This is a genomic window from Cohnella silvisoli, assembly GCF_021190915.1.
Lineage (GTDB): Bacteria > Bacillota > Bacilli > Paenibacillales > Paenibacillaceae > Cohnella > Cohnella silvisoli.
This window is the reverse complement of sequence record NZ_JAIOAP010000005.1, coordinates 1-57,671: the sequence shown is the minus strand read 5'-3', so window position 1 is coordinate 57,671 and position 57,671 is coordinate 1. Positions and strand designations below refer to the sequence as shown.

Annotated in this window: 47 protein-coding genes, 1 other RNA gene and 1 other annotated feature (1 of these 49 running past the window's edge); of the genes, 39 read left to right on the top strand and 9 right to left on the bottom strand. The window is 51.2% G+C overall.

The features are described from left to right. From K7P76_RS11425 to K7P76_RS11385, 9 genes are all read left to right on the top strand, one after another. Window positions 1-275, top strand: the 3' portion of a protein-coding gene (locus K7P76_RS11425) for a MurR/RpiR family transcriptional regulator (protein WP_232185429.1). It extends 610 nt beyond the left edge of the window; the window shows 275 of its 885 coding nt (coding positions 611-885); its start codon lies off the left edge, out of view; the stop codon is at window positions 273-275. Between the two features lie 45 nt (window positions 276-320). Further along, a complete protein-coding gene (locus K7P76_RS11420) occupies window positions 321-1,049 on the top strand; it encodes an SIS domain-containing protein (RefSeq protein WP_232185428.1) in 729 nt (242 codons plus the stop codon). Continuing rightward, the gene (locus K7P76_RS11415) at window positions 1,049-1,978 is read left to right on the top strand and encodes an N-acetylglucosamine kinase (protein ID WP_232185427.1); all 930 of its coding nucleotides are present in this window, start codon (window positions 1,049-1,051) and stop codon (window positions 1,976-1,978) included. Before K7P76_RS11420 ends, K7P76_RS11415 begins: the two co-directional genes overlap by 1 nt. 30 nt (window positions 1,979-2,008) lie before the next feature. Beyond that, window positions 2,009-3,118, top strand: coding sequence for a neutral/alkaline non-lysosomal ceramidase N-terminal domain-containing protein (locus tag K7P76_RS11410; RefSeq protein WP_232185426.1), 1,110 nt, complete (start codon window positions 2,009-2,011; stop codon window positions 3,116-3,118). Beyond that, window positions 3,115-6,444, top strand: coding sequence for a discoidin domain-containing protein (locus tag K7P76_RS11405; protein WP_232185425.1), 3,330 nt, complete (start codon window positions 3,115-3,117; stop codon window positions 6,442-6,444). Before K7P76_RS11410 ends, K7P76_RS11405 begins: the two co-directional genes overlap by 4 nt. Before the next feature lie 34 nt (window positions 6,445-6,478). Further along, window positions 6,479-7,843, top strand: coding sequence for an extracellular solute-binding protein (locus K7P76_RS11400; protein ID WP_232185424.1), 1,365 nt, complete (start codon window positions 6,479-6,481; stop codon window positions 7,841-7,843). 74 nt (window positions 7,844-7,917) lie between these two features. Further along, window positions 7,918-8,832 carry a carbohydrate ABC transporter permease gene (locus K7P76_RS11395; RefSeq protein WP_232185423.1) on the top strand — a complete coding sequence of 305 codons (915 nt, stop codon included), beginning with the start codon at window positions 7,918-7,920 and terminating at the stop codon, window positions 8,830-8,832. 45 nt (window positions 8,833-8,877) lie between these two features. Then, entirely contained in the window at window positions 8,878-9,702 is an 825-nt protein-coding gene (locus tag K7P76_RS11390) for a carbohydrate ABC transporter permease (protein WP_232185422.1), read from the top strand. 39 nt (window positions 9,703-9,741) lie between these two features. After that, window positions 9,742-13,443, top strand: a complete 3,702-nt coding sequence (locus K7P76_RS11385; protein ID WP_232185421.1) for a discoidin domain-containing protein — start codon at window positions 9,742-9,744, stop codon at window positions 13,441-13,443. A gap of 148 nt (window positions 13,444-13,591) precedes the next feature. Here the strand turns inward: K7P76_RS11385 and K7P76_RS11380 are convergent, their stop codons facing one another. The 6 genes from K7P76_RS11380 to K7P76_RS11355 form a co-directional block, all read right to left on the bottom strand. Next, a complete protein-coding gene (locus tag K7P76_RS11380; RefSeq protein ID WP_232185420.1) occupies window positions 13,592-14,743 on the bottom strand; it encodes an ABC transporter permease in 1,152 nt (383 codons plus the stop codon). Next, complete coding sequence (locus tag K7P76_RS11375; RefSeq protein ID WP_232185419.1) at window positions 14,744-15,868, bottom strand: ABC transporter permease; 1,125 nt, start codon at window positions 15,866-15,868, stop codon at window positions 14,744-14,746. Between the two features lie 14 nt (window positions 15,869-15,882). Beyond that, window positions 15,883-16,818, bottom strand: a complete 936-nt coding sequence (locus K7P76_RS11370; protein WP_232185418.1) for an ABC transporter ATP-binding protein — start codon at window positions 16,816-16,818, stop codon at window positions 15,883-15,885. Between the two features lie 124 nt (window positions 16,819-16,942). Next, a complete protein-coding gene (locus K7P76_RS11365) occupies window positions 16,943-18,052 on the bottom strand; it encodes a sensor histidine kinase (protein ID WP_232185417.1) in 1,110 nt (369 codons plus the stop codon). A 13-nt stretch (window positions 18,053-18,065) separates the two neighbouring features. Beyond that, on the bottom strand, window positions 18,066-18,788 hold the full coding sequence (locus tag K7P76_RS11360) for a response regulator transcription factor (protein ID WP_232185416.1): 723 nt from the start codon (window positions 18,786-18,788) through the stop codon (window positions 18,066-18,068). A 247-nt stretch (window positions 18,789-19,035) separates the two neighbouring features. Next, window positions 19,036-21,087, bottom strand: a complete 2,052-nt coding sequence (locus K7P76_RS11355) for a transglycosylase domain-containing protein (RefSeq protein WP_232185415.1) — start codon at window positions 21,085-21,087, stop codon at window positions 19,036-19,038. 290 nt (window positions 21,088-21,377) lie between these two features. Between K7P76_RS11355 and speE the strand changes: the two genes are divergently transcribed. From speE to K7P76_RS11335, 4 genes are all read left to right on the top strand, one after another. After that, window positions 21,378-22,205, top strand: coding sequence for a polyamine aminopropyltransferase (gene speE, locus K7P76_RS11350; protein ID WP_232185414.1), 828 nt, complete (start codon window positions 21,378-21,380; stop codon window positions 22,203-22,205). 11 nt (window positions 22,206-22,216) lie between these two features. Continuing rightward, window positions 22,217-23,089, top strand: coding sequence for an agmatinase (gene speB / locus K7P76_RS11345; RefSeq protein WP_232185413.1), 873 nt, complete (start codon window positions 22,217-22,219; stop codon window positions 23,087-23,089). Window positions 23,090-23,271: 182 nt separating this feature from the next. Continuing rightward, a complete protein-coding gene (locus K7P76_RS11340) occupies window positions 23,272-25,509 on the top strand; it encodes a methyl-accepting chemotaxis protein (protein ID WP_232185412.1) in 2,238 nt (745 codons plus the stop codon). A 105-nt stretch (window positions 25,510-25,614) separates the two neighbouring features. Then, window positions 25,615-26,634 (top strand): zinc-dependent alcohol dehydrogenase family protein, encoded by a 1,020-nt coding sequence (locus K7P76_RS11335; RefSeq protein ID WP_232185411.1) that lies wholly within the window; start codon window positions 25,615-25,617, stop codon window positions 26,632-26,634. An 85-nt stretch (window positions 26,635-26,719) separates the two neighbouring features. Here K7P76_RS11335 and argS (K7P76_RS11330) read toward each other — a convergent pair whose 3' ends face one another. After that, entirely contained in the window at window positions 26,720-28,420 is a 1,701-nt protein-coding gene (gene argS / locus K7P76_RS11330) for an arginine--tRNA ligase (RefSeq protein WP_232185410.1), read from the bottom strand. Between the two features lie 76 nt (window positions 28,421-28,496). Continuing rightward, window positions 28,497-28,711: a binding site (T-box leader), on the bottom strand. A gap of 123 nt (window positions 28,712-28,834) precedes the next feature. Between argS (K7P76_RS11330) and K7P76_RS11325 the strand changes: the two genes are divergently transcribed. Beyond that, complete coding sequence (locus K7P76_RS11325) at window positions 28,835-29,257, top strand: YwiB family protein (RefSeq protein ID WP_232185409.1); 423 nt, start codon at window positions 28,835-28,837, stop codon at window positions 29,255-29,257. Next, window positions 29,254-30,930, top strand: coding sequence for an arginine--tRNA ligase (gene argS, locus K7P76_RS11320; protein WP_232185408.1), 1,677 nt, complete (start codon window positions 29,254-29,256; stop codon window positions 30,928-30,930). The genes K7P76_RS11325 and argS (K7P76_RS11320) overlap by 4 nt, the downstream gene beginning before the upstream one ends. 2 nt (window positions 30,931-30,932) lie before the next feature. On the opposite strand, the gene K7P76_RS11315 is transcribed toward argS (K7P76_RS11320), so the two are convergent. Continuing rightward, window positions 30,933-32,069, bottom strand: a complete 1,137-nt coding sequence (locus K7P76_RS11315; RefSeq protein WP_232185407.1) for a S8 family peptidase — start codon at window positions 32,067-32,069, stop codon at window positions 30,933-30,935. A gap of 424 nt (window positions 32,070-32,493) precedes the next feature. Between K7P76_RS11315 and rpoE the strand changes: the two genes are divergently transcribed. Together rpoE and pyrG are read left to right on the top strand one after the other, a co-directional pair. Next, window positions 32,494-33,081: a DNA-directed RNA polymerase subunit delta gene (gene rpoE / locus K7P76_RS11310; protein ID WP_232185406.1), complete on the top strand. Its 588-nt coding sequence runs from the start codon at window positions 32,494-32,496 to the stop codon at window positions 33,079-33,081. Window positions 33,082-33,335: 254 nt separating this feature from the next. Then, window positions 33,336-34,940 (top strand): CTP synthase, encoded by a 1,605-nt coding sequence (gene pyrG, locus K7P76_RS11305; RefSeq protein WP_232185405.1) that lies wholly within the window; start codon window positions 33,336-33,338, stop codon window positions 34,938-34,940. Window positions 34,941-35,246: 306 nt separating this feature from the next. Here pyrG and K7P76_RS11300 read toward each other — a convergent pair whose 3' ends face one another. Next, window positions 35,247-35,501, bottom strand: coding sequence for a hypothetical protein (locus K7P76_RS11300; RefSeq protein WP_232185404.1), 255 nt, complete (start codon window positions 35,499-35,501; stop codon window positions 35,247-35,249). A 207-nt stretch (window positions 35,502-35,708) separates the two neighbouring features. Between K7P76_RS11300 and K7P76_RS11295 the strand changes: the two genes are divergently transcribed. The 22 genes from K7P76_RS11295 (at window position 35,709) to K7P76_RS11185 (ending at window position 57,249) form a co-directional block, all read left to right on the top strand. Further along, window positions 35,709-36,128 (top strand): response regulator, encoded by a 420-nt coding sequence (locus K7P76_RS11295; protein WP_373692375.1) that lies wholly within the window; start codon window positions 35,709-35,711, stop codon window positions 36,126-36,128. A 142-nt stretch (window positions 36,129-36,270) separates the two neighbouring features. Next, complete coding sequence (fba, locus tag K7P76_RS11290; protein ID WP_232185402.1) at window positions 36,271-37,125, top strand: class II fructose-1,6-bisphosphate aldolase; 855 nt, start codon at window positions 36,271-36,273, stop codon at window positions 37,123-37,125. A 113-nt stretch (window positions 37,126-37,238) separates the two neighbouring features. Then, window positions 37,239-38,489: a UDP-N-acetylglucosamine 1-carboxyvinyltransferase gene (gene murA, locus K7P76_RS11285; protein ID WP_232185401.1), complete on the top strand. Its 1,251-nt coding sequence runs from the start codon at window positions 37,239-37,241 to the stop codon at window positions 38,487-38,489. A 51-nt stretch (window positions 38,490-38,540) separates the two neighbouring features. After that, the gene (rho, locus tag K7P76_RS11280; RefSeq protein ID WP_232185675.1) at window positions 38,541-39,848 is read left to right on the top strand and encodes a transcription termination factor Rho; all 1,308 of its coding nucleotides are present in this window, start codon (window positions 38,541-38,543) and stop codon (window positions 39,846-39,848) included. Between the two features lie 26 nt (window positions 39,849-39,874). After that, window positions 39,875-41,125, top strand: a complete 1,251-nt coding sequence (locus K7P76_RS11275; protein WP_232185400.1) for a radical SAM family protein — start codon at window positions 39,875-39,877, stop codon at window positions 41,123-41,125. A 156-nt stretch (window positions 41,126-41,281) separates the two neighbouring features. After that, complete coding sequence (locus K7P76_RS11270) at window positions 41,282-42,151, top strand: MurR/RpiR family transcriptional regulator (protein ID WP_255678468.1); 870 nt, start codon at window positions 41,282-41,284, stop codon at window positions 42,149-42,151. A gap of 86 nt (window positions 42,152-42,237) precedes the next feature. Further along, entirely contained in the window at window positions 42,238-43,806 is a 1,569-nt protein-coding gene (locus tag K7P76_RS11265; protein ID WP_232185399.1) for a DUF4127 family protein, read from the top strand. A 163-nt stretch (window positions 43,807-43,969) separates the two neighbouring features. Next, complete coding sequence (locus K7P76_RS11260; RefSeq protein ID WP_232185398.1) at window positions 43,970-45,319, top strand: ABC transporter substrate-binding protein; 1,350 nt, start codon at window positions 43,970-43,972, stop codon at window positions 45,317-45,319. Between the two features lie 100 nt (window positions 45,320-45,419). Beyond that, window positions 45,420-46,319 carry a carbohydrate ABC transporter permease gene (locus K7P76_RS11255; RefSeq protein WP_232185397.1) on the top strand — a complete coding sequence of 300 codons (900 nt, stop codon included), beginning with the start codon at window positions 45,420-45,422 and terminating at the stop codon, window positions 46,317-46,319. Window position 46,320: 1 nt separating this feature from the next. Next, a complete protein-coding gene (locus tag K7P76_RS11250) occupies window positions 46,321-47,151 on the top strand; it encodes a carbohydrate ABC transporter permease (RefSeq protein ID WP_232185396.1) in 831 nt (276 codons plus the stop codon). A 43-nt stretch (window positions 47,152-47,194) separates the two neighbouring features. Beyond that, window positions 47,195-47,902, top strand: coding sequence for an N-acetylmannosamine-6-phosphate 2-epimerase (locus K7P76_RS11245; RefSeq protein ID WP_232185395.1), 708 nt, complete (start codon window positions 47,195-47,197; stop codon window positions 47,900-47,902). Between the two features lie 43 nt (window positions 47,903-47,945). Next, window positions 47,946-48,878 carry an ROK family protein gene (locus K7P76_RS11240; protein WP_232185394.1) on the top strand — a complete coding sequence of 311 codons (933 nt, stop codon included), beginning with the start codon at window positions 47,946-47,948 and terminating at the stop codon, window positions 48,876-48,878. Window positions 48,879-49,035: 157 nt separating this feature from the next. Beyond that, window positions 49,036-51,243, top strand: coding sequence for a DUF4434 domain-containing protein (locus K7P76_RS33100; protein ID WP_304518399.1), 2,208 nt, complete (start codon window positions 49,036-49,038; stop codon window positions 51,241-51,243). Between the two features lie 141 nt (window positions 51,244-51,384). Beyond that, the gene (gene rpmE, locus K7P76_RS11225; protein ID WP_232185393.1) at window positions 51,385-51,582 is read left to right on the top strand and encodes a 50S ribosomal protein L31; all 198 of its coding nucleotides are present in this window, start codon (window positions 51,385-51,387) and stop codon (window positions 51,580-51,582) included. Between the two features lie 63 nt (window positions 51,583-51,645). Next, entirely contained in the window at window positions 51,646-52,053 is a 408-nt protein-coding gene (locus K7P76_RS11220; protein ID WP_232185392.1) for a hypothetical protein, read from the top strand. Window positions 52,054-52,125: 72 nt separating this feature from the next. Further along, an RNA gene (ffs, locus tag K7P76_RS11215) (signal recognition particle sRNA large type) lies at window positions 52,126-52,391 on the top strand. A gap of 194 nt (window positions 52,392-52,585) precedes the next feature. Continuing rightward, a complete protein-coding gene (locus K7P76_RS11210; RefSeq protein ID WP_232185391.1) occupies window positions 52,586-53,755 on the top strand; it encodes a two-component system sensor histidine kinase NtrB in 1,170 nt (389 codons plus the stop codon). A gap of 35 nt (window positions 53,756-53,790) precedes the next feature. Beyond that, window positions 53,791-55,605, top strand: coding sequence for a DNA polymerase III subunit gamma/tau (gene dnaX, locus K7P76_RS11205; RefSeq protein ID WP_232185390.1), 1,815 nt, complete (start codon window positions 53,791-53,793; stop codon window positions 55,603-55,605). A 13-nt stretch (window positions 55,606-55,618) separates the two neighbouring features. Then, window positions 55,619-55,930 carry a YbaB/EbfC family nucleoid-associated protein gene (locus K7P76_RS11200; RefSeq protein ID WP_232185389.1) on the top strand — a complete coding sequence of 104 codons (312 nt, stop codon included), beginning with the start codon at window positions 55,619-55,621 and terminating at the stop codon, window positions 55,928-55,930. Window positions 55,931-55,968: 38 nt separating this feature from the next. Beyond that, entirely contained in the window at window positions 55,969-56,568 is a 600-nt protein-coding gene (gene recR / locus K7P76_RS11195; protein ID WP_232185388.1) for a recombination mediator RecR, read from the top strand. Window positions 56,569-56,728: 160 nt separating this feature from the next. Then, window positions 56,729-56,986 (top strand): DUF2508 family protein, encoded by a 258-nt coding sequence (locus tag K7P76_RS11190; protein ID WP_232185387.1) that lies wholly within the window; start codon window positions 56,729-56,731, stop codon window positions 56,984-56,986. Beyond that, on the top strand, window positions 56,983-57,249 hold the full coding sequence (locus tag K7P76_RS11185) for a pro-sigmaK processing inhibitor BofA family protein (protein ID WP_232185386.1): 267 nt from the start codon (window positions 56,983-56,985) through the stop codon (window positions 57,247-57,249). Before K7P76_RS11190 ends, K7P76_RS11185 begins: the two co-directional genes overlap by 4 nt. Window positions 57,250-57,671 lie beyond the last annotated feature (422 nt).

Below are 57,671 nucleotides of genomic sequence, written 5' to 3'. Positions count from 1 at the left end.
AGGCGATTGTCGAACCTCTCGAAATTGCCAAGGGCAAGGGAGCGATCACGATTGCCATTACAGGCCACCCCTATTCGCCAATTGCCAAGATCAGCAATTACGTGCTGCGGAACACCGTGCACGAAGCCCCATTCGACAGCGGCGGGATGCCGTCCTTGATGGCTCAATTGAGCGTGGTGGACGGGCTTATGGCCGGAGCGTCGCTCGAGAGCTTCGACACTTCCATTCAGATGATTCAAGAAACCGCGGAAGCGTTGAAATCCAAAAAATACTAAGAACTCTCAAAAACTACCAAATAAAACCGAATAGGAAGTGCCTGCGTGAACAAATATTACGAGAAAGTGAAGGGTATCCTGGAACAATGCTTCCAAACCCAGCAGAAGGATATTCTCAAGGCGGCGGAGTGCGGCGCGCAAGCGGTCATGGCGAACAAACAGCTGTTCTTCTTCGGCACCGGCCATTCCCATATGCTGGCGGAGGAAGTGTACTACAGGGCCGGCGGACTGAAAAATATTAAGCCGATACTGGAATCCGCTCTTATGCTCCACGAGGGCGGAACCAAGAGCACCCGGATGGAACGGCTCGAGGATTATGCAGCGATTTTGCTCGACGAGCATAAGGTTGAAGCGGGAGACGTTCTGTTCATTATCTCCAACTCCGGATTAAACGCAGTACCTATAGAAATGGCGATCGGAGCCAAAGCAAGGGGCGTCAAAGTGGTCGCTTTGACGAATCTGAATCATTCGGCCCCGGCGAAACCGAGGCACCGGAGCGGCAAGAAGCTGTATGAGATTGCCGACATCGTTATTGACAACTGCGGCTTGCCGGGCGATGCTGCCGTCCATCTGGATGCGATCGGATTGTCGGTCGGTCCGACATCGACCGTCGTAGGAGCATTCATCGTTAACGCGATGATCGTCCAACTGGTCGAAAACCTGATCGCAGCCGGATTCGTACCCCAAATTTACCTGAGCGCCAACGTCGAAGAAGGGGACGAACATAATGCGAAAATGATCGAGTCCGCAGCGGCGGAAAGGCAGGGGGGATAATGCCGGTCTTCGTTCTCGGTATCGATGGAGGCGGTTCCAAGACGGAAGCGATGCTTATGGATGAGGCAACCGGACGCACGATAACGATTCAAGGCGGCGGAATAAACACCATCGTCGAGAGTATGGATCGTTCCGCAAGCCACCTCGAAATGCTGATTCATGCAATCGACTCGATCATGGAACAGGAGTCGGGAGCGGTAAAGGCCGTATGCATCGGTTCCGCCGCGATTCTCGAAGAAGACCAGGATCATTGGAGCGTCAAGCGGCTGTCGGAAGCTTTCCCGCTTGCGCAGGTGCTGGGAGTAATCGACTCCCGCATTGCGCTTGAAGGAGCGTTGAACGGCCGTCCGGGTGTCGTCGTTGCGGCGGGTACGGGTTCCATCTCCTACTCCATGGACGACAAAGGAATAATGCGGAGATGCGGAGGCTGGGGACCCTTGTTCGGAGACGAGGGCAGCGGATATTGGATCGGCTGCGAAACGCTCCGGACAGTCGCCAAGCATATGGATGGACGCGGAGCGGCCACTATGCTGACGGAGAGGCTGCAGGAAAAGCTTCAGGTTAGAAACGGTGTCGAGTTTATCAACAAAGTGTATGGGCTCATGAACAGAAGCGAAATCGCTTCGCTTGCGATCGAGACAGGGACATGCGCGAATCTGGGGGACGGGGAGGCCATCCGGATTTTGAGCGAAGCGGGAGAACATTTGGCGGATTTGGCAGTGGCTGTCACCCGGAGCACGCCATGGGACAGCAAGCCGGCGATATCATATGCGGGCGGGATCTTTCGGCTGGGGGAACTGATCATGTCTTCGTTCATCCCCCGTCTGGGAGAATGGGGATCCGCATTGAAGGAACCGCTCCATTCTCCTTCATATGGCGCTGTCATGCTGGCCCGTAAACAATTCGGAATGAATCGTATAGGGACATGAATGCCGAACACCGGTCCGGAGGCGACAAGTATGAAAATGGGATTTGCCAAGACCGATATCACGCCCTCGCTGCCCTGCTATCTGGGGGGGTACGAATTGCGGAAAGAAGCAGCAACCGCCGTTCATAGGCCGTTATACTGCCGAACGATGGCCGGCGATGACGACGGAATTCGGTTCGCGATCGTTTGCCTCGATCTTCTGGGCATCGACAAACGGCTTCGGGACGATGTATGTGCAGCAGTCGAGAAGACCGCCGGAATACATGCGGACAGGATCACCCTTATTGCTTCTCACACACATTCCGCGATCGAAGGAATACCTGATATCCTGCATCAAGGGCTTTGGATGGCAGGGAGCGGCGCTCATGTCCCCCATACGTATCGGCGGCAGATTGTCGACACGATCGCCGCCGATGCAAGGTCTGCGATCGAACGCGCCCGCGAAGCCAGCATACGATGGTTTCGTGCGGATTGTCCGGGAATAGCCGGCAACCGCCGCAAGCAAGGCGATTGGGCGGATTCGAGATTGCATTGGATGAAAGCGTTTGCTGCCGACTCGAACGAGCTTATGGGAGGGCTGCTTCATTTTGCCTGCCATCCTACCGTTATCGGACCCGAAGCCGGTGTTATATCTTCGGATTTTCCGGGTGTGCTGCAGGCTGAGCTTGAAGCGGATTATAACGGCGTTTTCCTGTTCGCCAACGGAGCGGCAGGGGACATAAGCACGAGGTTTACGCGGCAAGGGGCCGGACCGCTGGAAGCGGATCGGATCGGACGTGTGCTGTTATCCGCTCTTGAAGGGGCCGAATCCATCGGCGGAGAGCCGTCCGCCTATCCTTCCTATTCAAGTTCGCTCATACCGTTCGCGTTCACGGACAGGAAAACCGGCGGTCTGATCCGAACGGACCTTCAAATGGCGACGCTGGGCGGGATGATCCTGTGGCTCGTGCCTGGCGAACCTTTCGCAAGCGTCGCGCGGAATTTGATGGAACGCCGGCCAGATCATCTCGTCGTCGGATTCGCCAACGATTACATCGGCTACATACCTGATGTTCAGTCGTGGCCCAAGGGGGGCTATGAAGTGGAGGTTAGCCGGATCGGAATTGAAGATTCGGACAAAATGTGGAGGTGTTTTCAATGAGACGGGTTCGATTGGTTCAGGCGGTCAAACCGTGTTTGCTGCTGATTGGCATGGTATTCGCCGTATTTGTTTTTCAAGCGAAGGAAACGTACGCCATCGCCAACGTGGAAAAAATTATTCCCACCCCCCAGCAAGTGACTTATACGGAAAACTTCCTGACGCTATACGATGGGACTTCTTTTTCCGCGGCGATCGTGAAAGGGCACGACGCGCCGCAAGCCGAACTGGAAGGCGTCTACTTGCTGCAGAGTGTCATCGCGAGACAGACGGGCGCCAACATACCGGTCATCAACGACAATGGCAATTATTCCGCCTACTCCGTTATCCTTTCCGTCGGAACGTCCGGCTCGAATGCATTGAATGCCAATTTAATAAACGCTAACAGCATCGTCATTCCAAGCCATTCGGAAGGATATGCAATCGAAAAAGTAACCAGCGGTACGCAAAACATATTCGTTGTAACCGGCAAAGAAGCGATCGGCAGCTATTACGGTTCGACAAGCCTTGCGCAGATGGTCAAGAAAAACGGCAGCAATACGCAACTGCGGGTCCTGTCCGTAAGGGATTACCCCGATATGCAGGTTCGTGCGGTCAAAGACATTTTTACGGCCGAAGGCATGTTCAGTTATGCGGACACGGCCGAATGGATGAGTTTTCTGGCCAAGACGAAGATGAACGTCTTCAGTCTCTGCTACACACACTTGTCCGCAACCGGGTGGCGCAACCCGCCGGCCGACTATATTCGCGCAGTCAAAAATTTGGGCAATTACGAGCGGGATCGCGGCACGATCAAGTTCATGCAGGAAATCAACCCGGGCATCACTGGCGGGCTGCCGGCCAATACCGCCGAATTGAATCAGTTGGTGCGAACTTACAAATATGGTCTTGACGAAGGCGGCAGCCAAATTATGCTGGCCTTTGACGATCAAGGCAGCACAACGCCTGCATCGCACAGGGACATGGCAAATTTGCTTTACGACAGCTTCCAGGGGCAGGAAGGCTTTTACCTGGTTACCGTACCGCAACCCTACCATTTGGAATATACCAACCTGGCTTCATATATGAGCCAATACTCCAACGGTCTTCGTCCCGCTATCGGCGCAATCTGGACTGGAGATACGCTATGGTCGCATTATACGACACCGGCTCACGCCAATACATGGAGATCCTATACGGCCAATCCGCAGAAATACCCTTTCTACTGGCATAACGATCCCGTTCTGATGGGCACGTTGCTGCATACCGGCTGGCAGCCGTCGCAGTACTATTTTGCCGACGGCAAGGTTCCTTTCAAGGGAGTCAACCTGAACGGGGGATATATCTGGAACAACATGCAGACGTATACGTCGGACGGTGCGATCGAGAACATTTTCAGACAATCCACTGCACACAAAATATACGCTATTTCTCTGGCCGACTGGATGTGGAATCCGGATGCGTATCAGAATACGGCCGACGGATTCAATCGGGCCAAGCGTTATTGGGATACGATCGTCGCCGATCCGGGTTTCATGAAGATGGCAACGGCTTCCTCGCAATTTAGCGCTGCCTACGGGCCGGGGCTGGCCGTGGACGGACTGAACAGCGACGAACAGACGGATAACGTGTGGGCTACAGCCAGCGGTCAACCGACAACGAACGCCTGGTGGAAACTCGATTTGGGCGGCGCGCAAGATATGCATGGCGTAACCATCCGGTTCCGCGAATACAATGGGAAAGCTTATATGGTACCTGCAACTATCACATTCCAGGTCAGCAACGATAATGCGAACTGGACGACGGTCGTCCGCAAAGCGTCTGATGTGCCGCTGGAAAATACAAGCTATGACTCGACTCCCTACTTCTATCACTTCAATGCGAACGCGCGATATTTAAGGTTGCTCTTTGAAGACGGGGGACAAAACAGTCTGATCGAACTGTCCGAAGTGAAAGTGGCCGACGAGAAAGACGCCGTTCCGGCGACGCAGAACAACGTTGCGCTCGGAGCCGCAGCAGCAGCTTCCTCTACGCTGAGTGCATCGTATCCGGCGGACAAAGCCGTCGATGGCATCGTCAGCACATCGACGCTAGATAACGCTTGGGCAAGCACGACCACTGTGGCCAATGCCTGGTGGAGCGCCGGTCTGGGAGGTGTTACCGAAATTCACGGTATCGACGTTCACTTCCGGCAATCGGGCAGCGTTGCTTACAGGGTGCCGAAAAGCATCACATTCCAGACAAGCAACGACAATACGAATTGGACGACCGTGCTGAAGAAGGATACGAACGTACCGTTGGAAGGCAGCGCCTATAACTCCGCCCAGTCGTATCATTACGACGTTCGGGGCAAAGGAAAATACGTTCGGCTGTTGTTCGAGGACGGGTCTCAAAATACGCATATCGAGCTTTCCGAGGTGCGGGTAAATACGGATAATCTCGCCTTAAGAAAGACGGCGACGGCATCCTCCACTTATATCGGCTATGATGCCGGATTAGCTAATGACGGCTTGTCGAGCGACACGACGACGAACAACGCCTGGGCAACCGCAGCTGGACCGACGGTTAACTCCTGGTGGAAAGTGGATCTCGGTTCGAGCCAGAGCTTCAAGACGGTTAACGTGAAATTCCGGGAGTACCCTCAGGGCGCGTCCTACATGATTCCGAAGACGATCACGATCCAGTCGAGCGACGACGATGTCAACTGGACGACGCTGACGTCGCGTTCCGTCCGGGTTCCGGCGACGAACGGCGCTTACGCTTCCGTCAATTATTCTTATCCGGTCAAGGGCAATGGCCGATACGTCAGACTGCTCTTCGAGGACGGCGGCCAGGACTCTCTCATTGAGCTCTCCGAGGTCGAGATTACGAATACGGTGGTGCCCGAATACCAGAGCCGGACAGCCAACATCGCATACGGAAAGACAGCGGTCGCTTCCTCCGCTTTCGGTACGAACTACGCGGCCGGCAAAGCCGTCGACGGCAAAACATCCGGGCAAGAAGCGGAAAATACATGGGCGACGGCGGCCGGTTCGCAGCTGAATTCGTGGTGGCAGGTTGATTTGGGCAAGACGGAATATATCTCGCGGGCCAGCGTCGTTTTCCGCGAATACCCGTATAACCAGGCGTACATGGTGCCCAAGAACATCACGTTCCAGGTAAGCAGCGACGGCGTGAGCTGGACTACGGTGACCTCGAAATCCGGCAATGTTCCTACGATAGGCTCGGCTTATGCATCGCAGCCGTTTTCCTATATATTAAATGCTTCGGGGAGGTTTGTCAGACTTCTATTCGAGGAGGGCAGTCAGGACAGCATCATCGAACTGTCGGAAGTGGAAATTTACAATTAATAATCCTATGAAAAAGAGAAAGGATGTCCATGCCATGAATTTCAAAAAGACGGTAATACCCGCAATGTTAAGCCTGGGTTTAATGTCCGCCCTGGTCGGATGCGGCAGCAACGGAGGCAATGAGGCAAGCCCGACTTCTTCTCCGAGTCCGAGTGTATCCTCATCCGCGAGCTCATCCCCGACTAACGCTTCGGAAGGCTTGAAAGGCAAACTCGAAATCCAGTATTTCGTCGGCGGCTACGGCGATACCTGGTGGAAAGAGACAATTTCCGAATTCGAGAAGATGAACCCGGATCTGGAAGTTGTCCAGCATGCGGGACCGAAAATCAACGAACAGATGAAAACCCGCTGGATCGAGGGCAACCCGCCGGATGTCGTCTACATCGATGGAGACGGAACGTTCACCGAGAAGCTGCTAGTGCAGAACGAACAACTGATGGATATTACAGATTGGATCGCTACGGCCAAGAACTCGGACGGCGAGCCGATCAAGGACCAATTAATCGGACAGCCGAGAAGCTATGACGGCGTTAACTACGCGATACCGCTTGTGTTCGGAGTATTCGGCACTTGGTATGACAAGGCGCTGTTCCAGAAGAACGGCTGGGAAGTTCCAAAGGATTGGGCGGGCTTCCTGGAGCTGAATCAAAAGGCGATGGATGCCGGCATCATTCCATATATTCATCAGGGGCAATACCCGTCTTACATCATTCGCGGTCTGCTCAATTCCGGCTTCGTAACCGAGAACAACGGGGATCCGGCCATACTTAAGGATATTAACGCTCTTAAAGAGGGAGTCTTCAAAAGCGCTCCTGTCATGGGCATGCTGAGCAAGCTGACGGAGATGAACGGCAAAGGCTATATTAACAAAGCAGCGCTTGCGCTTAACCACACGGATTCCCAGAACCAATGGCTGCAGCATAAAGCAATATTCATCCCTTGCGGCTTGTGGCTGGAAAACGAAATGAAGAAAACGATGCCGGAAGGCTTCGACTACGGATTCATTCCGTCCGTTACCCAAGCGCAAGGCGGCAAGTTCGTCGCCGTACCTTACACGAACGAAATCGGCATCGCCAAGGAAGCTAAGAACGTCGATGCGGCCAAAGCATTCCTGCAATTCGTGTTCACGAAGAAGGCCGCCATCCGCTGGGCGGAAACGACCGGCGCTCTAATGAACCTCAAGGTCGACCTGGAGTCGACCCAAGCAAGCGGCGCGGTTAAGAGCGCAATGAGTTACCTGAATTCGGACAATACGATCGTCGCTTCTGTGGACAATGAGATGGACCCGACCGTAGCGAAAGCGATGGACGATGCGACGGCTGCCTTGCTCGGAGAGAAGATCACGAAAGAAGAGTGGGCGGACCGTATGGAGAAAGCGGCTGCTGCGGCTAGAAAATAAGACATCAATCAGGGGGATGAGGTAACGGGTTTTCTCGTCTCCATCCCCCTTCTCTTTAGGAAGGTGAATAACGAATGATAGCGGAGCGTAACAAAAAATTGTATTCCAAAGGTCAATATACATGGTTCTTGATCGTGTTCATCGTTCCGACTTTCGCGCTCTTCTGCCTGCTTACTTTGTATCCGATGGTTAGAGGGGTCTACACCAGCTTTTTCGATTGGACCGGCACTTCTTCCAAAATGACTTTCATCGGTCTAGACAATTACCGCAAACTGTTCGACGACGAGATTATCCCCCGCACGATTCAGCATGATTATTTTCTGGTGTTCTGGAAGGTTTTGCTCATTCTGCTTTTTGCGACCGTGTTCGCTGTAGCCCTAACTCGGTTGAAATTGCGGGAAAGCGCGTTTTTCCGGGCCGTATTTTTCTTCCCGAATATGATTTCGGTCGTTGTTATCGGTGTTCTGTGGCGGTTCATATACAACCCGAACCTGGGATTTCTGAATTCCTTCCTCTCCCTCTTTACGGAGAAACCGGTGTCTATCGCGTGGCTGGGGGATTCCGATCTGGCCCTGGCTGCCCTCGTTCCTCCGAGCGTATGGGCGGGCATCGGTTTTTATATGGTTCTGATTATGTCCGGCATTATGGGCATCTCCGAGAGCTTGTATGAATCTGCGAGAATCGACGGAGCCGGCGAGTGGAAGCAATTCACAAGACTGACCATACCGCTCGTATGGGAACAGATCAAGGTTTCATTGCTATCCATCGTCATGACAACTTTAAACGGTTCCTTCCTGATCGTGTGGTTGATGACGGAGGGGGGGCCGGACAATTCGACGCAGGTGATGGGATCTTACTTATACCAAGTCGGCTTTAAGCAGTATCAAATGGGCTATGCGACTGCTATAGGCGTAATGATTCTGGTGTTATCCTTGCTGACGACGGTGTTATTGAATCGGCTCCTGAGAAGGGAGACGCATGAGTGGTAATCCGGATCGCAGTGCCAAGCCTACAATGCCAGATGGGGGATCATCATGTTTAAACGAATGTTGAGAGTTTCATTGTGGGTATGGGGCTTATGTGTCCTCTACCCGCTATTCTGGACGGTCACCACTTCGCTTAAGAGTACGGGCCAATTCAATTTGGGCCATGCCTGGGATTTGCCGCGACTTCCGCTTCAATTCGTAAATTTTTCCGACGCGTGGCAGAAAGCGCACTTCGGAACCTACTTTTTGAATTCCACGGCGGTTGTGCTATCAGCCGTCGTTCTATCGCTTCTGCTGTCGGCAACCACCGCCTTCATTATGGCTAGGCATCCTTTTCGCGGAAGCGGCCTAATGTTCGGACTGTATATTTCCACTATGATGATTCCGACGATTTTGGGTCTTGTACCGCTTTTCTTCTTCATGTCCTCGCTGCATTTGACGAATTCGTTAACGGGGTTAAGCCTGCTTTATACGATTATACAAGTTCCGTTCGGCGTTTTCGTTCTGGTCGGCTTTTTCAAAGCCATGCCCGGCGAATTGGAAGCTGCGGCGGCTATCGACGGCTGCGGCATCTTCGGCACTTTCTTCAAGATCATGCTGCCTCTCGCCCGATCGGGACTTGTAACCGTCGCCATCATGAACGCGTTGGCCTATTGGAACGAGTATTTGTTCGCTTTGGTGCTGGTCGGATCCCCGGAAAAATATACGGTATCGATCGGACTTTCGTTCTTACAAGGCGAAATGCAATACAGCGTTGAATGGGGCGTGTTGTTCGCGGCCTTAATCATTTCCGTCGTTCCTGTGTTCCTGCTGTACGTGTTCTTCCAACGGCAAATTACGGCAGGCTTGACCGCGGGAGCTTTGAAAGGGTAACGAGTGGATGGAGAGAATCCCAATTAAGGAGGAGATTATGTGAAAAAGGTTAAATTCGTGTATTTATTGCTGGCATTTACAATGGTATTCTCCATGTTTACATGGGGTAACGAGCACGTTGGGGCGGAAGGAACCAATCTTGCATTGTTCAAAACGGCTTCCGCCTCGTCCATATTTAGTTCTGCTTATTCTGCGGACAAAGCCATTGACGGGCTAAATAACAAAGACGATACGGAAAACGCCTGGGCATCCGCAAACGGTCAATCCACGGTAAATCAGTGGTGGAAGGTCGACCTTGGCCAAACATCCAACATTGGGAAAGTCAATGTGGTCTTCAGGTCGGTCAACGGTATCGCTTATTACGTGCCCAAGTCGATCACTTTCCAAGTCAGCAACGATGGAACGAACTGGACGACCGTGATTTCAAAATCGACGAATGTCCCCACTGAAGGAAGCGCATACAACTCCACTCCCTATACCTATACCCTGAATCAAAGCGGCCGATATGTAAGACTGCTTTTCGAAACCGGATCGCAAAATATATTGGTTGAATTATCAGAGGTTGATCTCAATCCTGCCAATCTTGCATTAAACAAAATGGCTTCCGCTTCGTCCATGTTTAGTTCTGCTTATTCTGCAGCTAAAGCTGTCGACGGGCTGGACAACAAAGACGATACAGAGAACGCTTGGGCATCCGCAAACGGTCAATCCACGGTAAATCAGTGGTGGAGGGTCGACCTTGGTCAAACATCCAATATCGGGAAAGTCAATGTGGTCTTCAGGTCGGTCAACGGTATCGCTTATTACGTGCCCAAGTCGATCACCTTCCAAGTCAGCAACGATGGAACGAACTGGACGACCGTTATTTCAAAATCGACGAATGTCCCAACTGAAGGAAGCGCATACAACTCCACTCCCTATACCTATACCCTGAATCAAAGCGGCCGATATGTAAGGTTGCTTTTTGAAACCGGCTCGCAAAATATATTGGTTGAATTATCAGAGGTTGAGGCCTACTTGCGCGCATCAAGCAGTGCAATCCCCTTCTATGATACATTTGACGCCGGTACGTTAGGTGTCGGCTGGGTGGCGGATAAGGATCCGCGCGCATCGATCTCCGTTTCAGACGGCATGTTGAATATAACCGGTCCTGTCAATGCCTATGCCCATATAGAAAGAGCCATCGATGACGACAATGTCAGAGTCGGCGCTAATCTGACGACACTCGACGGAGGATGGTCTTGGGGTACAGGCGTAGCATTATATTGGGATAAGTTGAACTGGGTCAAGATTACAAATTATCCTTATGAAGGTGGATTGGGCGGGTGGTACGGCGCGGCTGGCGGCGGCGGTAAGCACTATGTTGAGGAGAGTATAGGCGGGGTCGTTACTTCATATAACTTTGCTCCGTCCTATGGGCGTCAATTCCGCAGGCTTGCCATAGAAATCGGCGTGGATTGCATTCGTTATCTGGCCAGCAACGACGGTGTGAAATGGACTGCTATACGAACGGCAAACAGGCCGTCAAGCCTTCTGGGCAGAGCGCCTTCCAAATTTATAATAGGCAGAGGCTATAGTGACGGGGCCGCTTACCCTGGGGACGATATGGACAATAGTTATGCTGCGGTTGGAAGCTCTGCAACCACATATGTTAAAGATTCCTTTATAGAATATACGCCTGGCAGCAGCTTATATTTAAGTGATGTAGAGAAAAATGAGTTAGCGATTTGGGGAAGAGATTGGAAAGGGGAGGACATCTTGTCCGAGCCGGGCGATCCGACTTTTGACAGGGTCGGTTCGCTGTTCCCGAAAATGAAATACTCTCGCGAAATCATAGGTGTCAAAAACTCCACACAAGATATAGGCGTAGCTTTTGACGGTTCGCTGCAGTTCAATAACGCAATCACTTCCGACTACAGCAACCCCAACATAGCAAATGTCGGGATATGGGAAGTGACAAGCGCTCCTTCAATCAGACTGGGTTTTGAACCGGGTACGGTCAAGAAAAGCCTTCTTAACGGTTTGCCTATTGTAACATGCACTTATGATGATTTTGACGGACTTCAATATGAACAGACCGTGTATGGAGCTTCGCTAAATCAGAGCCCGACCGAGCTGGTGTACGCCTACAGCCGCATGAAAGTTACGAATCCCGGAGCTTCTTCGAAAACAATCGGCCTCCGTTTCCGAAAAAATACGACCTCGGTTTCGGCGGATTGGAGCCTGGTCATACCTGCCGGAGGAAGCCAGTCGGTGTATATTAAAGTCCCGTTCACATTTGCTTCCATAACTAAAGTGGATGCAATCGAATACGATTTCAATTACAACTATGTAAGAGATTATTGGACGAACCTGTTATCTCAAGGCATGACGGTAAACACGCCGGAACAGAGAGTGAACGAAGCGTACCGTGCTTGGAGGTCTTATGCTTTCCTGAATGCGGATGGTCAAAATTTATTTGACGGTTCAGGATTTTACGATATGGAATACGGATATTCAGCGCAGCATCAAATAAGGGCTCTTGACCAGGACGGATATCATGCGGACGCGGATGTATATCTGCGAAAGAGCCTGTCGCAAGTATCGCCTGCCGGTCTTTATACTGAGAATTTCGGCGTTGCGGATCAAGGGGCTTTATTGACTTCGCTTGCACATCACTATAAGCTGACGCGGGATGCCGCTTTCATGAGCTATGCGAAACCGATTGTAGTCAATATGGCTAACTGGATAAAGAATACTCGAGCTGCGCAAACAGGAACAGGGGCACTTCACGGATTGATTTATTATGCGCCTTATGCGGACCATCCCGCTCCGGCATATGCCTATTTTACCGACACGTCATTATGCAAAGGACTTGAAGACGCTATTGAAGCGCTTCAGCTTGCAGGATATACTGCCGATGCCAATTTGTTCGTAGCAGAGGCAGCCGATTACCGCAGCGATATACTGGCTTCGATGAATGCATCGGTATTCGTGCATGACGGGTTCACCTACCTGCCCATGTTTCCTCAAACGCATGAAGCTATACTTGCATCAAACTACAGGGCTGACGACTATTATGGGATGAACTTAAGCATGGTGTTGGATACGAATTTCCTGGATCCTAACAGCACTCTTGCCCAGATCTTGATCAATACGCTCGAGAAACGCGGAGGATTGTCGCTGGGAGCCCTTGCATGGCGGGGAGGGATAGACCATGCGTACGCTCTCGGATATTTGGATAATGTCATGCAGCGCAATGAAACCGAGAAAGGTGTGCTTGGACTTTATGGTTGGCTTGCCTATGGAGTTAGCCAGGATACCTATGGGGGAGTTGAGATTACCAACCACTTGTTCGGCGATAACCATCCGACGCTGCCGCACGGTTTTTCAAATGGCGAGCAGATGCGGCTTCTGCAGATGATGCTGCTTAGGACGGTTGGAAACGAATTGATTGTCGGACAATCCATCCCGCGCAACTGGTTTGAAGATGGAAAAACAATACAAGTACAAAACGCGCCTTCCAAATTCGGACCGTTAAGCTACACCATGAGCTCAAATGCGGCTTCGAATAAAATAACCGTCACCCTGACGCCTCCAACCAGAAATGCGCCGAGTTCCATTAAAGTGAAGCTGCGCCATCCGCAGAGCAAATCAATCGTTGGCGTAACCGTAAACGGCGTGACGCATACGAACTTTAGCGGAGAGACGATAACGCTACAAGGACTTTCGGGAACAACGACACTTGTGGCAAATTACTAAAAGAATGGCTGAGTTCCGCGCGGAGCCGCAACAACTGCGTGGAACTCAGCCAAATTATTATATTCATCGATAATTCCTTGATCGGACGGCTCGTCTCTGACATGCTGCCACCATATGCTGGCTGGAGGAGATCAGGGGAGGGCCTTGTTTACACAAACAAACGGGTATCGTTGTTGCGACCGAAGCGGTAGATCGCGACTAGCGCGAATGCGGCGGCAAAGGCGAACAAGATCGCAAAATTAAGGGACAAGTTGCCGAACGCCGTACCGCTTTGCAGCTTATCGACCGAATCCAGAAGCCAATGCTGCGGAAGGAAGTTCGAAATTTTGCGAATCGAATCCGGCATGATTTCCGCTGGGAAGTAACAACCCGAGAGCAGACATGTCGGCGTGATGATCAGGTTTTGCAGCGCGCCGGCTCCTGAACTGCTCTTGGCAAAGGCGACGATGAGCAACGACAAGCCGATAGCCGCCAGAGCGAATAGAAGAAGGATCGGAATCATTTGACCGTACGGAATGCCGGAATCGATTTTGAAGACGGTTTTCATCATGAATAACGTCAATACGATTTGTATGAGAAGGATGAGAATGTTGACGATCACGTTGGAAAGCACATAAGTTCTTGCCGACACCGGCGATGACAGGAGCCGGAGAAAGGTACGATTTTCTTTTTCCTTGAGGATGAGTTCAGTCAGATTGACGGAAGAGAACATCATGAAGGTGATGAGGAAACCGATCGCTTGATAGGTCATAGCCTTCATGTTGGACGTATCCTTCACGGACTCGGCGGTCAGCTTGAAATTGTGCTGTCGGTATTCGGAATATAGAGCATCGAAAGCGGCTTGGTCGCCTTGTGCTGTTTGGCCTATGGCGGCAACGTTGCCGATATAGCTTTGCAGCAGCGACTTCACGTAAACCGTTACTTGCGCGCCTTTCACGGATACAAGGTTGAGATGCTCGGGTTTGCCTTCCCGCAAGCTTGCCGCGAACCCTTGCTCGAAGAGGAGGCCGCTATCCAGCTTGCTAGCTGCGATATCGTTGTTGAGCGTCTTTTCATCAGTCAGCGTAATTTCGACTTTGCTTAAGCCTTCGACGAAACGAATCGCGTCTTGCGTAATCGCTTGATCTCCATCCATGTTGACGATCCCCACGCGCAGAACGCCACCGTTTGTATTGCCGTATAGGAGCATCGAGATAAGCACCCCGACGATCGGCAATCCAATGTACACCAACCAACTCTTCTTGCTTCGGAACGTATTATTCAACGTTTTACGAATGAGCCAATTCATGTCTTTAAGCATTTAGAGCGCCTCCTGTCTACGCATCGATATAATTGCGATGAGCAGGAATGCCGCAGCGATTCCCACATTAAGTCCGATAGCGGGCAAAGCTCCGGCTACATTGTCGTTGTAAATAATTTGCGCCAACGCTTTATTGGCCCAGCGGAGCGGCGATAAGTTCGTCACGAATCCCAAGAAGGAGTCTGTACCCATAATGGGGAAGTAGGCTCCTCCCACGAACGAAGCGATCTGGAGGAAAATCATGACGACCGAACGGGACGTATCCCCTTTAAGAATATAGCTAAGGCCTAGTCCAAGGCTTACGGCGAGTATGACCTCGGTTACCAGAATAAGGAATACCATGCCGAAGTGGTTTCCCCAATCCGCTTGGAAAGCGAATTTGCTGATGAGCACGACGGCGAGTACGCATAGCAGGTTAATAAGAGTGCAACCGATGACTTTACCTGCGAAAATTTCCCCTTTGCTAACGGGTGCAGCCATTAACCGAAGAGCCGTATTGCGTATTCTCTCGCCGCGGAACAGGAAAGTTCCCGATAAGGCGGAATAAAGAGCGATCATCGTTGTCATCGCCATGGCGTAATAGTCGATGGAACCAGGTTGTTTGTCTGGATTAAGAGCCGTTTCGCGGATATATTCTCCTGGCGCGCTGGCATTGCGGATAATCGCTTCCGCTTTGGAAGGGTCGGATTTAAGCGCTGCCGCCGCCATATTGTAACGGTCCGCGAACGTTGTCAGCATACCTTGTAAAATATTGCTCTCGATGGTCTGTTTACTGCTTCCGTAGTACGTGATACCTTCATTGCTAAGCTCGGCATAAGCGGAATAGCGATCTTCGCTAATTTCCAGTTTGCCATCGGTTCCTGCTGCAAGAGGTGTAATCTTGACGCCTTCTTGCTCGATCGCCTTAGCGAAGCCTTGCCAATATTGCGTCAACTGCGGACTTGCGGCCTCATTCTTGTAGAGCAGCTCAATATTTCCGACGGGCGTGTTGCTCGAAAATACATTCGTTAGTGCTGTGCCGAGAATGAGCATCAGGATGACGGGGAACGCAAGCATGAACACGAATGTTCCTTTTTCTCTTAAGGCGGCTTTGATTTCCTTGATCGCGATGTTCAGTATATTCACGGAAATTTTCCTCCTTAATCGCGGAGATTCCGGCCGGTTAAGGTCAGGAATACCGTTTCCAGATTAGGCGCTTGCTCTTCTACCGAGCGAATTTCGATCTGGTCTTTGATTAATTGCTGGACGATCTTGTTGAGATTGTTGATCTCGCCTTTGGAATTGATTTTGACCGTATTTTCCTCTAGCCGAACGGCAATTACGCCCGGAATTTGTTTCAGATGTTCGATCGAGAGAGATTCGTTTGCCTTGATTCCGATCCAGATGTCCTTGGTGTCGGTAATGATCGCTTTAAGTTGTTCTTTCGTGCCTTCCGCGATGATTTTGCCGTGGTCGACGATGGCGATGCGGGTGCAAATTTCTTCGACTTCCTCCATGTAGTGGCTTGTGTAAATGATCGTACAGCCCATCTCGTTCAGCTTTTTCACCGAGTTCAAAATGTAGTTGCGGGAATGCGGGTCTATGCCGACGGTCGGTTCATCCATAATGATGAGCTTCGGCCGGTGGGCGATGGCGCAAGCGATATTCAGCCTGCGTTTCATCCCGCCCGAGAAATTTTTGGGATAGCTCTTGTGCTTGTCGCCAAGGCCGACGAATTCGAGAGCTTCTTCGGTGCGTTCCTGGAGCAAAGCACCTCTGAGACCATACAGCCCCGCGAAAAAGCGGACATTCTCGTAAGCGGTCATATTCTCGTAAATGGCAATGTCCTGCGGCACGATTCCGATATTCGTCTTGGCGAACTTGCCGTGGCTCGTTATGCTTTTGCCGAGAAGGTTGATATCCCCTTTAGTGCTCCGCAGCAAGGTTGCGATCATGCTGATCGTCGTGCTTTTGCCTGCGCCGTTCGCGCCTAGAAAACCGAAGATTTCACCTTCGCGAACGCTTAGCGACATGTTATCGACGGCGACGAAATCGCCGAATTTCTTGGTTAAGTTACGAATTTCTAAAATATTCATTATCGAATCACTCCATCTGTTCGAGAGGTTATATCCGTATTGTATAGAAAAAGGATGCCCCTATGTCAGTGCATAAGTTCACCCTTCTACATGAGAAAATTCATATTGTGGATGGTGAGAAAACTCATTTGCTTGAGTAAGGCAGCAGAGTCGTCACGCTAAAGCCCTTCGTTCCGTCCACGATAACCGTTCCGCCTGCCGAGGCTGCTCTCTCCTCCATGCCGACGATGCCGAGTCCTTTGACCACTTTGCCCGCACCGATCCCGTTGTCCGTAACGACCGCCTTAATAAACTTGTTAAGCACATGGACCTCAATATGAATCGCGGTCGCTTTTCCGTACTTGAGAGAATTGGTTACCGATTCGGTTGCGTTCTGCTGAATGATTTTCCACTGAATCGGGGTAACTATATCGAGATCCCCTTGATGGGTTAATGTGGCGGACACCGTTTGCGTGGTCGTGAGCTCGTCCACGAACAGTCGAAGCCGATTAATGCCGAGCTCCTCCGATTTAGGCTTCAAGTCCTTCAGCGTAAGCCGAATTTGCTCCAGCCCTTGCTTGGAGATGGAGATCGCATTGGATAGCAGCTCCGAAGCTTTGTCCCCATCGATAGAAAGCAGCCGTTTCGAAGCTTCCATCTGAATGAGCGCGCCCGCCATGGAATGACCGACGTCGTCGTGAATTTGCTGGGAGAGGCGATTGCGCTCCTCTAGCTTGATCGTGTACTCGGACTGTCTCAAATACTCGTTGTTCTCGTTCAGCGACCTCGTTAACCTGTGCACATCTTCACGCATTTTTTCCCGTTCGGCTTCTAAACGGTTCATTTTGTCCATGTAGAGGCTTACGCTCGCGTTTAACAGAAAACTGAGGGAAGACGTCAATATGTACAAGGGTAGAAACGATGCAGGAATGAACGGCACCGTCAGAATCATTAGGATGAGCGCGAGTTGCCTTCTTTGGGTAGAAAGCCATACAATCTCGTAGAGGTTAACCGGTAACAGAAGCAAGAAGAGCGGGTCTAGAACGTAGGCGCAGTAAAAAATAAAAACCGCGGATAGAACAACGAGCAGCATCTTTGGATTGTTGCGCTTAAAGATCGGAATCAGGATATTCAAACATAAATACAGCAAATAAGCGAGCGTGTACCATGAGTTCGTTGCCTGTGTTTGAGAATAGGAAACAGCGATAATATAGGCCAATAAACTTGCCTTATTCCCGATTGTCCAGTAATCCATGCGGTGAAATCTCCTATCCGTCCGACATTCTCGTTTCGCCCGTTAAATAGTAAATCGCGATTTGCGTACGATGTTCCAGCCCCGTCTTGTTAAGGATGGAAGTAATGTAGTTGGCGATCGTGCCTTCGGAGATGAACAGCTTCTTCGAAATTTCTTTGTTCGATAAGCCCTTGGCGATTTGCGCCATAACGTCGAGCTCGCGTTCCGTGAACAGGCTGCGATCGATATTGCTGTGTCCCCCTGTAAGGCTCGGTGCGACGGCTGGAGCAGGAGCGGGCTCTTGTGCAGGTGCCGCTGGATTAGAAGTGCTGCCTGTGGCAGAGAGTAAATTAGACTTGATCTTATCCAATACGACGTCCTGTAGAACATGGTGATTATTGTGAACGCTCTTAATGGCGTCGCGGATTCGTTCCGGGTCGTTGTTCTTAAGCAAATAACCCCGCGCGCCGAATTTAACGGCATCGAGAATAAATTCATCGTCGTCGAAGGTCGTAATGATGAGCGGCTTGACCTTCGTTTGTTCCGTTAGCAGGCGGGTAGCTTCAACGCCGTTCATATTCGGCATTCGTACATCGAGCAGCGCCACGTCCACCTCGTTATTAAGGCAGAACTCCACCGCCTCGGCCCCGTCTCCGACCGTGCCGACGACTTCGAATTCGTCGAAAGTTGTTAAAATAATTTTCATCCCTTCCCGTATGAAGGAGTTGTCGTCCGCGATGAGTACTTTAATTTTCAACAGGTACCACCCTTTCTACTTAAGCAAATCTTTCCACGATGTCATGAAATCATTATATCCTGTTAAGAAGCAATGTTGATAGCGCGATGGACAGATTAAAAAGGCGTATAATCGGGATTTGCTCCTGATTGTACGCCTTATATTTTAGGTGACAAGCTACGTTGTCTTCTTTTCTGTAATAACCGGATATGTCCAGTTAATTCGGAAAAACATCGCCAATTCAACCTAATTAACGGGAGTTATACAGCTAAACTCCCCACCATTTGCGCAGCTTCGACCACAAAGAACGACTTTTGCCGCCTGAATCCTTGTGCTCCCCGGATGACGAGTCAAGACGTGCGCTCATCTCGGTCGGCTCCGTCCCGGACAGGAATGTTTCCAGCACCGGATTAGGGCAATCTGGAGAAGCAAGCAGGTTCGTCGCGGGGTCGATATAAACGCTGACCACGCCTTCCGGCATAGGAAATATTCGCGGAGGCTTTCCTTCCAGGGCAGACTCCGTAAACTGCGCGAATATCGGCGCGGCTCGGTGGGCTTCGCTTGAAGTAATGGACCTTCCCCGGTCGTATCCGATCCATACCGCTGTCGTCAGCTCCGGCGTGTATCCGACGAACCAAGCATCTGAATCCGTCGTGCCCGTCTTTCCCGCAACCGGGCGCTTCAGCATATTCGCTACGCGATGGGCGGTGCCGCCCCGATCGAACACGCTTTCCAACAATTTCGTCGTCACGTATGACAGGGCGGGAGAGAGAACCTGCTCCTCCCGGACATGGGCTTCATACAATACTTTGCCGTTGGAGTCTTGAATGCTCGTTATCGCGATCGGGTCCGATTTACGGCCTTCGTTGGCGAAGACGGAGAATGCGGACGCCATCTCGAAAGGGCTCACGGGAAAAGTGCCAAGAGCTAAGGACGGAACCGCTTTAAGCGACGCGGTAATGCCGAGCTTGCGCGCCATCGCGATGACGGCTTCGGGTCCTACCTGCATGATCGTATTGACGGCATAGATGTTGTCGGAAGACGCAATCGCTTGGCGCAAGCCGATTTCCTCGTTGAAATAGCGATTATTATAGTTGCTGGGACGATAGATCTGACGGTCGTGATCGAAGTAAAACAGAGTAGGCTCGCTACGATAACGGGTTGCGGGGGTTACTGCATGCTGTTCCAAGGCCGAAGCATACATAATCGGCTTAAACGACGAGCCCGGCTGACGAGTATGGGCGAATACGCGATTGAATTGATTGCGGCGGTAACTCCGCCCTCCGACCATCGCTTTAATGTAACCGTTGCGGGGATCGATGGCGATCAATGCCGTTTGCAGCTCGGCGTTTCCGCCCTGCAGCCCTTTTTTGACGGCGGCTTCCGCCATCTTCTGCATCCGCGCGTTAAGGGTTGTACGGATCGTCAAGCCGCCCTCGTTCATGAGCCGCTCGTCCATGCCGAGTTGATCGATGGCGATTTTCTTGACGTAATCAGCGAAGTAGGGAGCCGTGCGATCTTCTTCCTCCGGCAGGGGGCGAACGTTCAAGGGCTTCCTGGCCGCTATCGATGCTTGCCATTGTGTAAGCTGGCCTGTTTCTCGCATCGCTTGGAGTACCTTCCGCTGCCTAGCACGGGCGTCAGACGGATGCAAATGCGGCGAATAATACCGAGGACCTTTAGGGATGCCGGCCAACAAGGCGCTTTCGGCAATGGTAAGGTCTTTCGCGTGCTTGCCGTAATAGAGACGGGACGCCGCTTCGGCGCCGTATGCTCCGTGGCCGTAATAGATTTGGTTCAAGTACAGCTCAAGGATTTCTTCCTTGGAATAGGTCTGCTCCAGCCTAGCGGCGTACCATGCCTCTTTCAGCTTACGCGTCCATGTCCGCTCTTGGGACAAGTAGAGGTTGCGCGCAAGCTGCTGGGTCAACGTGCTCGCCCCTTGCTGCTTGGACATATGCCGCATGTCCACCCATGCCGCGCGCGCGAGGCCGCGCAAATCGACGCCCGAATGTTCGTAGAAGCGACGGTCTTCGACGGCAAGCGTCGCTTTGACCAGCCAGGGGGAAATGTCGGATAGCTTGACGATTTGGCGATTCACGCCCCCTTGGATGGAAGCGATCGCGTGACCTTCGTCATCGAGAATCTGCGTGGATTGCATCGCAGCTCCCGCAGGGAGAGAGCCATAGCGGAGAAATAGACTGCTGGCGATGGCCAAGGCGAACAGGGCGAGCAAAGTTACCCAGCCAAGCCTGCGCCTAAGCTTGTCCCACCGGGAAGAAGGGCGAATTTTCGGTTTGTCATTGCTAGCTGTATCCATGGAGTATGCCCCTTTATATGCCTTTCAGAATAGCGGATCGCGTTATTAAATAGGATGGCTCGGCCGATCTGATGGCGAATGGTGCTGATGCAAAGGGAAAGGTTTACTAGCTAGTATGGAAAAGGAAGGCAGAGGATATTCCTTGCGTCAACGAGGGGGTTTGTAAAGGCGGGGTTAAATTACGCGTCCAACTGTTGCATTTTGGCGTTGATTTTATATAATACATCTAGTTTGGTACAATGTATCGGTAACATTTTAGCTGAAAAGAAAGTAGGGGTTATATGTCTTCCATGGAATTGTGGTATACGGAAAAACAAACCGAGAACTTCGGTATTACGATGAAAATCAAACAAACGATGGTGCACGAACAAACGGATTTCCAAGAGCTTGCGATGATCGAGACGGAAGAGTACGGCAACATGCTGGTGCTGGACGGAATGGTCATGACGACGGTTAAGGACGAATTCGTCTACCACGAAATGGTGGCGCATCCGGCGCTGTTTACCCACCCGAACCCTGAGAACGTGCTCGTAGTTGGCGGCGGCGACGGCGGCGTTATTCGTGAAATCCTTAAACATCCTAAGGTGAAGAAAGCGGTGCTCGTCGATATCGACGGTAAAGTAATCGAGTATTCCAAGAAATATTTGCCTTCCATCGCCGGTAAATTGGAAGATCCTCGCGTCGAGGTCATCGTTAACGATGGCTACATGCATATTCATGACCATAAGAATACTTACGACGTAATCATGGTGGATTCCACCGAACCGGTCGGACCTGCCGTGAACCTGTTCACCAAAGGCTTCTATCAAGGCATTTACGATGCGTTAAAAGAAGACGGAATTTTCGTCGCGCAAACGGATAATCCGTGGTTCAAAGCGGACTTGATCCAAAGCGTGAACCGCGACGTGAAAGAAGTATTCAGCATCGTTCGTGTGTACATCGCGAACATTCCGACTTACCCGAGCGGTCTATGGACATTCACGATGGGCAGCAAGAAATACGATCCGCTAGCCGTGGACGAGAGCGCGATTCCGGAAATCGATACGAAATATTACACGCCTCGCCTGCACAAAGCGGCGTTCGTGCTTCCTAAGTTTGTCGAAGATTTGACCAAATAAGGAGATCCAACATGCGTTTAAATCAAGCTTACTCCGGCAATGTGTTCATCTGCAGTTCAGACGACTATGCGGCTTCTAAAGCCGTTATTTACGGAATGCCGATGGATTATACCGTATCCTTCCGTCCCGGCTCCAGATTCGGCCCGGGCCGAATTCGCGAAGCATCCGTCGGATTGGAAGAATACAGCCCTTACTTGGATCGCAGCATCGTCGATCTCGCCTATTTCGACGCCGGCGACCTTATGCTGCCTTTCGGCAACGCGGCGAAGAGCCTCGACATCATCGGGGATTTCGTCCGCGGAGTGCTGGCGGACGGCAAGATCCCCGTCGGCCTTGGCGGAGAGCATCTTGTCAGCTGGCCGGTTATCCAAGAGGTTTACAAGAAGTATCCCGATCTCGCGATTATTCATTTTGACGCTCATACCGATTTGCGCGAAGAGTACGAGGGAGAGCCGCTTTCCCACTCCACGCCGCTTCGCAAGGCTGCGGAACTGATGGGTCCGTCGAATATTTATCAATTCGGAATCCGTTCGGGCTCCAAGGAAGATTGGACGTACGCCCAACAATCGGGAATTCACTTCCATCCGTTCGAGGTGGCCGAACCTTTAAAGCGCGAGCTTCCTTCACTCGAAGGTCGCCCGGTTTACGTGACGATCGATATCGACGTTCTTGACCCGTCCGCCGCTCCTGGTACAGGGACGACAGAAGCTGGAGGGATTACCTCCAAGGAGCTGCTCGAAGCGGTTCACGCCATTGCCCGTTCCGGCGTGAACGTCGTCGGCTTCGATCTCGTCGAGGTAGCGCCGATCTACGATCCTACGGAAATGACGCCGATCGTCGCCTCGAAGATCATTCGGGAAATGCTGCTAGGTTTTGTTAAGTAATATGACACAATAAATCCGGAAAGCCGTTGTCAACCGCTCATAAGCGGGGGGCAAGGGCTTTTTTTGCACATATAATAACAAAATATTCAGTTTTTTTACATCGTAAAACATATTACATTACATTTGTGTTACAATAGCTGCCATATACATAGATAAGCATTCATTGGACGCGGGGTGGGAGCATGTTTGGATGGTTGGGATGGAAGCAAGGTTTGCCGTTATGGTGGTCTTATCGATTGAATAAGCAACTAAAGGAAGATGTCGAGAACATTTTCGAAGGAATTGCCGAAACCCGCGTGAACGTACTCAAAGATTGGACGGGAGAGTATTGGAGGCATTTGGAGCGGCTGCTCGAACAGATGAATTCAATCGAATCGGCGGCAACACAAGCCAACAGAACGAGCGCCGGCAACGGTTACCCGGAAGCGTGGAATCGACTGTTCGCCGCAACCTTTTCAAGAGCATCGGATTTAACCGAAATCTTCGTGCTCGATTCTAACGGAGCGGTCAGCTATTCTACCCATTCCCCTCATCTCGGTCGCGAATATGCTTCAGGCTCGCTATTGTCCGCCGGCTTGGATTATTCCCGTGGAGATGGAAGGGAGAGCCGTAAATGCTTATTCGGTCCCTATGCGGATCCGATGACGCTTCAGACAGGTTCGCGTTCTTCCCCGTTCCATGACAAAATGACGCTGTTATTCATCCATCCGATCATGAAAGAAGGAGTATGGTCCGGCGCGCTTTGTGCCCGTGTTCCCAACGACGTAATCGGGGATATGATTCAGAGGGAGTCCGGCCACGTCTATCCGGATTCCGGCGACAATTACATTTTCATGGCCAAACCCGGGCTTAATAAACAGATCGCTCCAGGAACGGCGCTGTCCCGCAGTCGGTTCGAAGACAGGACGTTCACGCATGGCGAAAATCTGAAGGACGGAGTAACGACGGATTGGGGAGTCGTGTCTGTCAAAGACCATACGGAATTGGAGCTTATGTTCACGGATCCGGCTACTGGCGAGCTGCATCCGGGAGTTGCCAGCACCATCCGCAACGGCAGCAACCTGTTCGTGGAATTTCCCGGCTATTCCGATTACAGGCATATTCCCGTCATCGGCAAAGGCGTCACCTTCCAACTGCCTCATTGTCCGGACGTTTGGGGCATGATGTGCGAAGGGGATCTGGAGGAGGTTTACCGTGTTCGGGGAATCGCTTGGCGACAATTCCGTCCCCATGCTTTGCTTGTGGGGGGCTTCGGTATCGTATCCGCGATATTGCTGTTTCTAATAGCCGAACGGTTTTCTTCCTTAACGATTGCATTGGGCGCCTTAGCGTTTAATCTGATATTCGGTTTATTCATTGTCAGTTCATTGCATCGGCGCAGCAGTAGAAGAATCGTCCGTCCGATCCGGAAAATCAACCGATTTATTCGAATTAATGCGGAGGGCAAAGGGGATCTTACCCAGCGGCTTGATACGGGAGAATTCGACGACGATGAAACCCGCGAGCTCGCCAAGTGGATCAATAATATGATCGACTCGTTGGAAGGCATCATGCTTAAGGTTAAGCTGGCGGCAGGCGACGTGTCTTCCAGTCAGCAGCTTCTGAACGAATCGACGGTAACGACCGCAGCCTCGACGGAGCGCGTAAGCGGTAAAGTTCACGATATGCTGCGCAGTATCCGGCGGCAGCTTAAAGACATCGACGTCGCCAAGGATGTAGCGGACGAGATGCGTCAAACGCTTCTCATGCTCGAGGAGAAAGCATCGCAACAAATTACGATTGCCCAGGGCGAGGTGGAGCGAATCGGGGATAAAATGTCCCAGATTTCCACCCGCGTCGCCGACACCAACAAAACGATACGCGTCTTCATGGATACGGCCAACGAGATCCGCGGCGTCCTGAACGTCATTGAAGAAATATCTTCGCAGACGAACTTGCTCGCGCTTAACGCGGCCATTGAAGCGGCCCGGGTTGGCGAACACGGCAAAGGTTTCGCTGTTGTCGCCACCGAAATCCGCAAGCTGGCCGACATGACGCGAATGTCTACGGAGGAAGTTCACGGTTTCGTTGAGAAAATATCGATGCACGCCCAAGAAGCCTACTCCTCCATTATGGAAGGAACAAGGGTTGTGACAGAAGGTACCGAGCTTGTGGCGGCGGCAACGGAAACGTTGGGAGACGCGAAAGCCGACGATTCCCTCAAAACCCAAGTCATCGACGAGGTCGTCGTTCTGATGGAGAAGGTTGCTGCCGTCAGCATGGAGAATCGCACGATATCTACCGAGGTGGAAGGCAGGGTTCAAGAGCTGCTCACCGATATCGTGAACGTCCGGCACACGTCGAACAACGTAGAGGCTATCACCGCGTTCATGCAACAGCTCGTCGGCCAGTTCCGGCTTACCGAGACGCGCAAGAGATAAATAGGGATGTCGGGCGGGATTGAAGAAGGGAGATACGACCTCTATAATGGGAATCGCGGTGTGTTCCGATATGTGAACACCTAACAATTATTGGAGGGATGCAGAATGACCTTGATGAGAGCTCTTGTCGTGGAAGGCCCCGAGAATGCTGTTATCCGCGAGGTTCCTATTCCGCGGGCGAACAATGGCGAGATCGTCGTTCAGGTCAGAAGGGCGGGCATCTGCGGAACGGACCTTCACATTTATAAAGGTGAGTATTTGTCTCCCTATCCGATCATTCCCGGGCATGAGTTTGCCGGTGTCGTTCATGAGATTGGAGAGGGAGTCGAAGGCTTTCGTGCCGGGGACCGTGTCAGTGCCGATCCTAACCTCTCGTGTGGCCGCTGCCGCTTCTGTATGTCAGACCGAGCGAACCATTGCGAGCGCTGGAATGCGATAGGCGTAACCTTGCCTGGCGCGATGGCGGAGTATGTGGCCGTGCCCGCGGAGGTTGCTGCAAAATTGCCCGATTCGTTATCCTTTGCGCAAGGGGCATTCATCGAACCTGTCGCATGCGTCGTACAGGCTTTGAATCGGCTCAGCCCTAGGACGGGAGATCGTGCGCTGTTATTTGGCGCGGGTGCGATGGGTCAACAATGGGTGCAGGCATTGGCTAGGTCGGGCGTTTCCGAATTGGTCGTTATCGATCTTGCGGAGGAGAAGCTTGCGCTTGCCCTCCAATGGGGGGCGACAAGGGTTATTAGTGCCAGTTCAGCCGCGGAAGTCTTGAGTGAACGGACCGGAAAAGACGGATTCGATATCGTCATCGATACGACCGGAGTGCCCCAGGTGATCGAAAACTCGTTTCAATATATCGGACCGTGCGGCCGATTCGTTCAGTTCGGCGTAACCAAAGAAGATGCTTCCGTTAGTCTTCCAACGTTCGATCTTTACCAACGCGAATGGACGCTGATCGGTTCCATGGCGCTTAACCATACTTTTGCGCCGGCGCTTGCTTGGCTCGAAGCCGGCCGGATCTGCACGGAGCATCTCGTTACCCGCGAGCTAACGCTCGAAGGAGCCTTACGCTATTTTCAGGGTGACCGTTTGCCGGGTGATATGAAAGTGCAGATTTCATTCGAATAGACGATTTCAGCGAATAGGAGGCTGTTTGATAAGTCGATGACTTATGGCAGCCTCTTTGCCGCGTTTAAATTCCTGAAGAGCCCCGCTACATCTCCCTGGGAGCCTTGATCCCGAGCAAACCTAGTCCCTGTTTTAATACATTCGCAACAGCGGCGGCCAGGCTTAGCTTTGAACATACTTCGGCTTCATCGGCGTCATCCTTGACGATTTTTCCAGAATTGTAGAACCGATTGAAGTCTTTGGCCAAATCCAGCAGGAATCTAGCAATGACGAATGGCTCGTTGTCCTTAACGGCCTCGTGCAATGTAGATTCATAACGAGACAATGTCTTCAAGCATTCCCAAGCCGAATCCGACGAGAGGTGCGCTCCGTCTACAATAAACCTGCCCCGTAGCGCTCCATAATTGCCTCTCCTGAGCAAAGTACATATCCGCGCGTGGGTATATTGAAGGTAGGGCCCTGTTTCCCCGTCAAAACTGACGGCATCCTCCATATTGAAGTCCACGGAAAGTTGGCGATGATGCTTCAGATCACCGAAAATAACCGCACCCACTCCGACGGCTTCCGCCACCTTTTCCTTGTCCGGGAGCTCAGGGCTTTTCTCGTTGATGATCTGCAACGCGCTCGCGACGGCTTCGTCCAGTACCTCCTCCAAAAATACGACCTTGCCCTTGCGGGTGGACATTTTCTTCCCATTGAAAGTCATGAGGCCGAACGGTACATGTTGGCACTGTTCCGACCATGCATATCCCATTTTGTCCAGAACGGAGAATACCTGCTGGAAGTGCAGGCTTTGCTCAGCGCCAACGACGTATAATATGGAGTCGGCCTGTAAAACCTGCTTTCGGTATAAAGCAGTAGCGAGATCGCGAACCGCATAGATGGTCGAGCCGTCCTTCTTGAGAATGAGGCATGGCGGGAGCTCCTTCTCATCTAATCGGACGATTTGCGCGCCATCGCTTTCTTCCAGCAGCTCTTTCTCTCGAAGCTGACTAACAACGGCATCGATTTTGTCGTTGTAGAAGCTTTCTCCGGTGTAATGATCGAAGCTCACGCCAAGGCGTTCATATACCTTATGAAATTCCTTCATACTCTCATCTACGAAGTATTGCCATAGCTCAAGGGTTACCGGATCGCCGCGCTCCAGCAGCGCGAATGCCTCCCTAGCTTCGTCCTCTAGTTCGGGTTCCAGATCGGTTTCTTCATGGAACTTCACATATAGTCTTAAGCTTTCCTTGATTGGTTCCTGCTGAAGGGTTTCAAGGCTACCCCATCTTTTATAAGCAACGATAAGCTTGCCGAACTGAGTTCCCCAATCTCCTAAATGATTCACATTTACGACTTCGTGACCAGTGACGCGGTAAAGGTTCACGAGGGCATTGCCGATCATTGTAGAGCGAAGATGGCCGATGCCGAACGGCTTGGCGATATTGGGCGACGACATGTCTACGAGGACGCATATCCCTGATCCGAGATTGGAATGTCCATAGTTTTCTTCGGATGCCATCGCGACAAAGTCGCTTTTCCAGTGGTCAGCTTGAAAGAAAAGATTCAGGTACCCTCCGATTGCCATTGCGTGGATCTCCGTCTGGTCTGCGTTGATGCGTTCGGCGATTTGTTCCGCGATCTTCTGAGGGGCTTGGCGCAGTTGTTTCGCGAACGTAAAGCAAGGCAAAGAAACGTCGCCCATTTCCTTCTGCGGCGGATACTCGAGCTTATCGAACAGTTCCGCAGGAGATACAGACAGATAAGGTGCCACTAACGAGGACGCGCTTTTCATTAACATAACGGAGACCCTCCCTGTAAAATAAACCGAATTCGTTGCGTGCTTGACTGGTTTAAATATAAAAATCCCCCGTCTCATAAGAGACGGAGGATGATTCCGCGGTACCACTCTTTTGGCATTCCCAAAGGGAATCCACTCATAAGGTTAACGGCATGCCGCCGGATTTCCCTACTCCATGTTCAGGAAATCAACTCCCGAGTGCGCTTCGCCCATAACCCGTGCCGGCTTCCACCTACCCGACTCGCTGACATACCGGAATTTATGGGGTACTCTCTCGTTCATCGTCGTTATTAATTATTTTACCCATTATAGCCATCCCGACCGTTCCCATACAACCCCTAAATTCAAGATTTGAATTGACCAACCGATCTGTATATAGTATTAACAAGAGTAAAGGGATTGGGAGAGGGAACTATGCCGGACAAACGGAGCGTGACCGTAGGCTTCCAAAGCTGGCAGCAGGAAGGCGTTCAGCGGTCCACTATGCAAGGGGAATTATACCGGCTGCAGACCGGTTGGACGCTGATTTATCGGGAGCCGCCTGACGAGAACGGCCTCGAAACGATGAACACCCTGTTTGTCCACGAGAAGGAGCTGCGGCTTAGGCGGCGGGGGACAATCTTCTTCGAGCAGAGCTTTCGCCAAGGCGATGCCTTGCCGGGGAAGATGGAAACGCCTTATGGCCCTCATGATGTAGAAGCTTTAACGTCTCAGTTGGTCATTGATCTATCAGAGTCCGGGGGCGTTATTGAATGGAAATATGACTTGCTTATGCAGGATCAACCGGTCGGAAGCTTTCATATCCGGCTCGATATTCGGGAGGAACAAGCGGGATGAGCGTATTAGAACAATTGCAGGTTGCCGTTAAAGAAGCGCTTGCTGATGCAGTAATGGAAGCGGGACTCATTACGTCTAAGGATGAACTGCCAACGATCACGCTAGAAGTGCCAAAGGACAAAACTCATGGCGACCTAGCGACGAACTTAGCCATGCAACTGACGAAGATCGCAAAGAAGAACCCTAGGCAAATCGCGGAAGCCATTATAGAGAAATTAGGCACGGGCCGAGCATCTATTCAATCTGCCGAAATCGCAGGGCCGGGATTCATCAACTTCAAGCTGGACAAGAGTTACCTGTATCCGATCATTGGAGAAGTGCTGACCCAAGGAAGTCAATATGGGGAAGTCCAAGCCGGCCAAGGGAAAAAGGTTCAAGTCGAATTCGTCAGCGCTAACCCGACGGGCAGTCTTCACTTGGGCCACGCTCGCGGGGCGGCTGTAGGTGACGCATTGTGCAACGTTTTATCGACGGCTGGTTATAAAGTTACTCGCGAGTACTACATTAATGATGCGGGCAATCAGGTGAACAATTTAGCGAAATCTATCGAAGCTAGATATCGTCAAACATTAGGGCAAACGGTCGAAATGCCGGAGGATGGCTATCATGGCGAGGATATTGTCGGATTTGCCCAAGAGCTGGCGGAGCAAGAAGGCGATCGGTTACTTTCCTTGAGCGACGACGAGCGCTTCGACTTTTTCCGCACCTATGGACTCGAGAAGGAATTGGCGAAAATAAAACGGGATCTCGCTCGTTTCGGCGTGCAGTTCGACGAGTGGTACAGCGAATCGTCATTATACGAGAATGATCAAGTAACCGTCGTGCTAGACGCTCTAAAGGCCCAAGGCCATGTTTACGAGCTGGATGGCGCCGTGTGGCTTTCGTCCACTACGTTCGGCGACGACAAAGACAGGGTTCTCGTCAAGAATGACGGGAGCTATACGTATTTAACCCCCGACGCTGCCTATCATATGGGTAAGTACGCACGCGGTTACGATCAGATGATTAACATTTGGGGGGCGGACCATCACGGTTATATTCCTCGGATGAAAGCGGCTATGGCCGCGCTTGGCAACGACCCGGACAAGCTTACGGTGCTCATCGCCCAGATGGTCAGCCTGTTCCAGAACGGCGAGAAGGTGAAGATGTCCAAGCGGACGGGCAAAGCGGTCACGATGGAAGATCTCATGGATGAAGTCGGCGTTGACGCTATCCGTTATTTCTTCACGATGCGGAGCATGGATTCCCACCTGGATTTCGACATGGATCTGGCGGTATCCAAATCCAACGAGAATCCTGTATTTTACGTACAGTATGCCCACGCGCGCATTTGCAGCATTTTCCGTCAGGCGGAAGAGCAAGGAATCGCGGTTCTGCCATGGCAGGAGGCAGCGATTTCGCGTTTGAATACGGAGCAAGAATTCGATTTACTGAGGAAAATAGGCGAGCTGCCCGAGACGATTGCGGAAGCCGCGCGAATCTATGCACCTCATACGATAATCCGTTACGTTTATGAGCTGGCCTCGCAATTCCATAGCTATTACAAGGCGGAGCGGGTCATTACGGAAGATATGGAGCAAAGCCAAGCTCGCCTTCAACTGTTAGCCGCATTGAAAGTCACTCTCGCCAACACGCTCGCCCTCGTCGGGGTATCGGCGCCGGACAAAATGTAAGCTCAGAGAAGGTCGGCGGCTTTAATCATGCGCATCACATTCAGCTCTCCGGCCATCCGGGGAGCTTTGCTGTTTCGCAACGGCTTTGCTGATTTCTTGATGATGGATTTAATTTGCGCGGGCGTCAGCCCTGGCTTCAGCCCAAGCAGCAGGGCAACTGCGCCGGTCACATGGGAAGTGGCCATGGAAGTGCCGCTCATCTCTCGATGTTTGCCTCTTAACCAGGCGGATACGACATGTTCTCCGGGAGCATAGATGTCGATAAGGCCGCTGCGATTTGTGAACGTCGCGATTCGGCTTTGTTGGGTTGTGGCGCCGACGGCAATGGTCTGGTTGTAGCGTGCGGGGTAATCGATGTCCCCGATACTGCCATCGTTACCGGATGAGGCGACGATTAACACGCCGGAGCGGTACGCGTTATTCACCGCGTTCAACAGCGATTTGCTTCTTGTCTTCATACCGAAGCTCATGTTGACTACATTCATCTGATTGCGGATGCACCATTCTATGCCTAAGATGATGTCCGATACATAAGCCGTTCCGTTGTAGTCGAAAGCTTTGACAGGGTAGATCGTCGCACGAGGAGCTACGCCGATCATACCTTGCAGCTCATTCGCCGCGGCAATCGTTCCGGAAATATGCGTGCCGTGACCATTATCGTCTTGTGGCAACGCCAGACGGTGAAGCAGGTTAATGCCGCGTCCCAAAGAGTGTCGCAGGTCGGGATGGCCGAAGTCTACTCCCGTATCGATGACGCCGACTTTGACGCCATGACCGGTCGTACGGCTCCAAGCTTGCGGGGCCTGAATGTGCTTAACGCCCCAAGGGATGCCTTTATCGGTTACGAGCGACCCTTTGGATAATGCGTGCATACGCACGGGAGTATCTTCCTCCCACTGCATCTTGCTGTTTAGCGAAAAAGGTAAACCCCGGTCGGGAGAAGGGCAAGAAATGGCTTGAATGATGCCTAATTGCCTAACGCCCTTGAGGCTTTCGCAGCGAGGGCGATTGGTCCGCAATTCGTGCAGGAACTTCTCATAATCTCCGGGATTCAAGAAACGAAGAATGCCCCGTTGCCCGCGTTCATGTGCGGAGCAAGGGGAGTCTTGGAGCCACTCCACGATTTCACTTGCATCCAATGCAGGTTCCCTCCCGGACGAAAGTGCAGGCAAAGCGGGCACAGATTACGCTCGCTCAACTGCCGTGTCCTCTACTGTATGAGGGGGAACCAATAAAAGCTTGGGAAACGGGCCTTTTTTGGCAGGAAATAGGCGGCGTTCCGTGTCATTTCCGAGCTTCTGACATAGGATGAATGGAGAGTTTCCCGGCGAGACTCTTGGTCATGCCGGTTCCTCCGCCCGCGGAGCGGCCGGGAAGGGATACAGTCGAAAAGCGAAGGTGATGTCCAACAGGGACACTCCTTCGCTTTTTCGCGCCGCAAAATAAAATCATGAAAAGTATGTTTCCGCGGCTTGCATTTTTATGTAAAATACGGTTTACTAAAGGATGATAAATCAACGTGAAGGTTTTTACCGGTTCACATACAGAGAGGATGGAAGTCACGTGAGCGCCGACTACGTGCTGAAACTCGACTCCGAGAAAATTCGCGAAATGCCAATGGTTGACCTTGCTTATGAATTGCTCAAGTCTGCTAACACCCCGTTTTACTATCGCGATCTTATGATTGAAATTGCTAAGATGCGCGGCCTTTCCGACAGCCAGGTTACGGATGTTATTGCCCAACTGTATACGGAAATCAATATCGATGGACGATTTGCATGCGTTGGAGGCAATGTTTGGGGCCTCAAGCGCTGGTACCCTGTGGAGCGCTCCGATGATCCAATGAACGGCGGAGCTAAACGTCCGCGCATCATTAACGATGATGACGATGAAGACGATGACGATCTGTACGGCGAGGAAGAGGATACTCCATCCCCGGACGACGAAACTTACGATCTCTTCGACGAAGAGCGCGAGGAAGTATTCGAAGAGGGCGAAGAAGCGGCCGAAGCCGATGAGGAAGTGATCATCGAAGAGGACGACGCTGAAATCGAGGAAGATCTCGACGTGAAAGACGGAGACGACGATGACGAGTTTGACGACGATGAGGACGACGACTCGGCAGATGATGAAGACGAAGACGAAAAATAATAGCGCAATATAAACGTATGCCGCCGTCCTATGGACGGCGCAGCCGTTTTACTTGACACCGCCGATTCGAGACGGTAAACTTATGCTTGGGCTTTAGAAGTGAGTTTTTCCATAGCATAGGAATTTGAAAAGTGCCCCCATTTATTGGGTGACACTTTTTTGTTTTTTTGCCCTTTTTTTATTGGGGAAACACGCGAATATAGGTAACGATAATGAGGATGCCGCAGCGCATGTGGTGGGAGGTTTCGTACAGGGTGACCAAATATATTTTTGTAACAGGCGGTGTCGTATCATCGCTCGGTAAGGGCATAACCGCCGCTTCGCTTGGCCGTTTGCTTAAGAATCGCGGACTTAAGGTGACCATTCAGAAATTCGATCCTTATATCAACGTCGATCCGGGGACGATGAGTCCTTATCAGCACGGGGAAGTATTCGTGACCGATGACGGTGCGGAGACCGATCTGGACTTGGGACATTACGAGCGGTTTATCGACATTAATCTTTCGAAGAACAGCAACGTGACGACGGGTAAAATTTACTCGACGGTCATTAGCAAAGAGCGCCGTGGAGAATATCTGGGCGGAACGGTACAAGTTATTCCGCATATTACGAATGAAATCAAAGACCGCGTATTCCGTGCGGGCAAAGAAGCCGGTTCCGACGTAGTTATCACGGAAATCGGCGGTACCGTCGGCGATATCGAGAGTTTACCGTTTCTGGAAGCGATTCGTCAGATCAAAAGCGACATCGGCCGCGAGAACGTCATGTACATCCATGTAACGCTTATCCCCTACATTAAGGCTGCCGGCGAAGTGAAAACGAAACCGACGCAGCATAGCGTAAAGGAATTGCGCAGCATCGGGATACAGCCGAACATGATCGTATGTCGCACGGAATATCCGCTTGCCGATGATCTGAAGCGCAAGATCGCGTTGTTCTGCGATATCGATGCCAATGCGGTTATCGAATGCCGCGACGCTCCGACGTTATATGAAGTGCCTCTTAATCTTCGCGAACAAGGCTTAGACGATTATGTCGTCAAGCATTTGAACCTGGCGGTCGGTGCGCCGGATATGACCGAATGGGAAGCTCTCGTTTCCCGAGTAAAGTCGCTTAAGAAAACAACGGAAATCGCAATCGTCGGCAAATACGTTGCCCTGCATGACGCATACCTAAGTATTGTCGAATCTCTTGCCCATGCGGGCATCGATGCCGATGCGGAAGTGAAGATCCGTTGGGTAAACGCGGAGGAGATTACTCCGGGCAACGTGGACGAACATCTGGGCGGCATTCAAGGCATTCTCGTTCCGGGGGGCTTCGGGGATCGGGGAATCGAAGGTAAAATCGCCGCGATTCGCTATTCTCGCGAAAAAGGGATTCCGTTCTTCGGCATCTGCCTCGGAATGCAAGTCGCGGTTGTCGAGTATGCCCGCGCCATGGCAGGACTGGACGGTGCGAACAGCTCCGAGATCCATCCTGCGACACCATATCCGGTCATTGATCTTCTTCCTGAGCAGAAGGATATCGAGGATCTTGGCGGCACGATGCGCCTAGGCTTGTATCCTTGTAAGCTAGTACCGGGAAGTCTTGCGGCCGAATGTTACGGCGACGAACTCGTTTACGAGCGTCATCGTCACCGGTATGAGTTTAACAACGAATATCGCGAGCGTATTGAATTGGCGGGCTTGCGCATTTCCGGTACTTCGCCGGATGGCCGCCTAGTCGAGATGATCGAGCTTCCGGGTCATCCGTGGTTCCTTGCGGTGCAATTTCACCCGGAATTTACTTCTCGCCCGAATCGCCCGCAGCCATTGTTCCGGGAGTTCGTGAAGGCGTCCATTCGCCAGTCAGAAGGTTAATCGAAATTTTTTTCATTCCACCGTTTCGGCTCTGCGCCGGAGCGGTTTTTTGTACGTTGAAAAGTAGAAAATACGAGCTTCGAGGGTATCATCGCCGTTTGGGCAGTTTTTTGGCCTTGGCGAAGCCGCAACGCTGCGGTTCAAGGTAGTGAGGGCAGTTTTTTGGCCTTGGCGAAGCCGCAACGCTGGGATTCAAGGTGGTGAGGGCAGTTTTTTGGCCTTGGTAACATATCGTAGTGGAATTAACGAAGGAACCCAGATTTTGACGCTTAACCATTCGAATCCCACGAACCAGAGAACTCCAAACTACCCAAACGCTCCCTGCCCATAGTCGAATAAACCGACCTTGGCGAGCGCAAACCCAAACACTCTCTGCCCATAGTCGGATAAACCGACTATAGCGAGCACAAACCCAGAAACCCCCTGCCCATAGTCGATATAACCGACTATAGCGAGCGCAAGCCCAAACACTCTCTGCCCATAGTCGAATAAACCGACTTTAGCGAACACAAACCCAAACACTCCCTGCCCATAGTCGAATAAACTGACTATAGCGAACACAAACCCAAACACCCCCTGCCCATAGTCGAATAAACCGACTATGGCGAGCACAAACCCCCACATTTTTGTCGAGCTAGTGCAATACTTTTGGTAACTGGATGATTGAGTGTCGTTTACATTGGTGAATAATATATATTAAAGCTCCTCTTCATAATTTTTACATGGAAAGAGAAGGAATTTGTACTCCGAGTCACGAATAAGGCTACAATGGTGATTCGGGGGGATGAGCTCGTGGATAAGAAGAGATTGTTGATTGTTGATGATCAAGTGGGCATCCGGATATTGCTATTGGAAGTTTTTGCGACGGAAGGCTATGACACCTTCCAAGCGGCGAATGGACGAGCGGCATTGGACATCGTAAAGAACCACCGTCCCGATCTTGTGCTTCTCGACATGAAAATACCCGGAATGGATGGTTTGGAAATTCTCAAGCAGATCAAGGAATATGACCGCGGAATCAAGGTCATCATGATGACGGCTTACGGCGAATTGGACATGATTAAGGAAGCTACCGATTTAGGCGCGCTGATGCACTTCACGAAACCGTTCGATATTGACGAGATGAGACTTGCCGTTAATATGCAGATGGGAGAAGGCTCGAATCCGCGTTCCGCAACCGGTTCATAAAAGCGTCTTCAATCTGACTAACGCCGCTCCAGAGCGGGAAACATCCGTTCGGTTTACTTCGTAAAGTCATTTTGTGTTATAATAGCGCAGTATGCACGTTACGTGAGAAATCGAATGCAACCCGCAGGAGGAATTGTACACTATGCCATTAGTATCGATGTCAGAATTTTTGCCGCAAGCCAAAGCCGGTAAATTTGCCGTTGGCCAATTCAACATGAACAACCTGGAATTCGCTCAAGCGATTACCGACGCAGCTATCGAAGAGAAATCCCCTTTTATTTTCGGTGTCAGCGAAGGCGCCCTGAAGTATATGGGAATGGAATACACGGTTGCGATCGCTAAAGCGGCCGCCGATAAATCCGGTTTGCCTATCGCGTTGCACTTGGACCATGGCAGTAATTTCGATATCGCCATGAAATGTATCCGTGCTGGCTTCTCGTCCGTTATGTTCGACGGCTCGCACCATTCCTTCGAAGATAACATTCGCTTAACCAAAGAAGTCGTTAAAGCCGCTCATGCGATGGGCGTATCCGTTGAAGGCGAGCTGGGAACGATCGGCGGCGTCGAAGACGATATCAGCGTTGACGAAGCGCATGCAGCGCTCGCTAAGCCGGAAGAAGCAATCCGCTTCTATGAAGAGACAGGCGTAGATTGCTTGGCTATCGCTGTAGGTACCGCGCATGGGATGTACAAAGGCGAAGTTAAAATCCATTTCGATATCATTAAAGAGGTTGTTTCCAAGATTCCAGTACCTATCGTTCTTCATGGCGGCTCCGGCGTTCCGGATGATATGATTCGCGAAGCGATCCAATCCGGCGCAGGTAAAATCAACGTCAATACGGAGAACCAAGTGGCTTGTACGGAAGCGATCCGTGCCGTACTTGCTAAGGATGGCAACGTATATGATCCGCGCAAATACTTAACGCCTGCTCGCAACGCGATGAAAGCCGTCGTGCAGGAGAAAATTCGCCTGTTTGGAAGCAGCAACAAAGCTTAATTATAATTATTTAATGATTTCGTATCATACGCGGGAAAACGTCTTTAGGCGTTTTCCCGTTCCTTCATGTGTCGATGATTTTCGTCGACAACAACACGAGGAGGAAGACAGCATTGGATAAATTGATGGTCCGGGGAGGCCGACCGCTAAGGGGTACGGTCGGAATAAGCGGCGCGAAGAATAGCGCTGTCGCTCTTATTCCCGCAGCAATACTGGCAGAATCGGAAGTGAGGCTGGACAACCTTCCTCAACTCAGCGATGTGGCGGTTTATGCGGAATTGTTAGAAGAGCTTGGGGGCAAAGTATCTTGGCAGGATGACACGATGACTATCGATCCGTCCTCCATGAAATCGGTCCCGATGCCTAATGGGAGAGTCAAGTTTCTAAGAGCATCCTATTATTTAATGGGGGCTTTATTAGGAAGATTCGGAGAGGCGACGATCGGATTGCCAGGTGGCTGCAATTTCGAGCCGCGGCCGATCGATCAGCATATTAAAGGCTTCGAAGCTTTGGGAGCGGAAGTGACCAACGATCACGGAGCCATTCGGATTAGGGCTAAGGAACTGCGGGGAGCCAAGATTTATTTGGACGTCGTCAGCGTCGGGGCTACGATAAATATTATGTTGGCTGCTTCAAGGGCCAAAGGGTTAACTTTGATCGAGAACGCGGCGAAAGAACCGGAGATTATTGATGTGGCGACTTTGCTGAACGCAATGGGGGCCAAGATCAAGGGTGCCGGTACGGAGACGATCCGGATCGAAGGCGTTCAGGAAATGCATGGCTGCCGTCATTCTATTATTCCCGATCGCATACAAGCAGGAACATACATGATAGCCGCTGCGGCTACCCGCGGCGACGTCCTTATCGATAATATTATTCCTAAGCATTTAGAAGCGATGACCGCGAAGCTGCAAGAGATGGGCGTCCATGTTTATGAGATGGACGAAGCGATTCGAGTTGTCGGACAATCCCTTTATGAAGCGGTAGACGTTAAGGCGTTAGTCTATCCCGGGTTTGCTACGGACTTGCAATCTCCGATTACCAGCTTGCTCACGCAGGCTCGGGGCGTAAGCGTACTATCCGATTACGTGTACAATAATCGGTTTAAGCATGTACCTGAGTTAGCTCGCATGGGTGCGCAAATTCGGGTGGAAGGCCGTTCGGCCATCATTGAAGGCGGGCCGCTTAATGCCGCTAAAGTAAGGGCCGCGGATCTTCGTGCGGGAGCTGCGCTCGTTGTTGCCGCGCTCACTGTCGAGGAAGGCACGACCGAAATTAGCGGCGTTGAATACATCGACCGGGGGTACGAACGGTTGGTGACGCAGCTTAGCAATCTGGGAGCGGAAGTATGGAGACAAGGTTAGAAGCGACGATTTGATTTTTGAATAAAAGTGGGGATTCTATTGACCGATTTAATGATGGCGGATTTGGAAGGCATGAAGCTGACGGAGCTGTATAAGCTCGCCAAGCAGCATCAAATCAATAATTACAACCAGATGAAGAAAAAGGAACTGATCATCGCGATCTTGCGCGCGCAAGCGGAGCGAAGCGGTCTCATGTTCATGGAAGGCGTTCTAGAGGTGTTGCCCGAAGGATTCGGATTCCTAAGGCCGATCAATTACTTGCCAAGCGCTGAGGATATTTACATCTCGGCATCGCAAATTCGCAAGTTCGATTTGCGCACAGGCGATCTCGTCTCCGGTAAGTGCCGGGCGCCGAAAGAAAGCGAACGCTACTTCGGGCTCTTGCAGGTAAACGCCGTCAATGGCGTAACCCCGGAAACGGCTGCTGAACGCCTGCATTTTCCCGCTCTAACCCCGCTGTATCCGCAAACGAAGATCAAGCTTGAAACGTCACCCACCCATCTGTCCACTCGCATTATGGATCTTATTGCTCCCGTCGGATTAGGTCAACGCGGATTAATCGTTGCGCAACCCAAGGCAGGGAAGACATTGCTGCTGAAGGAAATTGCCAATAGCATATCGATTAATCATCCGGATATCGATTTATTCGTCCTTCTTATCGACGAGCGTCCGGAGGAAGTGACGGACATGCAGCGTTCGGTCAAAGGCGAAGTCATTGCGTCCACTTTCGACGAGGTGCCGGAAAATCATATTAAGGTGGCCGAGCTCGTTCTGGAGCGGGCGCTTCGTTTAGTGGAACATAAGCGTGATGTCGTTATTTTGCTGGATAGCATCACAAGGCTTGCACGGGCGTACAATTTGGTCGTTCCTCCTTCTGGTCGCACGTTATCCGGCGGTATCGATCCGGCTGCGTTCCATCGTCCGAAGAGGTTCTTCGGATCGGCGCGTAATATCGAAGAGGGTGGAAGTTTAACCATCCTGGCGACAGCGCTCGTGGAGACGGGCTCGCGTATGGACGACATCATTTATGAGGAATTTAAGGGTACGGGCAACATGGAGTTGCATCTTGACCGGAAGCTGTCCGAACGTCGTATTTTCCCGGCATTGGACATCAGACGTTCAGGCACAAGGCGCGAGGAATTGTTGCTTGATAAAGAAGCGCTCGATAAGTTGTGGGCTATTCGCAAGAGCATGAACGATTCGATGGAGTTCGTGGAAGGTTTCCTTAAGAAGCTGTCGAACACCAAGACAAACCAAGAGTTTCTGGATTCGCTGGACACGAGCGGAGGGCCTAGTTCACCTAGCCCGTCGTCAAGCTCCGGCGGGGGACGCCGCACTCCGCGCAGCAGCTCCTCTTAAAGCAGGATATGAGGAGGGCTTAGCCCATGCATCTGGTATACGCAGACGAACAAGGCAATGTATTCGACCATCCGGAGCTTTACGGCATAGCCCGCAGCGGCAACGATCTGGTAGAACTGCTCGAAGAGGAGCTTATTCCGTTGCCGGCGGGAGCAACTTTGGTTGGTCTTCCTTATACCCGCCCGATCGGTATGGACCCGGCCAGCGGGAAAATGAAATTAATTCATGGAGCTTACCAGGCGGTTGGGGCTTTGCTTCCGCAAGGCTTTACTCGCTACTACGTTCCGGGCTACTCCAAGACGGATAAAACGCAAAAATTTCCTTTGTTCGGCTACACGGCTGTCGTCTGGAAAGAGGATGGCTTCTACGTAGCGGCCGGACAAAGCGATGATCCCGAGCCATGGAATCCCGAGAATTGCGATCGCGCTGACCTCGAAATTCAAGTCGACCGCTTGCTCAAGACTTATCCGGACAATCGGCTTTACAAGCATCTGTCCCATTGCGCGTTGGAGTATGAATGCTTGACGGCATCCAATACATTTTTGCAGCGCTTGGAAGGAGCGGTTCCCGTATCCTTCTCATGCAACGCAGGCTGCTACGGGTGCATATCGGAGCAGCCCGACGATAGCGGATTCGTTGCTCCGCAAACTCGCTTGAAATTCAAGCCGGCCGTCGACGAAGTCGTCGAGATCATGCTTGAACATTTGACCGAGCCGAACTCGATCATCAGCTTCGGGCAAGGCTGCGAAGGCGAGCCGTCCACGCAAGCGCCGACGATTATCGAGGCGATCAAACGCGTGAGAGCGCAAACGTCTCTTGGCTATATTAACATCAATACGAACGCCGGCTTGTCGGACCACATGCGGGCGATAACCGACGCGGGCTTGGACCTGATGCGGGTAAGCACGATCAGTGCGCTCGACGAGCATTACAACGCATACTACAAACCACGAGGCTATACGTTGAAGAACGTGGAGAAATCGCTAAAGTATGCGACGGACAAAGGCGTGTACACTTCGATCAACTATTTGATTTTCCCCGGCGTGACGGATCGCGAAGAGGAGATCGAAGCGATGATCGGATTTGCGCGCAGAACGGGACTAAAGTTGATCCAAATGCGTAACCTCAATATCGATCCCGATGCGTACCTCTCGCTGATTCCTCCTGCGCAAGGCGAAATTTACGGGATGAAGGCACTGCTCGATATTTATCGTCAAGAGCTTCCGGACGTAGTCATCGGATCATACACCCATGTACCTCCGGTTGCGTTACGATAAAATGATAAAGATCTTTCCTGCGACCTAATGCCGGAAAGATCTTTTTGTTTTGCCCAAGTGTGGAGCGCTACTTTTTTTACTCTTGTTGTAAATGGAGTTTTACACTATTATTCAAGTATAAGTGGAGAAAATATGAATACGCCGGAGGAATTTTCATTGTCCAAAATCAAAGGTTCGTCCGGAGGGGCCAACACTTTATTAGTCCTGTCAAGCATTTATAATTCGCTGACTCGCACGGAGAAGAAAATAGCGGACGTCATCCGCGAGGATCCGGAAGCCGTCGTTTACGTGACCCTTACGGATTTGGCGGAAAAAGCGGGTACTGGAGAAACTTCGGTGCTCCGGCTATGTCGAAAGATCGGTTTTAAAGGTTACCAGGAATTCAAGCTTTCGTTGGCGCAGGATTTGGTTGTGCCCATTCGCAACGTACACAGCGAAATCGAGGAAACCGACGATTTAAGGGCGATGGCGGACAAAATTACCGTGGAGAACACGCAAGCCATAGAGAATACGTTGAAGCTGCTTGATATGGGGCAGATGGAAAAAGCGATCGAGGCAATCGGGAAAGCGAATAAAATTTACTTCTTTGGCGTGGGCTCATCCGCCAATACGGCTATGGATGGCAAATATCGCTTTATGCGGCTTGGCTTCAATACGGAAGTGATCAATGATCCCCATATCATGGCAATGACTTCGGCTTTGATGCGGGACGACGATGTTGTATTCGCCGTTTCCACGTCGGGCAGCACTAAGGACGTCGTCGATGCGATCCGGCTTGCAAAAACAAAGCGGATTTTCTTCATATGTTTAACTAGTCATTTGCGTTCTCCGTTGACCCAGTATGCGGACGTTGTACTGTTGTCGAAATCGAGGGAAACACCGCTTCAGGGCGGAGCTTTCTCTTCTAAATTATCGCAAATTCATGTCTTGGACATTCTTACGACGGCCACGGCTATCCGGTTCAAAGAAAAGGCATACGATGCGCTGGAAAGAACGTCCAAGGCCGTAGTCGATAAAATCTATTGATAAGACACAGCGTCGCTCGTATAATGGATAATAACTCCAAATGTTAAACAACAAAGAGAGAAATACTCCAGAAACGGGTGACCCTTATGAAAAAGATCGTTTACGTTCCCCTTGACGAGAGACCTTGCAACTATCAGTATCCGCTAGATCTGGCAGAGATGACCGACCTGCGACTGACTGCGCCGGAACTCGGGAAACTCGGCGACAAAAAGAATCCGGCGGATACGCGCGGTGTTGCGGAATGGCTTCGGAGAGAATCCGAGGATGCCGATTATGCTCTCGTTTCAATCGATATGCTCGTGTATGGAGGCATCGTTCCGTCGAGACTTCACGAATGGACTCCCGGGCAGTGCGTAGAAAGGCTTGAGACGCTGCGGTCGATGAAGAAAACCCGTCCAGGTCTCCGCATTATCGCTTTTAACTTGATTATGAGGGCCCCTGCCTATTCCAGCAGCGAAGAAGAACCGGATTATTATGCGGATTACGGTCGCGATCTGTATGATTACGGAAGGCTTGGAGACAAGGCGGAGCGCGAAGGTCTTACCGATTTCGAAAACCAAGAACGGGAAACCGTTCAAGACCGTATTCCGGGCGTCATACTGAATGATTTTCTAAGTCGCCGCCGCACGAACGGAATCATCAACGAACAAGCGATTGATCTCGCCCATGAGGGCATTATCGATTTCCTCATTATTCCTTTGGATGATAACTCCAAATACGGTTATACCTCTGCAGACCAACGCCGACTTGCCGCCAAGGTCGAACAACTCGACCTGTACGATCGGGTCCATATTTATCCGGGTGCGGATGAAATCGGTTGCACCTTGTTCGCCAGAATTTTTAGTGAAATCAAGAGTTTTACTCCACAATTCCGCCTGCGGTATTCCTCTACGAACGGTCCCTTTTGCATCCCCAAATACGAAGACCGCACTCTTAACGAAAGCATCAAGTACCATATTACCGCTGCCGGAGGCATCATTGCCGATAGTGCGGAAACACCGGACGTCTTTCTTATGGTTCATTCGCCGGCAGCCTCGCAGACGGACATGGCGGAGACGACCGATCGTTACGATCAGCGTCATCGCTCCTATTTTTCCGAGATCAACATCCGTGAATTTGTTCAGTTTATTCGCCATATCGCTTCAAGCGATCGGTTGATTGCATTGGCCGATGTGTCTTTGTGCAACGGTGGAGATCATTCTTTAATGAGAATGCTGAGCAATTCCGGTCTGTTGGGCGCAATTTCCTGTTATGCTGCATGGAACACCTCGGGCAATTCGTTAGGAACCGTTGTTTCCCATGCGGTTATCGAAGCTTACAATCGGACCCAACCTGATCTTACGGTTACGGCATCCGCGATGGAGAAAAGTCGAACGTATTACGCCTATCGCCTTCTGGAGGATTGGGGCTACCAAGCCGTTGTCCGCGAAGACATATGCAAGAATGAATTGCCCGCTCTAGGCGCGGAATATTTCCGTCTTTCCCATGTGCAAGAAGAAATAGAAGCGATAATTGGCACGAAATTGGAGCTATTCTCCGAAAAATACTTAAGCGAATTGGGCGATATGCGCGTCTACGACGTCCGTTTGCCTTGGTATCGGATGTTTGAAGTGGGGTTTCGATTGAGTTTAAATCGGAAGGAATCGCGTATTTAGGAGGATTCGACAAATAAAGAATCAACTCTCACCTATAAATAAAGGAGTAAACCTCCAAAAATAATAAATAAAAAGAAATAATTCTTTACATTCTCTTCCGACCGATTCTATAATGGGTATAGGCAAGGATGAACTAACCATTATCGAGGGGTGAGCACGCTTCATGAGGACAAAAAGAATGATGGGAATTTTGGCCGCAATGGTTTTAGCGTTTACCGTTACGGCTTGCGGGAGCGGGAACGACAAAGCAACGGAAAGCTCCGCTTCAGCATCGGCATCACAGCCTGCAAGCAGTTCCGCATCGGAATCGGCATCTCCGGCCAAGGAGAAGACCACGGTCAGCTTCTGGTATTTGTGGGGAGGCCCCGAAGGCGAGAACGTCGAGAAGTTAATCGCCGAATTCAATGCCAGCCAGGAGCTTTATGAAGTGAAAGGCTTGTCCGTGCCGGACGTGCAGAAGGTAGTCGTCGGAATTTCAAGCGGCGACGGTCCTGACATTACTGACAACTTCAGCAACAACACGGCTTCTTATGCTAAGAAGGGCATGCTTGAGCCGCTGGATGAGTACATCGCCAAGTCCAACTACGATGTATCCGATTTCGTTCCTGCGGCGCTAGAAGGCGGCAAGTACCAAGGCAAACAATACGCGCTGCCTATCAACGTGAACTTCAACTTAATGTTCTATAATAAAAAATTGTTTGCGGATGCGGGCATCGTCGACCCGCCAAAGACGTCCGATGAATTGCTGGCCGACGCAGTGAAACTGACGAAGGTTAACGCTAACAAAACGCTGGAAGTGTTGGGTTTCCCGGATTTCCCTCTAATCTACTATACGACGGGCATGTCGATGGCTTTCGGGGGCAACTTCATTTCGGACGACGACAAGACGCTGACTCCGGACAATCCGGGCACGCTGGAAGCGATCAAGCTCATGCAATCCTATCGCAATCAATTCGGAGTGGATAACATTACGAAGTTTAATTCCTCGGCCAAGTATTTGGATGCGACCGACCCGTTCATCCAAGGCAAACAGGCGATCCGGATCGACGGCCCTTGGTTCGGCAATACGGTCAAGAACGTGCTGAAGAAAGACTTGGACTACGGGATCGCTCCGCTGCCGGGACCGGCAGGGCATCCTGAGCTGGCCGGAGGCGGGGAGGTCAGCTCCTCAACCTTCTTTATCCCAAGCAACGCGAAGAACAAGGATGGGGCATGGGCGTTCATGAGCTGGCTGATGTCCAAGGAGAACATGACGAAATTCAACGTTATGTTCGCCAACCTGCCGGCACGCACATCCGTTTACAGTGATCCTTCTTTGCAGACCATTCCGGATTTCCAATTGTTCGCCGAAGGTGCGAAGAGCCCGAATCTGAAGTCGTTCCCGGTATTCGACGGACAGACCGAATACGGCAAAATCATCAACGACGAGTTCGAACTGGCCGTCAATGGCAAGCAATCGGCAGAAGACGCGGTTAAGCACATGAAAGACAAATCGGCAAACTTGCTGAAATAAAAGGATTGGCGATCGTACGCTGCGGTTGTTCCGTTCCCTCTCTCGCTAAAGGAGAGGGGACGGAGACCGTTTCGATAATGGAGGGCATGGGGGAACTGCAGTGAGAAAAAACAACTTCACCGGATTTGCATTCGCCAGTCCCTGGATCATTGGATTTCTGGTTTTCACGCTTTATCCGCTTGGAGCTTCGTTGTACTACGGCTTTACCGATTTCAATGTATTCCAATCGCCGAATTTCGTTGGTCTCGACAATTACAATGAACTCATGAAAGATGATCTGTTCTGGAAGAGCGTGCGCAATACGCTTTATTTGACGGTCATAAGCACACCGCTCAACCTTCTTTTTTCGCTGCTTACGGCAATGCTTCTCAATTCGAGAATCCGCGGACTTTCCGTATATAGGACCGTTTATTATATTCCGACGATCATCCCGCTGGCGGCGACCTCGCTATTGTGGATGTGGATCATGAACGCCCAATTCGGGCTGCTCAACGCGTTTCTCGGCTGGCTCGGATTGCCTCAGCCGAACTGGCTTGCGGATCCCGCGCTAAGTAAGCTCTCGCTCATTCTTATGGGGTTATGGAGCGTAGGAAATATCATTATTATTTTCCTTGCTTCGCTTCAAGAAGTGCCGCAATCGCTCTATGAATCCGCTTCGATCGACGGGGCGGGCATGCTGAGGAAGTTTACGAACATTACCGTGCCATGGATATCTCCGATTATTTTGTTCCAGTTGATCATGCAGATCATTAACAACTTGCAGTATTTTACTCAGGCGTACTTCGTCGTATCGAGCACCAACCTGAATCAAGGGGCGAGCGGGGGGCCGGAAAATTCCTTGCTGGTCTATGCCATGTATCTCTATCACAATGCCTTCCAATATTTCAAGATGGGCAAAGCTTCGGCGATGGCTTGGATTTTGTTCGTTATGGCTGGCATCATTACTTGGGTGATCTTTAAATCGTCGAAAAAATGGGTCACGTACGGAGGGGGAGACTGACATGAGAAGCCGCGTGATGATGAGGAAAACCGGAACGCACCTGATTTTGTTCGTGCTCGGTCTTTCCTTCCTGGCCCCGTTCGTGTGGATGTTGCTGACTTCCTTGAAATCGCTCGAGGAGATTTCTTCCCTTCCGGTAACCATCTTTCCGAAGCTGGTCCTCTGGTCGAATTTTTCCGAAGTGTTTAACGTCATACCGTTTACCGATTATTTTCTAAATACGCTCTTGATTACCTTGTTAAGCGTGGTCGGCCAGCTTTTCTCCGCTCCGCTCGTTGCCTATTCGATTACGAAGATCGAGTGGACGGGGGCAAGATGGATTTTCCCGATCGTCATCGCAACGATGCTGATCCCTTACCAAGTAACGATGATTCCGGTCTATTTGATCTTTCAGAAAATGGGGCTCACCGGCAGCATTTGGCCGCTTGTGCTTCCGACGTTCACGGGCGCGCCGCTGTACATTTTCCTGCTCCGGCAGTTCTTTATGGCGCTTCCTACTTCACTTATTCATGCGGCGAAAATCGACGGGGCATCGGACTTCCGGACTTATTGGAACATCGTTCTTCCATTATCCAGACCTGCGTTGACCTCCGTGGCGATCTTTACGTTTCTATACACCTGGTCCGACTTCTTGGGACCGCTCCTGTATATTAACGATGCTGCCAGGTACACGTTAACTCTCGGTTTGCAGGCATTCTTGGCGGAGCATTACACGGAGTGGGGGCTGCTGATGGCCGCTTCGGTCATGTTCACGCTGCCGATCGTCATTATGTTCTTCTTTGCTCAGAAGCAATTTATTGAAGGGATTTCCTTGACGGGGATCAAAGGGTAACGGAGTGGAAAATACAGATGAAGCATTTGCGAGGTGGCAACCGTTGAACAACATCGATATCCTTTCGTCTCTTAAAGGCGGGCTGATCGTTTCGTGCCAAGCTTATCCGGGAGAAATTTTATTCGGTTCGGACATCATGTCCAAGATGGCCTTAGAAGCCAAAAACGGCGGCGCCGTCGGCATTCGTGCCAACTCTCCGAGCGACATTGCGGAAATTAAATCGAAAACAGGTTTGCCGGTAATCGGGATTTGGAAGGAACGGTATGCCGATTCCTCCATTTATATAACGCCAACGCTGCGGGAAGCGGAAGCTGTGGCGGAAGCCGGCGCGGATATCGTGGCGATCGATGCGACGGACCGTCCGCGTCCCGGACAGGAACGGTTGGAAGACATCGTAGCGTTTCTTCGTTCCCGTTATAACGTCATGTTGATGGCTGACGTGTCCAATGTCCAAGAGGGGATTCAAGCGGAGAAGATGGGCTTCGATATTGTATCCACGACCTTATCGGGCTACACTCCTTATAGCAGGTCGCTGGAAGGGCCCGATACGGAGCTTATTTCAGAGCTCGTAAAGTCGTTGAAAATTCCCGTATTCGCCGAAGGGCGCATCCAGACTCCCGATCAAGCGACATTTTGTTTGCGGCAGGGAGCTTATTCCGTTGTTGTTGGCAGTGCAATCACTCGTCCTCAGACGATTACGAAGAAATTCGTGGACTTGATTCTGAAATCGGCAGTCACGGGAACGGCCTAAGCGGCGGCTTGAAAATTCTCATGCGCAGGGGGAGTTATAACGGATGATAGCGGCAATCGGTATCGACATCGGCGGAACCAACATCAAGATGGGCGTGGTTACCCGGGAAGGGGAGCTGCTCCTAAGCGGGAGCACTCCGACGGAAGCGGACGCCGGCGCTGAAGCGCTGGTCGATAAGCTTCTGCGCATCGTGGAGGCTTCCGTCGATCGCTGCGCTAATGAAGGCATTACTTTGGCAGGAATCGGTATCGGAACGGCGGGCCAGGTTAACGCGCGAACCGGTGAAATTGCCGGAGCAACCGCCAATCTGCCCGGTTGGGCCGGAATACCCTTGTCTCCTAGGCTGCTAGAGGAGACAGGGTTGCCGACTATGGTGGACAACGATGTCAACATGATCGCTTTAGGAGAAGCTTGGCTTGGAGCAGGTAAGGAATGGGACGATTTCCTTTGCGTAGCGCTCGGAACCGGAATCGGCGGCTGCTGGATTTCCGGCGGTAAAATCTATCATGGAAGAGACGGTTACGCGGGGGAGATCGGACATATCCCGGTTGCGATGGGCGGCCTCCCTTGCACCTGCGGCAATCGCGGGTGCTGGGAGCAATACGCCTCTGTTAACGCGCTGAAGCGAATGGCGGTTGAACGGTTTAACGAATCAAATTCGGCTTTCTCCGATCCAGTCGTTCTGTTTAAGGCGGCTAAACAGGGCGATCAATCGGCGATTGAACTGATAGATGCTTATGCGGAGAATATTTCAGTCGGCTTGAGCGGACTGATCCACGTGTTTAACCCTCCCGCAATCGTAATCGGAGGCGCTATCTCGGCTCAGGGCGAGTTTCTATTCGAACGCATCCGGGCAATGACCTCAAGCAAAGTCATGAAAGTATTTCATTCTCCTGATCCTGTGCGCATCGTACCCGCTGTGCTGGGCGACAATGCCGGAGTAATCGGCGCGGCGAGGCGGTGTTTGATAGGATAAATGAACTGGACGAGTAAGAAAGGGGGGCGAGTTATGAATGAAATAGGGTTGGACGGCTAGCGGTTTGAATCGGATGCAGCGGGAAAGCGGACAGACAGGCCATTTTGTGAAAGCGTTTTCATTCAGGATTACCTAAATTAAAGGAGGATTCTCGACAATGAAACGATCTTTTTCAATGATGATTTGCATGTGTTTCCTTGTTACTCTTGTCCTTAATACTTTGGGGGTAAGCGGCAATGCTGAAGCGGCATCTCCCAATATTTTGCTAGGCAAAACGTACTCATCTTCCGTAGCGGCAAACGCGACTTATCCCGACAGCGGCGGGGAACTGACCGATGGAGTTTATGCCGCCAACCTGCTCGCCGATGCGGGGTGGCAGGCACGGTTTAACTCGACTAGCTATTCGTTTACGGTGGATTTTAGCGTTTCCCGGACTTTCCAAAGCTTCAAAGCGAATTTCTTCAAGTATACGGGAGCCGGGGTTGAAACTCCGACGCAAGTGCAATTTCAATATTCCAACGACAATATCGCCTACACAAGCGCATGTACCTTATCGCAGCAAGGAGCCGGCGTCGATACGACGGCCGTTCCCTATTCCTGCAGCGCATTTTCTCCGGTTTCCGCGCGTTACGTGAAAATGGTCGTAACAAGCGCGACGAGCAAATGGTCGTTCATAGACGAATGGGAGGTAAAGCGTCCGGCCGGTTCCGCGTCGGCGATTCTGTCCGGCAGTTTCCTGCAGCCTGACCTTGGCGACCAGTGGTCCAACTCCCAGTGGACGACGGAGTTTCAGAAAATGGAAGAGGCAGGCATGGACCATCTGTTCTTACAATGGACCGCTAACAGCAAACTGAACACGACGGTCTATCCATCAGGGCTTAGCGGATACACTCAGAACACGACCAATGACGTCGTATCCAAAACGCTCAGCATGGGCAACCAGTTCGGAATGGACATCTATCTGGGGCTTCAATTAAACGAGGACTGGTTCGTCAATTATACGAACAACGCAACATGGTTGAGCAATGAAACGACTAAGGCGGAAAACCTTGCTCAAGATCTATGGACGAAATACGGCTCCAACGCTTCATTTAAAGGCTGGTATCTCAGCTTTGAAGTCGATAACTGGAATTTGCCGACATCGGTCGAGTGGGACCGGATGGCCACTTTTTACGATACGGTCATCGACTATATTAAGACGCTTAGCCCTAACCTTCCGGTTATCGTATCGCCCTTCTACAATACATCCGGAGGATTGACCACGACAGGTTGGCAAACGATGTGGGAGTACATTCTCGCCCGGGCTAATATCGACGTGATCGCATTGCAAGACGGAATTGGTGCCGGTCATGCCACGACAGCTCAGCTTGCAAGCTGGTTCTCGGCAACGAAGACGGCCATTCAGAATGCCAGGCCGGCGACGGCGCTGTGGGATGACGCGGAAACGTTTAATCTCGATTTCAAACCGATGGACATTAAGCTGCTGAAGGACGACTTGGCTGCGGTTTCATCGTACGTCAGCAAGTACACCAGCTTTAGCTTCAACCATTACATCAGTCCACAGCAGGTCAATCCGCTTTATTTTACGACTTACAAAGACTACTTTTCCACCGGAAGCGTGGAGTCGGTCGTACCGTCGACGCCTGCCGGCCTTTCGGGTAGTGCGCCGAATTCCATGACCGTTCAACTCAGCTGGACGGCTTCAACGGATAACACGGGAGTCGTCGGGTACAAAATTTACAGGAACAGCGAGTTAGTCTACACGAGTTATTCGAATACGGCGAGTTATACGGACACTCAGTTGAACCCCAGCACTTCATACACGTATTCGGTAAAAGCATTCGATGCCGCGGGCAACGAATCTGCCGCTTCTTCGACGATAAGCGTTTCGACGCCCGCGGGTACGACCTATGCGACCAATCTTTCTTCAGGCAAATCGTATACGACGACTATGGCGGCCGATGCGTCGTACCCTGACACAAGCGGAACCGAGCTTACGAACGGAACTTTCGGAACAGCCACTTACGTGGATGCGGCGTGGCAGGGACGAAATACCGCATCGGCTTACAGCTTCACGATCGATCTTGGTTCCAGCAAGACGATCAAGGAGGTATATGCCGATTTCCTGCAGGTCAAATCTGTATATGTTCTGCTTCCTCAGACGGTTACCTTCTCCGTTTCGTCTACCGGTACCAGCTATACGACGATCGGCACCGTGAACAAACCGGCCGTCAGCAGCTCGGACCAAGTCAAAAAGTATCGGCTGACGGATCTAAGCAGCGTCTCGGGACGTTACGTCAAGGTGCAAGTTACTCCCGCAAGCAGCGCTTGGACGTTCATTGATGAAATCCAGGTTCGAAACTAAACCGGCGGAAAAAGCGGGTGCTTGGGTTTGAGGGTTCGCGGCTTTGATGGTTGTAATGGAGGTGTTGACGTGCTATAATCCCATCATGTGTCTATTACTCTGGGTCCACATGTTGATCCAGGGCAGAAAGAGGTGAACCCTTTGAAACCATCCATTCATCCGCAATACAATGTGATTACGGCATCTTGCGCATGCGGAAACACTTTCGAAACTGGTTCGATTAAATCGAGCCTTAAAGTTGAGATCTGTTCGGCTTGCCATCCGTTCTACACAGGTAAACAGAAGTTTATCGATGCAGGCGGTCGGGTAGACAAGTTCAAGAAAAAATACGGTATTTAATCAAATAGCCGTATAGAGATAGACCTCCCTTCAAATCCTACCGGATAAAGGGAGGTTTTTTTCATGCGGAAGCAATGGAAAACAATCGCGTTGATCATTACCGTAATTAGTTCTCTCATGGTCTCGGCGGGCTGTGGTAACAACAATGGTACGAAAAATTCCATCGGAATGAAGACGCGAAGCTACGCGAATGACGGCTATTTAGGCATGCAGAACAGCCATCCGCGAATGCCCGGCCACCACATGATGAGCGATTACAACGTGGACAACGAGTTGATGGCGCAATCGATCAAGAATTTGCCAGGTGTAGCCGCATCTAACGTTACGTTTAACGGGGCGGAGGCTTATGTGACGGTTAAGCTCAAGCCCGGCTTGCAAGCTCGGGAAATTCCAACCGTGGAGCAACAGGTCGCGACGGTTCTTCGGTTTAATTTTCCTCGTTACGTCATTCATGTCCGGTCGATGAAGTGAAGGTAAACTAAGAATGAGGGAACTATTCCCTTCGGTTGCACTTCCTTGTGCAATTCGCTATACTTAGTTTTGCCGTGCTAGACGGGGAGGTAGCGGTGCCCTGTAACTCGCAATCCGCTCCAGCGAGGTTGAATTCCTGTTTTAGGTTTTGTGATGCAGGTTCCGGTAAGTTTCGTGCCGTGTTGACGGCAGGGTCCTCCGCGAGGGACGGCCATGAACCCGGTCAGGTCCGGAAGGAAGCAGCCATAAGTGGTTTAGTTCTTGTGTTGGAGGGTAGCTCGGCCTGAGCGACGCACTCTTATACGGCTGGATCGCAAGTATCGAGGACAGGTGCACGGTCCTCATAATCAAATCATTTCTCTAATAGCGTGCAATGAAGCATCTAGGCGTAAGCATGAATTCGCCGGGTGCTTTTTTTGTTGCGCTGCCAGCGAAAATACTTCCAATGTCATAGGTCCGAAGGAGGGAATATAACCTGATATACCGAATATTTACAATTGAGCTGGCTCGTTGACCGGAGGTGAGACGAATAATGGACGAACCGGCATTACTCGCAGATGACCAGCCCGATTATTCTATTCAAACGAAGCAAGAGCTCTATATTCGGCAATTTGCCGATCGTTTTCTAGCCTTGGAAGGTACCGGTGTTCTCATACTCGATTCGGAATTTCGCATCGTGGAAATCAGTGAAATGATTTGCTCGGTGTTCGGATGTTATCGGACGGATATTCTGGAGAAGCCCGTCGAAGAATGGTTTGAGCAGCTTTCCTTGCATCCTCAGCCCTTCGACCGGAGCTTGCTTAAAGGGATTACTTTTCGTAACCGGCTCTTGAATTGGACTCACGGTAAGCATAGCCATGAATTGATGCTTGATGGAGATGTGCTTCAGAATGACGGGGGTCTGAACGGTGCTTTTGTCCTCTTCCGCGACGTATCGCATATGATGACGCTAGAGGAGCAAATCAGACGTTCGGATCGTTTGAAGACGATTGGTCAGATCGCGGCGGGTACGGCACATGAGATTCGAAATCCACTAACGGCGATCAAAGGGTTCATGCAGCTATTGAATAAGACTTTAACGGAACGCAACATGAGCAAGGAAAAGGAATTTGTTAGAATCGTGCTTTCCGAGCTTGAGAGGGTGAACGATCTTGTCAGTGAATTTCTATTGCTGAGCAAACCCAAAGAAATCAAGCAGGTATCGATGAGAATCGGGCGTGTGTTGCAAGAAATTCTCCCCATGATCCGCAATGAGGCGATGCTTTACAACGTGACGGTGCTTTACTACCCTAAACCTGAATTGAATTCGATCGTAGCCGATAAAGAGTTATTGAAGCAGGTATTTCTGAATTTAGGAAAAAATGCTATCGAAGCGATGAACGGAGGAGGGACTTTAATAATTCGCGAATGCAGTCATCCTGATCAACTCGGTAAAATAGCGGTTGAAATTTCGGATACAGGTACTGGGATATCGGCGGATGCGTTGGAGAAGGTTTTCGATCCCTTTTTTACGACGAAACCGCAAGGAACGGGATTGGGGCTCTCGGTTTGCCAACGGATCGTTCATGACTTAGGCGGGAACATCGAGGTGTCTTCCGACGAGGAAGGAACGCGATTTACGGTTTGGTTGCCTAATGCAGCCGGAGAGTCGGAGAAGGAAATCCAAGCTAGCGGTGGAGAGCGCTCATCCTATGATGTATAATGGATGAAACGGCAAGCTGACGGGAGCGACATGCAATGGCACATCTTGCTTTGTACCGGGCCTGGCGTCCCCAGACGTTCCAGGACATGGTCGGGCAGCAACACATCGTTCAGACCCTGCAAAACGCAATTCGCGAAAATCGCCTCTCCCATGCGTATTTGTTCAGCGGCCCGAGAGGGACCGGCAAAACAAGCGCTGCGAAAATATTGGCCAAAGCCGTCAACTGCGAGCACGGCCCGGCGCCAGAGCCTTGCAACAAATGCTCGCAATGCGAACGCATTACAAGCGGCTCCGTCATGGATGTTGTCGAGATCGATGCGGCATCCAATCGCGGCGTTGAAGAAATTCGCGATATTAGGGACAAAGTGAAGTATTCACCGACGGAAGTTCGGCGCAAAGTTTATATTATCGATGAAGTACACATGCTGACAACGGAAGCTTTCAACGCTCTTCTTAAGACATTGGAAGAGCCGCCCGGTCATGTCATGTTCGTATTGGCCACGACCGAGCCTCATCGGTTGCCGCCGACCATCATCTCGCGTTGCCAGCGCTTTGATTTCCGCCGGGTTTCTCTAGAGGAACAGGTCGGGCGCCTGCGTGAGATAAGCACGGAAGAGCAAATTACGGCCGAAGATGAGGCGCTTCGCTATATCGCCCGCTTATCTGACGGGGGGATGCGCGATGCGCTTAGCCTGCTGGATCAGATATCTTCCTTTACCGGCGGTCAAGTTACTTTGCAGCATGCGATTGAAGCAACCGGTGGGCTTCCCTCGGAACAGTTCGCCAGGCTGGCGGTGGCGGTTAGAGAGAAAGACGCCGCCAAAGTACTTCATGAAATCGACGAGATGATGAAAGCCGGCAAGAGCGCGGACAAATGTTTGGAACAGCTTATGCATTACTTCCGGGATTTGCTGCTAGCCCAACTAGCTCCCGATGCGGGCGATTCCTCGGGACGGGTTGTGGATCCTGCTGAACTAAGGGAGATGTCTAACGGATTTTCCCGCGAGCGGTTATTTGCTATCATTGATTTGTTGAATCGTTATCAAAGCGAAATGAAATACGCGGCTCATCCGCAAACGATGTTCGAGATCGCCCTCTTGAAGCTATGTTCGGATAGCCTGGGCGCCGAATCTGCTGCCGGTATAAGCTCGTCGGATACAGGCGCTGTTGGCCGGGCAGAAGGTTCTATCAGCCGCGCCGATCTTGGGCAGCTGAAGCAACAAATCGCAAGCTTGGAACATAAGCTGAGCGCATTGCAGCAAAGCGGCGGTTCTTCCTCGATGGCGGGGGCGTCCTCTTCGTCTGGGGCAGTTGGCGGCGGCAACGCCCATGCTCGATCGAACTCGGCTGCGAGCGGCGGAAGTTCGTCTAATGCCCCGCGTATCGCGTCAATTCCTCGTTTGAAGCTGAATGCTTATGTGGAGGCAAGTTCTTCTTCCGCGCCATCTTTAGCCAAGTGGCCGCAAGTTCTCCAGAGGGTTAAGGAAGAGCGGGTAACCGTTCATGCCTGGTTAGTCGACGGCGAACCCGTCGCCTTTGCGGAGAATACGATTGTGGTAGCATTCCGAAATACGATTCACCGCGAAACAACGGAAAAGCCGACAAACAAAGGCGTAATCGAAGGCGTTTTAACGGCAGTCTTCGGCAGTCCTACCCAGTTGCTAACCATCATGCAGAAAGATTGGCAAGACGCGCTGGCGGAAAGCTCGGGTAAGCCTAAAGCGGATCATACGGCGGGCGAAGAACTGCTGCTCGTGCCGGAAGATGAAGCCGCGCAGAAGGGCGAGCCTTGGATCGACGAGGCCGTTCGTTTGTTCGGGGAACAATTAGTAACGATCAAAGACGATTAGGGAGGCATAAACAATGAACAACATGAATCAAATGATGAAGCAAGTGAAGAAGATGCAAGAACAAATGATGAAGGCGCAAGAAGAATTGGGAACGAAAACGATCGAGGGTACGGCGGGCGGCGGAGTCGTCACGGTTTCGATCAACGGCCACAAGAAGCTGCTGGACATTAAGATCAAACCCGAAGCCGTTGATCCCGAAGACATTGAAATGCTGCAGGATCTTGTGCTTACGGCCGTTAACGACGCTTTGACCAAAGCAGACGAGCTTGCGAACCAGGATATGGGCAAATATACCGGCGGCATGAAGATCCCTGGATTGTTCTAAGACTAGCGGCAAACCATGATTAGAGGAGACAAGAGCCTTTGTTTTATCCAGAACCGATTGCCAAGCTGATCGACTCTTTTTCCCGCTTGCCGGGCATCGGGCCGAAGACGGCTGCTAGGTTGGCTTTTTACGTTTTGCGCATGAAAGAGGAAGATGTCATCGATTTTGCCAAGGCGTTGGTTAACGTCAAGAGAAACCTGACCTATTGCTCTATTTGCTGCAACATTACGGATACCGACCCTTGCCGGATTTGTTCCGATAAGGCGCGTGACGCGTCCGTCATCTGCGTCGTGCAGGAACCGAAGGATCTCGTCGCAATGGAGAGAACCCGCGAATTCCACGGACAATATCACGTGCTTAATGGCGCGATTTCTCCGATGGACGGCTTGGGGCCTGACGATATCCGCATTGCCGAATTAGTTCGGCGGCTCGGAGACGAAAGAGTTCAGGAATTGATACTGGCTACGAATCCGAACATTGAAGGCGAAGCGACTGCGATGTACCTTTCGCGCTTGGTGAAGCCTTTCGGCATTAAAGTCACTCGTATCGCGCATGGGTTACCGGTTGGCGGAGATTTGGAATACGCGGACGAAGTTACGATTTCCAAAGCCTTGGAAGGCCGCAGGGAATTGTATTAACCATTCATCAATAGTCATCGATTCATTTTACGCGGCGCCTACGGGCGTCTTTTTTGTTTTTGTCGTGTCTCGTTAGTTCTAAAGGAATTTTCTGGGGTATAGAAATAGTAGTGGGTTGTCCCTTAAGGACTGCATCTGACAAGAGGCTGGGGGGATTGTCATGCAACGTAACAAGAAGCGAGTGTTGAACGAGGTGGAATCGATTGAACGTCGAAGGCTTATAGAAGATATCCGCAATGCGGAACAAGAGTGGAACCTCGCGGAGTGGAGATTTCATCATGCCCTGGGGGAAGACCATGTGGATTATGCGATCTACTGCCTGGAAGCGGCGGAAAAAAGGCTGGACATGCTCCTGAGAAATGCGAAGTGGCAATGGAGCCAGTCGATAACGCGTGAAGAAAGCAGGGAGATGGGATGAAGACGTTCTGGGTAGTTCTTCTTATCCTATCCGCAACCTCTTTAGGCGGCGTGCTTCTTAAGCGAAATGTCCCGAAGGGTTGGTTAACGAGATTCGGAGTACATTTGGTTATTACGGCGATGGCGCTCTATGCATTGAATTTCTCGGGCTGGGTAACGGGGTGGTATGTACCCTTAAATCCATTCACGATTGGAACGGTCGCTTTGTTAGGATTGCCGGGAATTGCGCTCGTGCTCGGATTGCAATGGACATTGCTCGTATGAAACTGCCTGCGGGAGCAGGCGGTTTTCTACTAAGGAGCGGCTGCTGCGAAAATATCTCAAGAATATCGGTTGACGGGTTACGTGCGGATATGATACATTAGTTCTCGCGCCTCTTGGGCAAGCCTACAGGGTCAACAAGAAACAACAGGAACTGACAGAAATTACTTGTTGCAATGCGGATGGGCGCTGTGGTATATTATAAAAGTCGCCGTTAGCGCGGATGACGAAAAACGAAACGCAAAAAGCAACACAAATTGTTCTTTGAAAACTGAACATTGAGCGTAAGAAAACGAACAAACGTCTGAAGATGACTTCGGTTGTCGGATGGCAAACCAGCAGTACAGATTGAGCCTCAAAGGCTCTTTAATAAGAAGCTTCGGCTTCAACTATTATGGAGAGTTTGATCCTGGCTCAGGACGAAC

Bases quoted from the DNA above. Each gene is read 5' to 3' on its own strand.
- K7P76_RS11340 (WP_232185412.1), top strand. From the start codon at position 23,272: ATGTTTGGATGGTTGGGATGGAAGCAAGGTTTGCCGTTATGGTGGTCT.
- fba (WP_232185402.1), top strand. From the start codon at position 36,271: ATGCCATTAGTATCGATGTCAGAATTTTTGCCGCAAGCCAAAGCCGGT.
- rho (WP_232185675.1), top strand. From the start codon at position 38,541: ATGATGGCGGATTTGGAAGGCATGAAGCTGACGGAGCTGTATAAGCTC.
- K7P76_RS11220 (WP_232185392.1), top strand. From the start codon at position 51,646: ATGCGGAAGCAATGGAAAACAATCGCGTTGATCATTACCGTAATTAGT.
- K7P76_RS11400 (WP_232185424.1), top strand. From the start codon at position 6,479: ATGAATTTCAAAAAGACGGTAATACCCGCAATGTTAAGCCTGGGTTTA.
- K7P76_RS11395 (WP_232185423.1), top strand. From the start codon at position 7,918: ATGATAGCGGAGCGTAACAAAAAATTGTATTCCAAAGGTCAATATACA.
- K7P76_RS11275 (WP_232185400.1), top strand. From the start codon at position 39,875: ATGCATCTGGTATACGCAGACGAACAAGGCAATGTATTCGACCATCCG.
- K7P76_RS11365 (WP_232185417.1), bottom strand. From the start codon at position 18,052: ATGGATTACTGGACAATCGGGAATAAGGCAAGTTTATTGGCCTATATT.
- K7P76_RS11410 (WP_232185426.1), top strand. From the start codon at position 2,009: ATGAAAATGGGATTTGCCAAGACCGATATCACGCCCTCGCTGCCCTGC.
- K7P76_RS11325 (WP_232185409.1), top strand. From the start codon at position 28,835: ATGCCGGACAAACGGAGCGTGACCGTAGGCTTCCAAAGCTGGCAGCAG.
- K7P76_RS33100 (WP_304518399.1), top strand. From the start codon at position 49,036: ATGAAACGATCTTTTTCAATGATGATTTGCATGTGTTTCCTTGTTACT.
- K7P76_RS11185 (WP_232185386.1), top strand. From the start codon at position 56,983: ATGAAGACGTTCTGGGTAGTTCTTCTTATCCTATCCGCAACCTCTTTA.
- K7P76_RS11190 (WP_232185387.1), top strand. From the start codon at position 56,729: ATGCAACGTAACAAGAAGCGAGTGTTGAACGAGGTGGAATCGATTGAA.
- K7P76_RS11240 (WP_232185394.1), top strand. From the start codon at position 47,946: ATGATAGCGGCAATCGGTATCGACATCGGCGGAACCAACATCAAGATG.
- K7P76_RS11415 (WP_232185427.1), top strand. From the start codon at position 1,049: ATGCCGGTCTTCGTTCTCGGTATCGATGGAGGCGGTTCCAAGACGGAA.
- K7P76_RS11295 (WP_373692375.1), top strand. From the start codon at position 35,709: ATGGTGATTCGGGGGGATGAGCTCGTGGATAAGAAGAGATTGTTGATT.
- dnaX (WP_232185390.1), top strand. From the start codon at position 53,791: ATGGCACATCTTGCTTTGTACCGGGCCTGGCGTCCCCAGACGTTCCAG.
- argS (WP_232185410.1), bottom strand. From the start codon at position 28,420: ATGTTAATGAAAAGCGCGTCCTCGTTAGTGGCACCTTATCTGTCTGTA.
- argS (WP_232185408.1), top strand. From the start codon at position 29,254: ATGAGCGTATTAGAACAATTGCAGGTTGCCGTTAAAGAAGCGCTTGCT.
- K7P76_RS11380 (WP_232185420.1), bottom strand. From the start codon at position 14,743: ATGCTTAAAGACATGAATTGGCTCATTCGTAAAACGTTGAATAATACG.
- K7P76_RS11355 (WP_232185415.1), bottom strand. From the start codon at position 21,087: ATGGATACAGCTAGCAATGACAAACCGAAAATTCGCCCTTCTTCCCGG.
- speB (WP_232185413.1), top strand. From the start codon at position 22,217: ATGCGTTTAAATCAAGCTTACTCCGGCAATGTGTTCATCTGCAGTTCA.
- K7P76_RS11250 (WP_232185396.1), top strand. From the start codon at position 46,321: ATGAGAAGCCGCGTGATGATGAGGAAAACCGGAACGCACCTGATTTTG.
- K7P76_RS11405 (WP_232185425.1), top strand. From the start codon at position 3,115: ATGAGACGGGTTCGATTGGTTCAGGCGGTCAAACCGTGTTTGCTGCTG.
- K7P76_RS11200 (WP_232185389.1), top strand. From the start codon at position 55,619: ATGAACAACATGAATCAAATGATGAAGCAAGTGAAGAAGATGCAAGAA.
- speE (WP_232185414.1), top strand. From the start codon at position 21,378: ATGGAATTGTGGTATACGGAAAAACAAACCGAGAACTTCGGTATTACG.
- K7P76_RS11210 (WP_232185391.1), top strand. From the start codon at position 52,586: ATGGACGAACCGGCATTACTCGCAGATGACCAGCCCGATTATTCTATT.
- K7P76_RS11265 (WP_232185399.1), top strand. From the start codon at position 42,238: ATGAAAAAGATCGTTTACGTTCCCCTTGACGAGAGACCTTGCAACTAT.
- K7P76_RS11390 (WP_232185422.1), top strand. From the start codon at position 8,878: ATGTTTAAACGAATGTTGAGAGTTTCATTGTGGGTATGGGGCTTATGT.
- K7P76_RS11260 (WP_232185398.1), top strand. From the start codon at position 43,970: ATGAGGACAAAAAGAATGATGGGAATTTTGGCCGCAATGGTTTTAGCG.
- K7P76_RS11370 (WP_232185418.1), bottom strand. From the start codon at position 16,818: ATGAATATTTTAGAAATTCGTAACTTAACCAAGAAATTCGGCGATTTC.
- K7P76_RS11335 (WP_232185411.1), top strand. From the start codon at position 25,615: ATGACCTTGATGAGAGCTCTTGTCGTGGAAGGCCCCGAGAATGCTGTT.